This is a genomic window from Ruegeria sp. F5, from assembly GCF_056533845.1.
This window is the reverse complement of sequence record NZ_JBQFOU010000026.1, coordinates 1-49,546: the sequence shown is the minus strand read 5'-3', so window position 1 is coordinate 49,546 and position 49,546 is coordinate 1. Positions and strand designations below refer to the sequence as shown.

45 protein-coding genes are annotated in these 49,546 nt (G+C 57.9%); 17 read left to right on the top strand and 28 right to left on the bottom strand.

What is annotated here, in order from left to right; all coding sequences use genetic code 11:
* Positions 1–118: 118 nt before the first annotated feature.
* The 5 genes from ACR0K1_RS23435 to glyA form a co-directional block, all read right to left on the bottom strand.
* On the bottom strand, positions 119–541 hold the full coding sequence (locus tag ACR0K1_RS23435) for a universal stress protein (RefSeq protein ID WP_480616340.1): 423 nt from the start codon (positions 539–541) through the stop codon (positions 119–121).
* Positions 542–619: 78 nt separating this feature from the next.
* Complete coding sequence (locus ACR0K1_RS23430) at positions 620–1,990, bottom strand: alanine/glycine:cation symporter family protein (protein ID WP_480616341.1); 1,371 nt, start codon at positions 1,988–1,990, stop codon at positions 620–622.
* A 24-nt stretch (positions 1,991–2,014) separates the two neighbouring features.
* Positions 2,015–2,959 carry a lipoyl synthase gene (gene lipA, locus ACR0K1_RS23425; RefSeq protein WP_480616343.1) on the bottom strand — a complete coding sequence of 315 codons (945 nt, stop codon included), beginning with the start codon at positions 2,957–2,959 and terminating at the stop codon, positions 2,015–2,017.
* A gap of 12 nt (positions 2,960–2,971) precedes the next feature.
* Positions 2,972–4,354, bottom strand: a complete 1,383-nt coding sequence (lpdA, locus tag ACR0K1_RS23420) for a dihydrolipoyl dehydrogenase (RefSeq protein WP_480616345.1) — start codon at positions 4,352–4,354, stop codon at positions 2,972–2,974.
* A 10-nt stretch (positions 4,355–4,364) separates the two neighbouring features.
* Complete coding sequence (glyA, locus tag ACR0K1_RS23415) at positions 4,365–5,618, bottom strand: serine hydroxymethyltransferase (RefSeq protein ID WP_480852047.1); 1,254 nt, start codon at positions 5,616–5,618, stop codon at positions 4,365–4,367.
* Positions 5,619–5,764: 146 nt separating this feature from the next.
* Between glyA and ACR0K1_RS23410 the strand changes: the two genes are divergently transcribed.
* A complete protein-coding gene (locus tag ACR0K1_RS23410) occupies positions 5,765–6,367 on the top strand; it encodes a helix-turn-helix domain-containing protein (RefSeq protein WP_480616349.1) in 603 nt (200 codons plus the stop codon).
* Between the two features lie 114 nt (positions 6,368–6,481).
* On the opposite strand, the gene ACR0K1_RS23405 is transcribed toward ACR0K1_RS23410, so the two are convergent.
* From ACR0K1_RS23405 to ACR0K1_RS23385, 5 genes are read right to left on the bottom strand one after another with little or no spacing between them, the layout of a single operon-like run.
* A complete protein-coding gene (locus ACR0K1_RS23405) occupies positions 6,482–8,149 on the bottom strand; it encodes a thiamine pyrophosphate-binding protein (protein ID WP_480616351.1) in 1,668 nt (555 codons plus the stop codon).
* Positions 8,150–8,153: 4 nt separating this feature from the next.
* On the bottom strand, positions 8,154–10,565 hold the full coding sequence (locus ACR0K1_RS23400; protein WP_480852045.1) for a GcvT family protein: 2,412 nt from the start codon (positions 10,563–10,565) through the stop codon (positions 8,154–8,156).
* Positions 10,562–12,976, bottom strand: a complete 2,415-nt coding sequence (locus ACR0K1_RS23395) for a GcvT family protein (protein WP_480852044.1) — start codon at positions 12,974–12,976, stop codon at positions 10,562–10,564. Before ACR0K1_RS23395 ends, ACR0K1_RS23400 begins: the two co-directional genes overlap by 4 nt.
* Positions 12,973–14,271: an aspartate aminotransferase family protein gene (locus ACR0K1_RS23390; protein ID WP_480852043.1), complete on the bottom strand. Its 1,299-nt coding sequence runs from the start codon at positions 14,269–14,271 to the stop codon at positions 12,973–12,975. The genes ACR0K1_RS23395 and ACR0K1_RS23390 overlap by 4 nt, the downstream gene beginning before the upstream one ends.
* A complete protein-coding gene (locus ACR0K1_RS23385) occupies positions 14,268–15,815 on the bottom strand; it encodes a trimethylamine methyltransferase family protein (RefSeq protein WP_480616359.1) in 1,548 nt (515 codons plus the stop codon). The genes ACR0K1_RS23390 and ACR0K1_RS23385 overlap by 4 nt, the downstream gene beginning before the upstream one ends.
* A 109-nt stretch (positions 15,816–15,924) precedes the next feature.
* On the opposite strand from ACR0K1_RS23385, the gene ACR0K1_RS23380 reads away from it, so the two are divergent.
* On the top strand, positions 15,925–16,830 hold the full coding sequence (locus ACR0K1_RS23380; RefSeq protein WP_480852042.1) for a LysR substrate-binding domain-containing protein: 906 nt from the start codon (positions 15,925–15,927) through the stop codon (positions 16,828–16,830).
* A 172-nt stretch (positions 16,831–17,002) separates the two neighbouring features.
* Here ACR0K1_RS23380 and ACR0K1_RS23375 read toward each other — a convergent pair whose 3' ends face one another.
* The 12 genes from ACR0K1_RS23375 to ACR0K1_RS23320 all read right to left on the bottom strand — a co-directional run bounded on the left by ACR0K1_RS23375 (position 17,003) and on the right by ACR0K1_RS23320 (position 31,281).
* Entirely contained in the window at positions 17,003–18,784 is a 1,782-nt protein-coding gene (locus ACR0K1_RS23375; RefSeq protein ID WP_480852041.1) for a thiamine pyrophosphate-binding protein, read from the bottom strand.
* Complete coding sequence (locus tag ACR0K1_RS23370; RefSeq protein WP_480616364.1) at positions 18,784–20,193, bottom strand: aldehyde dehydrogenase family protein; 1,410 nt, start codon at positions 20,191–20,193, stop codon at positions 18,784–18,786. The genes ACR0K1_RS23375 and ACR0K1_RS23370 overlap by 1 nt, the downstream gene beginning before the upstream one ends.
* On the bottom strand, positions 20,174–21,103 hold the full coding sequence (locus tag ACR0K1_RS23365) for a sugar phosphate isomerase/epimerase family protein (RefSeq protein WP_480852040.1): 930 nt from the start codon (positions 21,101–21,103) through the stop codon (positions 20,174–20,176). The genes ACR0K1_RS23370 and ACR0K1_RS23365 overlap by 20 nt, the downstream gene beginning before the upstream one ends.
* Positions 21,104–21,242: 139 nt before the next feature.
* Entirely contained in the window at positions 21,243–22,433 is a 1,191-nt protein-coding gene (locus ACR0K1_RS23360) for a Gfo/Idh/MocA family protein (protein ID WP_480852039.1), read from the bottom strand.
* A complete protein-coding gene (locus ACR0K1_RS23355) occupies positions 22,426–23,100 on the bottom strand; it encodes a hypothetical protein (protein ID WP_480852038.1) in 675 nt (224 codons plus the stop codon). The genes ACR0K1_RS23360 and ACR0K1_RS23355 overlap by 8 nt, the downstream gene beginning before the upstream one ends.
* Positions 23,090–24,277: a Gfo/Idh/MocA family protein gene (locus ACR0K1_RS23350; RefSeq protein WP_480852037.1), complete on the bottom strand. Its 1,188-nt coding sequence runs from the start codon at positions 24,275–24,277 to the stop codon at positions 23,090–23,092. The genes ACR0K1_RS23355 and ACR0K1_RS23350 overlap by 11 nt, the downstream gene beginning before the upstream one ends.
* Complete coding sequence (locus ACR0K1_RS23345; protein ID WP_480616374.1) at positions 24,267–25,094, bottom strand: citryl-CoA lyase; 828 nt, start codon at positions 25,092–25,094, stop codon at positions 24,267–24,269. Before ACR0K1_RS23345 ends, ACR0K1_RS23350 begins: the two co-directional genes overlap by 11 nt.
* Positions 25,091–26,983, bottom strand: coding sequence for a bifunctional sugar phosphate isomerase/epimerase/4-hydroxyphenylpyruvate dioxygenase family protein (locus tag ACR0K1_RS23340; RefSeq protein ID WP_480852036.1), 1,893 nt, complete (start codon positions 26,981–26,983; stop codon positions 25,091–25,093). The genes ACR0K1_RS23345 and ACR0K1_RS23340 overlap by 4 nt, the downstream gene beginning before the upstream one ends.
* The gene (locus tag ACR0K1_RS23335; protein ID WP_170328647.1) at positions 26,983–28,278 is read right to left on the bottom strand and encodes a TRAP transporter large permease; all 1,296 of its coding nucleotides are present in this window, start codon (positions 28,276–28,278) and stop codon (positions 26,983–26,985) included. The genes ACR0K1_RS23340 and ACR0K1_RS23335 overlap by 1 nt, the downstream gene beginning before the upstream one ends.
* On the bottom strand, positions 28,275–28,850 hold the full coding sequence (locus ACR0K1_RS23330; RefSeq protein ID WP_480852035.1) for a TRAP transporter small permease: 576 nt from the start codon (positions 28,848–28,850) through the stop codon (positions 28,275–28,277). Before ACR0K1_RS23330 ends, ACR0K1_RS23335 begins: the two co-directional genes overlap by 4 nt.
* Positions 28,851–28,880: 30 nt before the next feature.
* Complete coding sequence (dctP, locus tag ACR0K1_RS23325; RefSeq protein WP_480852034.1) at positions 28,881–29,891, bottom strand: TRAP transporter substrate-binding protein DctP; 1,011 nt, start codon at positions 29,889–29,891, stop codon at positions 28,881–28,883.
* 97 nt (positions 29,892–29,988) lie between these two features.
* Positions 29,989–31,281 (bottom strand): Gfo/Idh/MocA family protein, encoded by a 1,293-nt coding sequence (locus ACR0K1_RS23320; RefSeq protein ID WP_480852033.1) that lies wholly within the window; start codon positions 31,279–31,281, stop codon positions 29,989–29,991.
* Here ACR0K1_RS23320 and ACR0K1_RS23315 point away from each other — a divergent pair.
* The 12 genes from ACR0K1_RS23315 to ACR0K1_RS23260 all read left to right on the top strand — a co-directional run bounded on the left by ACR0K1_RS23315 (position 31,280) and on the right by ACR0K1_RS23260 (position 41,609).
* Positions 31,280–31,933: a GntR family transcriptional regulator gene (locus tag ACR0K1_RS23315; protein WP_480616384.1), complete on the top strand. Its 654-nt coding sequence runs from the start codon at positions 31,280–31,282 to the stop codon at positions 31,931–31,933. The genes ACR0K1_RS23320 and ACR0K1_RS23315 overlap by 2 nt on opposite strands.
* 381 nt (positions 31,934–32,314) lie before the next feature.
* On the top strand, positions 32,315–32,971 hold the full coding sequence (locus ACR0K1_RS23310; protein WP_480852032.1) for a hypothetical protein: 657 nt from the start codon (positions 32,315–32,317) through the stop codon (positions 32,969–32,971).
* A 305-nt stretch (positions 32,972–33,276) separates the two neighbouring features.
* Positions 33,277–34,443 carry a tyrosine-type recombinase/integrase gene (locus tag ACR0K1_RS23305; RefSeq protein WP_480852031.1) on the top strand — a complete coding sequence of 389 codons (1,167 nt, stop codon included), beginning with the start codon at positions 33,277–33,279 and terminating at the stop codon, positions 34,441–34,443.
* A complete protein-coding gene (locus ACR0K1_RS23300) occupies positions 34,440–35,210 on the top strand; it encodes a hypothetical protein (protein WP_480852030.1) in 771 nt (256 codons plus the stop codon). Before ACR0K1_RS23305 ends, ACR0K1_RS23300 begins: the two co-directional genes overlap by 4 nt.
* Positions 35,211–35,284: 74 nt before the next feature.
* On the top strand, positions 35,285–35,482 hold the full coding sequence (locus ACR0K1_RS23295) for a helix-turn-helix transcriptional regulator (protein WP_480852029.1): 198 nt from the start codon (positions 35,285–35,287) through the stop codon (positions 35,480–35,482).
* Between the two features lie 117 nt (positions 35,483–35,599).
* A complete protein-coding gene (locus ACR0K1_RS23290; protein ID WP_480852028.1) occupies positions 35,600–35,773 on the top strand; it encodes a hypothetical protein in 174 nt (57 codons plus the stop codon).
* Positions 35,770–36,624 carry a DUF7146 domain-containing protein gene (locus ACR0K1_RS23285; protein ID WP_480852027.1) on the top strand — a complete coding sequence of 285 codons (855 nt, stop codon included), beginning with the start codon at positions 35,770–35,772 and terminating at the stop codon, positions 36,622–36,624. Before ACR0K1_RS23290 ends, ACR0K1_RS23285 begins: the two co-directional genes overlap by 4 nt.
* A gap of 26 nt (positions 36,625–36,650) precedes the next feature.
* Positions 36,651–38,138: a DUF3631 domain-containing protein gene (locus tag ACR0K1_RS23280; protein WP_480852026.1), complete on the top strand. Its 1,488-nt coding sequence runs from the start codon at positions 36,651–36,653 to the stop codon at positions 38,136–38,138.
* The gene (locus ACR0K1_RS23275; protein WP_480852025.1) at positions 38,135–38,521 is read left to right on the top strand and encodes a TubC N-terminal docking domain-related protein; all 387 of its coding nucleotides are present in this window, start codon (positions 38,135–38,137) and stop codon (positions 38,519–38,521) included. Before ACR0K1_RS23280 ends, ACR0K1_RS23275 begins: the two co-directional genes overlap by 4 nt.
* A complete protein-coding gene (locus ACR0K1_RS23270) occupies positions 38,518–39,087 on the top strand; it encodes a hypothetical protein (protein ID WP_480852024.1) in 570 nt (189 codons plus the stop codon). Before ACR0K1_RS23275 ends, ACR0K1_RS23270 begins: the two co-directional genes overlap by 4 nt.
* Positions 39,088–39,637: 550 nt before the next feature.
* Positions 39,638–40,060 carry a YybH family protein gene (locus ACR0K1_RS23265; RefSeq protein WP_480852023.1) on the top strand — a complete coding sequence of 141 codons (423 nt, stop codon included), beginning with the start codon at positions 39,638–39,640 and terminating at the stop codon, positions 40,058–40,060.
* A gap of 718 nt (positions 40,061–40,778) precedes the next feature.
* Positions 40,779–41,609 carry an alpha/beta fold hydrolase gene (locus ACR0K1_RS23260; RefSeq protein WP_480852022.1) on the top strand — a complete coding sequence of 277 codons (831 nt, stop codon included), beginning with the start codon at positions 40,779–40,781 and terminating at the stop codon, positions 41,607–41,609.
* A 78-nt stretch (positions 41,610–41,687) separates the two neighbouring features.
* Here ACR0K1_RS23260 and ACR0K1_RS23255 read toward each other — a convergent pair whose 3' ends face one another.
* Positions 41,688–42,329 (bottom strand): toll/interleukin-1 receptor domain-containing protein, encoded by a 642-nt coding sequence (locus ACR0K1_RS23255; RefSeq protein WP_480617684.1) that lies wholly within the window; start codon positions 42,327–42,329, stop codon positions 41,688–41,690.
* A 293-nt stretch (positions 42,330–42,622) separates the two neighbouring features.
* A complete protein-coding gene (locus tag ACR0K1_RS23250; protein ID WP_480852021.1) occupies positions 42,623–42,901 on the bottom strand; it encodes a hypothetical protein in 279 nt (92 codons plus the stop codon).
* Between the two features lie 63 nt (positions 42,902–42,964).
* Between ACR0K1_RS23250 and ACR0K1_RS23245 the strand changes: the two genes are divergently transcribed.
* Positions 42,965–43,639, top strand: coding sequence for an SOS response-associated peptidase (locus ACR0K1_RS23245; protein WP_480852020.1), 675 nt, complete (start codon positions 42,965–42,967; stop codon positions 43,637–43,639).
* A 48-nt stretch (positions 43,640–43,687) separates the two neighbouring features.
* Positions 43,688–44,176 carry a GNAT family N-acetyltransferase gene (locus tag ACR0K1_RS23240; protein WP_480852019.1) on the top strand — a complete coding sequence of 163 codons (489 nt, stop codon included), beginning with the start codon at positions 43,688–43,690 and terminating at the stop codon, positions 44,174–44,176.
* Positions 44,177–44,237: 61 nt separating this feature from the next.
* Here ACR0K1_RS23240 and ACR0K1_RS23235 read toward each other — a convergent pair whose 3' ends face one another.
* The 3 genes from ACR0K1_RS23235 to ACR0K1_RS23225 all read right to left on the bottom strand — a co-directional run bounded on the left by ACR0K1_RS23235 (position 44,238) and on the right by ACR0K1_RS23225 (position 46,908).
* Positions 44,238–44,576 carry a cupin domain-containing protein gene (locus ACR0K1_RS23235; protein WP_480852018.1) on the bottom strand — a complete coding sequence of 113 codons (339 nt, stop codon included), beginning with the start codon at positions 44,574–44,576 and terminating at the stop codon, positions 44,238–44,240.
* 271 nt (positions 44,577–44,847) lie between these two features.
* Positions 44,848–45,120: a DUF3303 domain-containing protein gene (locus ACR0K1_RS23230; protein ID WP_480852017.1), complete on the bottom strand. Its 273-nt coding sequence runs from the start codon at positions 45,118–45,120 to the stop codon at positions 44,848–44,850.
* A 207-nt stretch (positions 45,121–45,327) separates the two neighbouring features.
* Positions 45,328–46,908, bottom strand: a complete 1,581-nt coding sequence (locus tag ACR0K1_RS23225) for a GMC family oxidoreductase (RefSeq protein WP_480852016.1) — start codon at positions 46,906–46,908, stop codon at positions 45,328–45,330.
* A gap of 317 nt (positions 46,909–47,225) precedes the next feature.
* On the opposite strand from ACR0K1_RS23225, the gene ACR0K1_RS23220 reads away from it, so the two are divergent.
* Positions 47,226–49,076, top strand: coding sequence for a TPR end-of-group domain-containing protein (locus ACR0K1_RS23220; protein WP_480852015.1), 1,851 nt, complete (start codon positions 47,226–47,228; stop codon positions 49,074–49,076).
* Positions 49,077–49,100: 24 nt separating this feature from the next.
* Here the strand turns inward: ACR0K1_RS23220 and ACR0K1_RS23215 are convergent, their stop codons facing one another.
* A complete protein-coding gene (locus tag ACR0K1_RS23215) occupies positions 49,101–49,289 on the bottom strand; it encodes a hypothetical protein (protein ID WP_480852014.1) in 189 nt (62 codons plus the stop codon).
* Positions 49,290–49,546: the final 257 nt, after the last annotated feature.

Below are 49,546 nucleotides of genomic sequence, written 5' to 3'. Positions count from 1 at the left end.
CAAAGGATACTGAACAGGCATCTCCCAACCCGCAAAATCAACCAGCTTGCCACCCAACTCAACATGCAAAGCGTAGAGAGGCGTGCGTTTCAATTCGGTCATTTTCTCAACCTTTCATTCAGCGGGATCGGTCGCGAACGACCATGACGGTGCAATGCGCGTTGCGCACGACACGGGCCAGGTTCGGACCAATCTCATAATTCGGGAAATCGCCCTTGGTCGACGCCATGACGATCAGATCAAAGCCTTCCTTGTAGGCAAGCTTCAGGATTTCGCGGTAAACGCTGCCTTCTTCGACATGAACCGGCACGTCCGAGGCATTGGCATGGTCCAGAATGGCCTGAACCGCACCCCGCACGTGGTCTTTGGCGCCAGCGCCATAGTTGGCGGGCAGGTTCGGCAGTTGGATGATCTCGGGGATGACGGCAACCGCATGCAGTTCGGCACCATAGAATTTTGCCTGTTCCAATGCGACCGGCAGGGCCAGTTTCCACGAGCGGTCGTCGGTGTGATCGATGGGCAGCAGGATTTTCGTGGCCATCACGTCTCTCCTCGAAATATGGAATTCTGTTTCAAAGGCGGGGGGCCGGGTTGGCCCCCCGATTTTTTCAGGACCGAATTATTCGGCTGGTGAGCCACCCGGTTCCTCGGATTGGCCGCCCGAGGCAAAGAACTCTTTCGTCAGTTTGAAGACGATGGGGCTCAGCAGGGCCAGGGCAATCAGGTTCGGGATGGCCATCATGGCGTTCAGCGTATCCGCCAGCAGCCAGATGAAGCCCAGATCCGCCGTCGCGCCGAAGTAGATCGCAACGATCCACAGCACGCGGTAGGGCATCAGCGATTTGACACCCAGCAGGAACTCGACGCATTTCTCGCCATAGAACGACCAGCCCAGAATGGTGGTGAAGGCAAAGATCGACAGCGCGATTGCGATCAGGTGACCACCGCCCGGCAGCGAGTTTGCGAAGGCCAGCGAGGTCAGGGCCGCGCCCGATTCACCCGATGTCCAAGCACCCGAAGAGATGATCGCCAGACCGGTGATCGAGCAGACGATGATGGTGTCAATGAACGTACCCAGCATCGCGATCAGGCCCTGGTTGACCGGACCTTTGGTCTCGGCTGCGGCGTGTGCGATCGGGGCGGAGCCCAAACCGGCCTCGTTCGAGAACACACCGCGTGCCACACCAAAGCGGATGGCGGCCCAGACGGCTGCGCCCGCAAAACCACCTTCGGCGGCCGAGGGGGTGAACGCGTAGGTGAAGACCAGCGACAGTGCGTGGCCGATATTGCCGATGTTGATCAGCAGAACCAGCAGACCGGCGATGATGTAGGCAATCGCCATGAACGGAACCAGCTTACCGGCAACCGCGCCGATGCGGGTGATGCCGCCCAAAATAACGGCAGCGGTCAGGACCATCAGGACCACGCCGGTGACCGAGGTATTGACGCCGAAGTTCGATTCCAGAACCTGCGCCACACCGTTGGCCTGCACACCGTTGCCGATGCCGAAGGCCGCAATTGCGCCGAAAAGGGCGAAGGCCACGCCCAGCCATGCCCATTTCGCGCCGAGCCCGTTCTTGATGTAATACATCGGGCCGCCGACAAAGTTGCCCAGCTCGTCCTTTTCACGGTACTTCACCGCGCAGACAGCTTCGGCATATTTGGTGGCCATGCCCACCAGGGCGGTCATCCACATCCAGAACAATGCGCCCGGACCGCCCAGGAAGACAGCAGTGGCCACACCGGCGATGTTGCCCGTACCGATGGTCGCCGACAGCGAGGTCATCAGCGCGTTGAACGGGCTGATCTGCCCTTCGCCCTGACCCTCGCGGCCTTTGAACAGCAAGCTGAAGCCCGTGCCGATGCGCAGGATCGGCATGAATTTCAGCCCCACCTGCAAGAAGAAGCCGACGCCCAGAATGAGAACCAGCATCAGCGGCCCCCATACGACGCCATTGATGGCCCCTACGATTGAATTTAACGCTTCCATGGTATCCCTCCCATTTGCGTTTGGTTATGCCCCGGTCGCGAGCGCCCGCTGGCGGGCCTGCTTGAGGGCGGCAAAGTCTTCGTCCGCGTGGAACGACGAACGGGTCAGCGGGGTTGCCGACACGTGCAAAAAGCCCTTGGAGCGTGCGATCTGCTCCAGCTGGGCGAATTCTTCCGGTGTCCAGAACCGGTCGATCGGGTGATGTTTCGGGGTCGGTTGCAGGTATTGACCGACGGTCAGGAAATCGACCTGTGCCGCTCGCAGGTCGTCCATCACCTGCCGCACATCATTCAGGCTTTCCCCCAGCCCCACCATCATGCCGGATTTGGTGAAAACCTGTGGATTGGCGCGCTTGGCGTCGTCCAGCAGCCGCAGCGAGGTGAAATAGCGCGCGCCGGGCCGCACTGTCGGATAAAGATGCGGGACGGTTTCCAGATTGTGGTTGAATACGTCCGGGGCGGCGTCGAACACGATGTCCGCCGCGGCGCCCTTGCCCAGAAAATCGGGGGTCAGAACCTCGACCGTGGTGCCGGGGTTCTGGTGGCGCACGGCGCGGATAGTCCGGGCGATATGGTCTGCGCCGCCATCGGCCAGATCGTCCCGGTCCACGGATGTGATCACCACGTGACGCAGGCCCAGTTTCCTGACCGCCGCCGCGACGCGGCCCGGTTCGAACACATCCAGCGCGTCCGGACGGCCCGTCGAGACGTTGCAGAAGGAACAGCCGCGGGTGCAGACCTCGCCCATGATCATCATGGTGGCGTGGCGCATGGACCAGCATTCGCCGATATTGGGGCAGGCGGCCTCTTCGCAAACCGTCGCCAGATTGTGGTCGCGCATCAAGCGGCGGGTCTCGTAATACTCGGCGCTTTCGATCTTTTTGCGACGAATCCACTTCGGCTTGCGCGGTATGGCGCTGTCGGCCTTTTTGGCCTTTTCCGGGTGGCGGGGGCGCAGCTGGAGGGTCATCTGGCTGGTCCTTTACGCGTGGATGGCACGGCCCATGGCATCAAGGCAGGCTTCCTTGACCGCCTCGCCCATGGCCGGGTGTGCATGACAGGTGGCGGCCACATCAGCGACGGTTGCGCCTTTGGTCATGGCCAGAACCAGTTCGGCGATCAGGTCGCCGCCATGGGCACCGCAGATATGGGCGCCCAGAATCGTGCCGTTCGGATCGGCCAGAACCTTGACCGCGCCATCGGTTTCGCCAGTTGAACGCGCGCGCGAGTTCGCCATGAAAGCGAATTTGCCGACCGCGTATTCGGTGCCAGCCTCTTTCAGAGCCTCTTCAGTCAGGCCGACCGAGGCAACTTCGGGGTCGGTATACACAACCCCCGGCACAGTGTTGTAATCGACATGGCCACCCTGCCCCGCCAGCATCTCAACGCAGGCGACACCATCTTCTTCGGCCTTATGCGCTAGCATCGGGCCGGGGATGCAGTCCCCGATTGCATAGATGCCGGGAACCGATGTGCGGAACCTGTTGTCCACCTGAACAAAACCGCGCGGGTCCAGGGCTATCCCCAATTCCTCCAGCCTCAGCCCGCGCGATACGGGTCGGCGACCGACAGCGATCAGGACCTTGTCAGCCTCGATCACCTCTTCCTTGTCTTTGCCAACCCGATCCAGAGCAAGCGTCAATCCGGCCTCGGTCTTTTCGATAGCCTTCAGCGCGCGGCCCAACTGGAATTTCAGCCCGCGTTTCGCCAGCGCCCGTTGCGCCAGCTTTGCAATCTCACCATCGATGCCGGGCAGGACGCGATCCAGATATTCGACGACAGTGACCCTGGCCCCTAGACGCGCCCAGACCTGACCAAGCTCGAGCCCGATGACCCCTGCCCCGACGACGACCAGATGCTCGGGCACCGTCTCAAGCTCAAGCGCGCCGGTGGAACTAAGGATGTCACGCTCGTCAATCTCGATCCCGTTCAGCGGTGTCGGTTCGGACCCGGTGGCGATCAAGATGTTCTTGGCCTCATAGATGTCGTCACCGACCTTGACCTGCCCATCCGCCGGGATGCTGGCCCAGCCTTCGATCAACTCGACCCCATTTTTTTTGAACAGGAATCCGATCCCCTTGGTCAGATCGCCGACGATCTTGTCCTTGCGCCCCATCATTGCGGGCACGTCGATGCTGGCCCCTTCGACCGCAATGCCATGGGAGGAGAGATATGCAAGTTCGGCATATTTGGCCGAAGAGGTCAGCAACGCTTTCGAGGGGATACACCCCACATTCAGACAGGTTCCGCCAAGCGCCCCGCGCCCTTCGACACATGCTACTTTCATGCCCAGCTGGGCCGCGCGAATGGCCGCGACATAGCCGCCCGGACCACCGCCGATGACGATCAGGTCATAGATGTTCATGACTTTTCTCTCAGTAGATGGGGTGTGCCGCACACAGGGCGCGAACCTTGTCGCGGGTCTGCGCTTCGATGGTTTCATCACCCTCGGGCGTTCGGGCCAGCGCATCCAGCACATCGCCGATCATATGACCGATCTGGCGGAACTCATCGGGGCCGAACCCGCGGCTGCACCCGGCGGCGGTGCCCAGACGAATACCGCTGGTGACGGTCGGCTTCTCGGGGTCGCCCGGAACACTGTTCTTGTTGCAGGTAAACCCTGCCCGTTCCAGCGCCGATTCAGCATCCTTACCGGTGACGCCAAGCGGCCTCAGATCCACCAGCATCAGATGGTTCTGGGTTCCACCCGATACGATGTCGCATCCGCGCGCGATCATCACCCCGGCCAGTGCCGAGGCGCTGTCCACCACGCGCTGCATATAGGTTTTGAACTCGGGCTGCAGCGCCTCGCCAAACGCCACGGCCTTGCCTGCGATCACATGCATCAGCGGGCCGCCCTGCAGGCCTGGAAACACCGCCGAGTTGATCTTTTTCGCCAGCGCCTCGTCATTGGTCAGGATGATCCCGCCGCGCGGGCCGCGCAGGGTCTTGTGGGTGGTTGACGTCACCACATGCGCGTGACCGACCGGCGACGGATGCAGGCCCGTGGCGACCAGACCTGCGATATGGGCCATGTCAGCCAGCAGCCAGGCCCCGACCTCATCCGCGATTGCGCGGAAGCAGGCAAAGTCAATCTGCTGCGAATAGGCCGATGCGCCTGCGATGATCATCTTGGGCTTTTCCGCCCTCGCCAGCGCTTCGACCTGATCATAGTCAATCAGCCCGGCATCGGTCAGACCGTATTGAACCGGGTGAAACCATTTGCCCGACTGCGCCGGTTTGGCACCATGTGTCAGGTGCCCGCCCGCATCCAGCGACATGCCAAGGATCGTGTCACCGGGGCTGAGCAAAGCAAGCTTCACTGCCCCGTTGGCTTGCGCGCCGGAATGCGGCTGTACATTGGCGAAGGCGCAGCCGAACAGCTTTTTCAGACGCTCAATCGCCTCGGCCTCGACTTCGTCCACAAATTCGCACCCGCCGTAGTAGCGGCGACCGGGATAGCCTTCGGCATATTTGTTCGTCAGCACGGATCCCTGTGCATCGATCACGGCCTGCGAGACGATGTTCTCGGACGCGATGAGTTCGATTTGTTCCGCCTGGCGCTTGCCTTCACGCGCAATCGACGCGGCAATGATCGGATCAGTCTTCGTGAGTGACGTTGTGAACATGATTTCCTCTCGCGGCATATGTTACGTACAAGGGATTTTGTTTCCTATAGTGGAATTATGTCCATTATGGCAACACAATTCTCGGAAATGTGAAGTTGTGCACGACAGGGGAATTAGCTAACCTACAGCAAAGAATGGAGATTTTAATGCCAGACGAAGCTCCGAACGATGTTTCCGGGCCGGCAGATCACGACGATGGGGCGGCTTTGGGCCGGTCGATCCGCGACGCGCGCCGCGCAAAAGGCTGGACTTTGGAGGAAGCCGGACGTGCTGCGGGAATCGGGCGGTCCACCCTTTCGAAGATCGAAAACAACCAGACGCGGCCCAGTTTCGACATCGTTCGGCGGCTGACACAGGCCCTTGATCTGAGCACTCCGCAACTGTTCCTGCAGTCGGGCCAGACGGGCATTTCGGGACGCCGCGATTACACTCCGGCGGGTGCAGGCGAGATACGGGATACATCCACTTACCTGCACGAACTGCTTTGCCCCGAGTTGACCAGCAAACGGATGCTGCCATACATCGCCACGATCAAAGCGCGCGACGTGTCCGAATTTGAAACCTGGATCCGCCACAGCGGCGAAGAGTTCTTGTATGTGATCAGCGGAGAGTTGATCTTTGTTTCCGAACACTACCGACCCTTGCCGATGAAAGCGGGTGACTCGCTGTATTACGACAGCAGCATGGGGCACGGTTGCATCTCGACCAGCAAGGATGACGCCAAGGTTCTGTGGGTTTCACTGGAATAGTCCAAGGACGGCTTCCGCTCGGAAGGGTCTGAGAGACGAGCGCTTTGTCACAACAGACGTCGTGTTTCTTTCAACAAACATGTCCGCGATGCGGCCCCGGTTGGAACAATATCACTACCGGGACGGAGGTTTGAACAAGTCCTTGCGCAGGGTCGTCAGAGCACCCGGATCGATCTTGGCCTGAATCACCGTGGTCTGATTTGCAACGATGGCCGCGTTCAGCGCCGGACCCAGTTCGCCGGGACAGCCGACCCAGATACCTTTGCCGCCGCACAGCGCGGCGAATTTGTCATAGCGGGGCGATGTGATCTCGGCCCCCAACAACCGCCCACCATAAAACTCTGCCTGATAGGCTTTTTCGGCCCCCCATGCTTCGTTATCCAGAACCACGATGACAATGGGCAATCCGTGCTGAATGGCTGTCTGAATCTCGATCATGGTATACCCCACCGCGCCATCGCCCATCACGGCAACGACAGGCCGATCCGGGGCAGCCGCTTTTGCACCGATCGCGGCGGCCAGACCAAATCCCACCAGGCCGAAGTCCAGCGGTGTGATCAGCGACAGGGGGTCGTAATGCGCCAGCCGGTCCGCGGCTTGCAGGCATGTGTTGCCTGTGTCCAGCGTGACGATGGCGTTTTCCGGCAGCGCCGCCCGAATCTCGGCCAAGGCGCGGCGCGGGTGCATCGGTAGGGTGGCGATCTGTGCCTCTTCCGCGCGCTCGGCGGCAAGGCTGGCCATGTCTGCCCTGAATGCGCTGCGCCATCCCTCGGCATCGGGCTTCGTAGCGGCTTTGGTCAAAGCCTCTGCCGTCAGGCGGGCATCGGCCTGCACCGCGATCTCGGCCGGGAAGTAGCGACCCACCGCGGACCCATCAATGTCGACATGGGCTATCCGGGTTTCCGCCCCGACATAATCATTGCTGTGGAAGGTCGAATTGAAGCCAAGCCGCGCGCCCAGCGCCACCATCACGTCGGCCTCTCTGGTCAGACGGCTCGCAACACGATTGCCACGGGGTCCCGCCTGACCGGCAAACCACGGATGACCATGGCGCATCACATCCGCATGACCGGTTGAGGCCACAACCGGCACCTCTAGTGCCTCGGCCAAAGCGGTCAGGGCATCACGCCCCTTGCCCCATTTGAAACCGCCACCGGCAAAGATCACCGGACGCTTCGCCCCGCTCAGAAGCGCGGCAATCGCCGCTACGTCTTCCGGCGCGGGCGGACCGGGCCGGGCTATGTTGACCGAAGCCGGGTCAATCGCCGGCAATTCGGCCGCAAAGAGGTCACGTGGAACATGCAATACCACCGGCCCGCGACGGCCCGAATTTGCAAGCCGGATCGCATCTTCCAGCATCGGCACCAGCCGTGACGGGTCGGAGACCATGACCGAGCGTTTGCAGATCGGCGCAAACAGCGCCACCTGATCGACCTCCTGAAACGTGTCCTTGCACTGATCAGCCCGCGTGATTGCGCCCGCGATGACCACCATCGGAGAATAGGCCAGATGCGCCTCGGCCACGGCGGTGACGATATTGACCACGCCCGGCCCGGCCTGCGCGCCCAGCACAACGCCCGGTTTGCCGGTCATCCGGGCCCATGCATCGGCCATATGCCCCGCCGCACGTTCATCGCGCGCACCGACATAGGCGACCTCGCCACCCTGATACATGGCGTCGTAGAGCTCGAGCATCGAGCCCCCGAGCAGACCGAACACGGTGTCGATCCCGTTGGCCTTGAGCACGCGATAGACGGCCTCGCCGCCGGTGATGTTGGTCATGGGTCTAGTCCTCGGATCGGGGTCTCAGGTTCTGCGGGTCAAACGTGGCGGCGTCGTGAACGGTCACGGGAATGGCACGGTTCAGGATCTGCACGCTTAGACCCTGGCGCGGGGTGTCTTTGCGCACGAACAGCCACCCCAACGATTTGCCCACCGTGTAGCCGTACCCGCCCGAGGTGGTCAGACCGACGGGCGTGCCATCCAGCAACACAGGCTCGCCGCCGTGAATGTCGACGTCATCTGCATGGAGTTCCGCATAGAATAGCTGCCAGGCCGGGTCGCGGCCCAAAAGCGCGTCCTTGCCGATGAAATACCGCCCTTCGGCGCGTACGAACCGATCGAGCCCAACGTCGAACGGACCGACATCCGTGGTCAGTTCACCGCTTGCGCGATAGGCCTTTTCCATCCGCATCCCGTTGAACGCGTAAGAGCCCAGATCGACCAGCCCATGCTTGCTGCCCGCTTCGAACAGAGCATCATAGAGCGCGCCGATCCGGCCCAGCGGCGCGTGCAATTCCCAGCCAAGCTCGCCGACGAAAGACACGCGCAGCGCATAACAGGGTATGCCCGCCACGGTGATCTCTTGCCCGGACAGCCAGGGGAAGGCAGCGTTGCCAAGATCAGCCCGCGTCAGTTCCGCCATGATCCGGCGCGAGGCCGGGCCGGACAAGGCCAGCATCCCCCAATCCGCGCTGCGGTTGATCATCCGCACGTCTTCACCGGGCCGGATATGGGACCTGATCCAATCAAAATCCGGGTTCGCCCGTGCGATGGCGGAGCCTGTAAAGTATCGATCCTGAGCGATGCGCCAGATTGTGATCTCGGTCTCGAACCGTCCTTTTGGCGTCAGCAAGTGGTTGAGGCTGATCCGCCCGTCCCGCGCCGGGATCGTGTTGGCCGACAGCCGGTCGAGCAAAGCCCCTGCGTCCTTTCCCGTAATCTCGAACTGCGCAAAGGCGCAGAGATCGATCACACCGGCAGTGGCGCGTGTGGCCCTGGCCTCGGCCATGGCGTTTTTGTGCCAAGTCTGACGGCCCCAGCCGATCTGTTCAACTTCGCCCACCTCACCGAAATAGCGCGGGCGTTCCCAGCCCGCGACCTCGCCAAACACCGCGCCCTTGGCGGCCAGACGGTCATAAAGCGGGTGGCGCCTCAGGGGGCGCAGGCTATCGAATTGTTTGCCGGGGCATGGCGTATCATGGCGGCGCATGAATTCGTCCTTAGTACGCTCGACAATGAACTGGTCGGTGCTGAAATCGCCGTAACGGCGTGGGTCCATGCCGCGCGTGTTGATCGGGGTTTCGCCATGCACCATCCAATCGGCCAGCACTTTGCCGGCCCCACCGCCCCACGCCAGCCCTATCGAAGACCCGCAAGACAGCCAGACATTCGGCGCGCCCGACGGCCCCACCAACATACCCCCGTCCGGCGTATGGGTGATCGCGCCGCGCACCACACGCTTGATCCCCAACTCGGCCAGAACGGGCATCTTGTCGAACGCCACCATCAGGAAGTCGCCAATCGAGTCGTAATCGGCCTCGAACAACTCATTTTCGGCTGCCCAGGGCGCGCCTTGCGGCATTTCCCAGATGGTGGGGCAGACATGGCCCTCGTATATCCCGATCAGACCCGATTTCTGCTCCTGCCGGATATAGCCGCCAAAGGCATTGTCGCGCATGACAGGTAACTCGGGGCGGTCCAGGAACTCGGGTACCGTATCGGTGACCAGATAATGATGCAGGCACGAAACGCTGGGGATTTTCAGCCCGAACCATTCGCCCACCTGATTGGCATAGGAACCTGTAGCGATCACCACATGTTCGGCCATCACATCGCCCTTTTCCGTCGCCAGACGCCACATGTCGCCCCGGCGCGCCGCCCCCGTGACGCGGTTGTGCCGCTCGATCCTGGCCCCGCGTGCGCGCGAGGCAGCGGCCAGCGCCATGGTGACACCGGATGGATCGATATGCCCGTCTTCAAAGGTCTGAACAGCCGTCTTGATGTCCGAGGTTCGGTAGAACGGATTGCCCTTGGCCACGTCATCCGGCCCGACCAGTTCCATCGGCAGGTCGAGCAATTTACCGACGCCCATGATCGACTTCATCCAGTCGACCTCATCATCCGTCGTCGCGATCCGGAATCCGCCAACCTCGTGCCAGCCGATGCTTTGCCCGGTCTCCGCCTCAACGCGCTTGTAGGTTTCAATCGAGGTCTTGTTGATCCAACCCGCGATCCGGCTGCCCACCGCATGCGCGATCTGCCCGGCCGCGTGCCATGTCGACCCGCTGGTCAGTTCCGCTTTTTCGAACAGGATCGTATCGGTCCAGCCGTTTTCAGCCAGTTGGAACTGGGCTGCAACGCCCATGATCCCGCCTCCGATGATGGCGACCTGAGTGGTGCGGGTTGTGTCGCTCATCGGAACGCCTCTTTGGCGGGTTTAAGCGCCGCGCGGGCGGTGTAACGGGTGCAGGCGATTTCCACCTCAACCGGCCATGTGCCATCAGCGGTGGAAGATTTTTCGTCGAAAAATCCCGGCGTGCCCGAGATCATCGCCAGCGCGACAGAGCGGCCAAATCGATAGCTCCATGCGGCGGACGTGATTTGGCCCACAACCTGACCCTCGTCGTAGATTGGCTCATCATGGATCGGGATGGCGTCGGGGTCGTCAAACAGCAGCGAAACGATCCGGCGCGCGGGTGTGTGATCCTGCAGCGCCCTTTCGCCCACAAACCCGGAGCCCATGGCGCAGAACGCAGCCAAACCGGCCTCATGCGGTGTGGTGCCGGGGGTCAGTTCATGCCCGAAAGCGCGGAACCCGCTTTCGATCCGCAGGCTGCCGCTGGCGTATAGCCCTGCATGGCTGGCCCCTGCGGCCAGCAAAGCCTCATACGCGGCCATGGCCATATCGGCGGGAATGTAAAGCTCATAGCCTTCTTCGCCGGTGAAACTCAGCCGCCCGGCCCAACCGCGTGCCAGACCGATTTCGACCGGCGCAAAATGAAAGCGTTTCAGGTCGTGTAAAGGGGTGTTGGAAGTCGCTTGCAAAACCAGACGGGCCTGTGCGCCGGCCAGCCCCAGAATGGCATAGCCGCTGGTCACGTCAGTGAATTCAACCCGGAAATCGCCTCGGGTTTCGCGCATGCGCTTTAGGTCACGCACAACCTCTCCCGCGCCGACGATGAGCAAATAAGTCTCGGGCCCGTGACGCTGCACCGTCAGGTCGCTTTCCACGCCACCGCCTGCGTTCAGGATCTGGCTATAGGCAATGCGTCCCACGGCGATATCCATCTCGGCCGCGCAAAGACGGTTGAGAAATGCGCATGCGTCCGGTCCTTGCACCATGATTTTGCCAAAAGCCGATTGATCCAGAATGGCTGCACCCTCGCGGCAGGCCTGAACCTCCTGCCCCACTTGCGCGCGCCACGCGGGCACACCAAAGGTCAAAGGCAGATGCGCCGTGTTGCCGCCGAAATGCACCGCCCGTTCCCAGCCTCCGCGCGGTTCAAACCGCGCCCCCGCCGCAACCAGCCCGGCATGAATGGGGGATCGGCGCTGGCCGCGGGCGCTGGCCATCGCCCGTCCCGGATAGGGGTTGTCGTAATGGCGACCCAGAACCTCGGGGATGCGGGCCTCCAACGCGCCCAATACGTTCATCTCGGGGCTGAAGCGGCGAATGTCGGCCTCGTTCAGCTCCATGGTCGGTTCGCCCGCGATGATCCATTCGGCCATCGCCTTGCCCGCGCCGCCAGCCAGCGCAATACCTGTCGAGTTCATGCCGCCCATCAGGAACAGGCCCGGGACCTCGGGGCTTTCGCCCAGCATGAACTGGCTGTCGAGGGTGAAGCTTTCCGGCCCGTTGAGCAGCATCCGCACCTCGGCCCGTTCCAAGGCGGGTATCCGGCGCAGGGCGTTTTCCATCATCGGCATGAAGTGGTCCCAATCCTCATCCAGCAGATCAAAGCTGAAATCCTTGGGCAGACGGTCCAGCGGCAGGCCCTTGGCATTGGGCTCGAAGCAGCCCACCAGCAACCCCTCGACATCGTCGCGGGCATAGAGGAACGCGTCCTGATCGTTCAGCGTCGGCAGATGAGCGCCTTTGCCAAGCGCCTGCACCTCGGCCAGCGGTTTGGTCAGGATGTAGAAATGTTCGCAGGCATAAAGCGGCATATGCGCGCCCGCCATCGCAGCCACATCGCGGGACCAGAGGCCACAGGCGATCACCACCTCGTCGGTATCGATCACATGGTCCCCAACCGCGACGCCCGAGATGCGCCCGGCCTTCTTTTGCAAGCCCGTCACGACGGTGTCTTCAAAGAACCGCACCCCGCGCGCCCGCGCGCCCTTCGACAGCGCCAGCGCCACGTCCGACGGGTTCACCCGGCCATCCGCCGGGGACCAGACCGCGCCGATCACTTCATCTGTTTCGATCAGCGGCCACAGCTCTTTCGCGCGGGCCGCATCGACGACTTCGGCCTCAAGCCCAAAGGCGCGGCCCAGACTGACCTGCCGTTTGATATTGGTCAGCCGATCCGCATTGGTGGCCAGCGTCAGAGATCCGGTCTGGGTCCAGCCGGTGGCCTGGCCGGTCTCGCGCTCCAATTCCCCATAGAGGTCAATCGAATAGGTGATCAGCTTGGTCAGCGTCGCCGAGGGCCGCAGGCGGCGCACCAGACCGGCGGCGTGCCATGTCGTTCCGCTGGTCAGTTTTGAGCGTTCCAGTACCACGATGTCCGTCCGCCCCTCGCGGGCCAGATGATACGCGATCGAACAGCCGATGACGCCGCCACCGATGACAACCGTGCGGGCGTGCTTTGGCAGAGACCTCATGCGGCGATCACCCCGGTCTGGATCAGATCGCCCAGAACGGCGTCGAAAATCCCGACCGCTTCGTCGATCAGGTCAGGGGTATGGGTGCTCGAAGTCACGCATGAAGTGAAGGACATGAAGTCCACACCCCGGTCCAGCAACCCGCTGCGCAGGCCCTGAACCAGTGCAGGTGGGACGGTGCGGATTTGCGCGGCGCTCAGCCCGTCTATCGACGTGCCTCCGAAATACAGATGGCAGGTCGAACTGTCGCCATAGGCCAGCGCCGGCACGCCGCGCCGCGCAAACACCGCGTTGAACCCGTCGCGCAAGCGCGCGGCCATGGCGTCGGCGCGGGCCTGCACTTCTCCGGTCGACAGCAGTTTCATCGCAGCAATCGCACCTGCGGCCACCACAGGTGCCGCGTTGAACGTGCCCTTGTGGCTGACCGCCGGGGCAAGCCCGTCAACCGGTTGGCCGGGGTCCAGCAGGTCCATGATATCCGCGCGACCCGCGATGGCCCCGCCAGGCAGACCGCCGGTGACAACCTTGGCCATGGCGGTCAGGTCCGGCACAACGCCATCGCGCGCCTGTCGCCCGCCGGGGGACCAGCGAAAGCCGGTGATCACCTCATCAAATATCAGCACCTTGCCCAGCTCATCCGCCAGCGCGCGGATACCGGGCAGGAACCCGTCCGGCAGAGGGACCGAGCCATAATTTGCCCCCGACGCCTCGACAAAGATTGTGCCGATGCCGTCATCGGCCTCCAACGCGGCGCGGATCGCATCCAGCGCGGGCGGGACGACCACGGTCAGATCGGCAATCGCCTGCGGCACACCCAGCGAGGGCGGCGTATCGGACCCGGGTTTTGAGCCTTTCAGAAGCAGGTCATGCCAGCCGTGGAAATGCCCGTCGATCCGCAGCACCTTGTCCTTGCGGGAATAAGCGCGGGCAACCCGCAAGGCCAGCATCGTGGATTCCGTTCCCGAACCGGTAAACCGCACCTTATCGGCCGAGGGCACCAGACGGTGAATCCAATCGGCCCATTCGATTTCCAGCGGGTGGCAATCGCCGGTATAGGGCGTTTTGGTCAGTTGCCGCGCGACGGCTTCCATCACTTCGGGGCAGGAATTGCCCAACAGCTGACTGGCTGAACCCAGTTTGAAATCAATGTAGCGTTTGCCCTCAACATCCCATTTCTCGGCCCCTTTGGCGCGGTCGATGTATATCGCATGCGGGGCCTTGTAGCGCAGTTCGTGACTGACGCCGCCGGGCATGATCCGGCGGGCACGCGCCGACAGTGAAGCATTGGTCCTCATGGGGCCCGTCCGATCTGATCCCGGCTGATCCTTATGTTGAAACGTTGGCGAATGGCGCGGTCCATCGCGTCGAGAATATGCGCCGGGAAATGTCCCGCCAGCAGTTCGCGCGTCTTGCTTCGCGCGACATCGCCTATCGGGCGTGCGCCATCCTCCTCCCACTCGCGCGGGGTGCGGCGGTCGCCCAGATGAGGATAGAAGTAATCAGACTTCATCCGCCCGAATGTATGGCGGTGCCCAAGATAATGCCCCTCGCCCCGGCACACTTCGGCAATCACATCGGCGCCGATGTTTTCGGGCGTGACCTCGACCCCGCGCACCGTCCGCAGGATATTGCCCAGCATGTCATTGTCGGTGACATACGCTTCTAGCGCGACGCCCAACAGGCTGGCCTGCATGCCGCAGGATTGCGTGATCAGGTTCGATCCGGCATGCGCCGCCGAGGCGACGGCCAGATTTTTCTCACTGCCATATTGCGCGTCCAGCGTCTTGGAATCGGTGATCCCGGCAATCGAAGTGGTCGGCAGGTCGTAATACCGCCCCATCTGCGCGGCTGAGGCCATCAGGATCGCCTGTTCGCCACCGCCAGCGCACATCGAGCCGGTGCGCAGATCGGCCACAAGCGGCTTGGGACCAAAGAGGGCCGCCACATCCGGATCGACAAGCCGCGCGAACACCAGACCTGCAAGAGTTTCGGCAATCGCCTGCACCAATGACCCCGCAATTGTTGCCGGGCTGGTCGCCCCCGCTTGCCCGGCACTGATCAGTTGCACCGGGAATCCCGCCAGAATGGCGGCCTCCAACGTGTCCAACGCCTCTTCCGCGAAGCGCATGGGCGGGACGACATGGCAGACCATCACGGTCAGGAAGGGCCGGGCTCGGAACGCATCTTCACCGCCGGCGATCATGTAACAAAGCTCGGCCAGTTGCGCGACGTTCTGCGGCTGAGACACCGAAACCGATACGTGTTTCGAAGTGCCCATGAGGCAGGCATAGGCGGTATTGAGGTCCATCTCGGCCACGTCTTCAATATCCGTGGCCACGATGGAGCGGCTGAAATGATGGATGTTCTCCATCGCATCCACAATCCGCGCGGCATCGTAAAGATCCCTGGCGGTGCCATTGCGATAGCGCCCGTCCTCGATATCGAAAACCCCCGGCGCGGCCCCGCCCGAACTCATGTGCACGCGCGACCCCGAGATATCCAGATCGTGCCCGGGGTCCTGACCGTATAGCACTACATCGCGCCGCGCCTCGGCCACTGTGCGCAACACCAGATCCCTTGGAAACAAAAGCCGTTGATCTTCGGTCCAAATCCCGCCCTGCGCGCAGACCTTTTCGATCATGGAAGCCGAAGCCTGGCTAAGCCCCAATGTCTCGAGCAAATGCAAGACCGCTTCGTTTACATCAGCCAGCGCCCGATCATTAAGCGGCCGAAACGCACCCCCGGACAGGCCCGGCCAAACCGGGGGCGAGGCGTCCTCTTCCGGTACGGATTGATCGAGCCTTGAGGCGCGACCGCGGCGGCGGGCTCTGGCGGACATAAGCGATCCTGACGCAAGTTCTTCACCCCCCATGCTAAAGCCTTTGCAGCAAGCGCAACAAAAACAAGATTCTCTTGCATCAGATGAGTAAAACTCATTTATTTCCCATATGGCCGCCCTTCCCTCTCTTTCCGCCCTGCGCGCCTTTGATGCCGCGGCGCGCCTGGGCAGTTTCCGCGCCGCTTCGGAAGAGCTTCACGTATCCCCCACCGCCATCAGCCATCACATTCGCGGGCTTGAGGCGCATCTGAAACTGACCTTGTTCGCCCGGTCCGGTCGACAAGTTGCGTTGACCGACGAGGGCGTACGCCTGGCCGAAGAGGTCACCAAAGCGTTTCGCATCCTGGAACGCGCCATTCTGGATATCTCGGAACAATCCGATCACACCAAGGTTCGCATCGCCATGGGCCCCAGCTTTGCCACCCGCTGGATGCTGCCGCGTCTGACAGAGTTCAATGCGCATTTCCCCCAGATTGATCTTGAACTCGTACAGACCCCGCTGCTGGTGTCGCCACAGAACGTGGACGCCGACATTTTCATCACCTGGGGTGACGGTTTCTGGCCCAACATGGTTGCGGATCGCCTTGTGGGCGTCATGACCGCGCCAGTGGCCAGCCCCGATCTTTTGGATCGCCTAGGCCATCCGGCGGAACCATCGGAACTACTTGGTTTTCCCCTGATCCATCAACGCGACGCTGTCGGCTGGCAATCGTGGTTTGCCTACAACGGAGTTTCGTTCGACGACGCCCTGCCCGGTCCGATGATCGAGGACACGAATGTCTTGCTACAGGCCGCGATCTCAGGCCAGGGCGTGGTGATGGGATGGCGCCCGCTGATTGACAGTGAGCTGGCCAACGGCACGTTGGTCCAGCTTTTCGAGCCCGTCTATAGTGAAATTCGGGCCTATTACCTTGTTCGGCAAAAACCCGACGCGAGGCAGGACGTCATCGACGCAATATGCCGATGGTTGTTGGGGCAATGTGATCCAGAACGAGGTCTATACTTGGGCGGTTGAGCAATCGGGCACTTTGTCGTAAACGTCAGCTTTCACCAAGAGTATCGTCAAACCTGGCATTATAGCGAATGGCTGCTTCCATCCCCGATTGCCATATGCAACGGCCAACTCTTAGCTACCATTAAAAACAGGATGCGCGCTGCCGTGGCGCGTCTGAACACGCCCAGTTTCGTCAAGTCGCGACGTGAGATACCTCTTTGTCCGGCGAGTATATGTCCAAGATGTTCCAATGCCCGGTCGTTGGTGTCGGGTTGTTGATCATTGGCACATCGAGCACGGTTGGCTTGCCACTGGCGATTGCCGCTTCCAATGCAGGCAACAACTCGTCAGCAGCGCTGAGTCTGTGCCCTTCCGCGCCGTAGGCTCGCGCTATGTCTGCATAGCCCGGTCCGTTTGTGGGTGCGGCGGCTGATCCGGGGAACGTGGTTCCATAGGTCAAACCGTAATGCGCTTTTTGAAGGCCGGCGATGGTGCCAAAAGCGTTGTTGTTCATAACCAGCCAGATGATGCCCAGATCAAGTTCGACTGCTGTTGCCAGCATCGACGGGTTTTGACCGAAGCCACCATCGCCGACCAGGCTGAGGACAACGCGATCAGGTGCTGCCAGTTTCGCGCCGACCGCGCCCGGGGGGCCAAAACCCATCGTGGCGAACCCACCCGGGGTCAGGATCGAACCCGGCGTCAAAATATCGAACTGCTGTCCGACGCCGTTCTTGTTCCAGCCTACATCGGTCGTGATGATGGCATCCTCGGGCAGCGCCTTGCGGGTGTCGGCCAGAATACGCTCGGGCATTATTGGAAAGGCCGATGAGGTCGCCATTTCCACGTTGCGCGCTTTGAAGTCGGTCCGGAAGTCAGCGATCTTCTGTTCCAGCGCGGGGCGGTTGAAGCCGTCCGGATAAATTTCGCGGGCGACCCGATTGAGAACGCGCAAAGCGGCCTTGGCGTCCGCAACGACGCCGATCTCGGTGGGATAGTTCCGGCCGATCTCCTGCGGTTCGATGTCGATATGAATGACCTTGGAGCCGGGAATGTTGAACGTGTAGCCGGGATACCAGCTGGAGCAATCGGCCTCTTTGAACCGGGTTCCCACGGCAAAGATGTAGTCCGCATTCAGGCAGGATTGATTGACCAGTTCAGTGCCCCAAAACCCTGTCATTCCCAGCACCAGCGGATGGTCGTCGCGGAGCGCGCCTTTGCCCATCAGGGAATGCGCGACCGGCAGGCCCATGTGTTCAACGAACGCGCGCAACTCCTCGCTGGCTTGCGCCAGAAGGATGCCGCCCCCGACATAAGCGACCGGGTTTTCGGCTTTAGCCAACGCTTCGACAATCTCTCGCGCGGTTTCATCGTCAATCGACGGTTTCTTGAGCGCGCGGGTGTTGTCGCGGATGCGGTCGAAGCTGTCCGATGGGATCACCTCGGAAAAGATATCCATGGGCACGTTGACCAGTACCGGCCCGGGCTGACCGCTTTCGGCCAGATGGAACGCCTTTTCCAGAATTTCGGCCATCAGGTCTGCCCGATCCACCCGCCAAGCGCGTTTCACGAAGGGGCGGTAAATCTCCCATTGTGCAGCATCCGCGTGCAGGTTCACTTCCTGATGCGGGTGTTTGCCGTAGTAATGCGTGGGAATGTCACCCGCGATCACCACCATCGGGATACAGTCCAGCGCCGCATTGGCGACCCCGGTGGCACAATTGGTCAACCCCGGAGAGAGATGAGACAAAACCACCGAGGCCTTGCCCGTCACGCGAGCATACGCATCCGCCGCGTGGCTGGCGATTTGTTCGTGTCGTACTGTGACAAAATCGATAGGACTTTCCGCCAGCGCAGCCAGAACCGCGATGTTCGTGTGCCCGCACAGGCCAAATACATGCTTGACCTCGCGACGTTCGAGAAAGTCTACGACGTGTTCAGCGACTGTTTTGCCTTCCAGTTTTGCCCCGTCCATCACGCGACCTCCTGCCCGTAGAATTCACCGAACAGGTCCGGCTCCGAGGGGCGATCCTCGGGGATCGGACGGCTGACCCAGGTGTAGTTCATCATGTGTTTCATGGTGACGTTTTCATTGGTGATGTTGCCGCCCCAGATGCCGCAGCCCAGGCTGCTGGTCATGGGCATGCCATTGGTCCAGGCGCCTGCATTGGCCTTGGACTGAGGCTGCCGCACCATCATGCGACTGACCGGAGCCAGACGCGCCAACCGGTCGATGTGATCGTCATTATGGCTATAAATCCCGCAGGAATGGCCCTTGCCCCCGGTGTTGTAGATCTGGCGGACGGTGTCCAGCGCGTCATCAAACGTTTCGAAGTTATAAAGCGCCATCAGCGTGGTCAGCTTTTCCTTCGAGAACTTGTGCTGCGGCCCGATTTGCCCCTGATTTTCAACCATCAGGAATTTGCGATCTTCGGGAATGCTAAAACCGGCGACTTCAGCTGTTTGCTGAGGCGGACAGGCGATGGTCGGGAAGGTGCGGTTGCCCTTCTCATCCCACATAGCAGCTTCGAGCATGGCCTTCTCTTCATCCGAACACAGGTAACCGCCTTCGGCCTCAAGCGCCTTGATCATATCGTCGTAGACCGAACGCTGGATAACGATGTTACCGTCGGCCGAGCAGCCGGACCCAAAGTCAGAGGTCTTGGAAATGCGCGTGTTCTGCGCCGCAATGTCCAGATCAGCCGTTTCATCTATGACGATGGACGAATTGCCCGCGCCGACGCCATAGGCCGGACGCCCTGAACTGTAGGCCGCTTTGACCATCGGCTTACCGCCCGTTGCCAGCGTCAGGTCACAAATCTCCATCAGATGTTGCGTCAATGGGATCGACGGTTTGCGGATCGATTGAAACAGATCCTCGGGCGCGCCTGCTGCTCGACAGGCTGCGCGCATGACCTCGACCATTTCATAGGTGGTATGGGCAGTGCGCGGATGTGGGCTGAAGATGACCGCATTCCGGGCGTTCGCGGCGGAAACGCCGGTCACCGGTGGGGTCATCGCCGGATTGGTCATCGGGATCAGGGACGCGATCACGCCGGCAGGTTTGGCATATTTCACCAGACCTTTTTCCTCATCAACCTCTACAATTCCGGTCGATGGGGTACGCAGGACATCGCGCAAAACCATATGGATTTTGAACCGCTTCGCAGGCCGCCCTTCGCGATCTCCGATGCCGCTTTCGTCCACGCCTTGCTGGGCCAGCCGCGTGAAGGTTTTCTCGTTCCCCGCATACCATGCGATGGCCTGGGACAGGCGGTCCAGCCTGTCCTGATCCCAATCCTCGATCTCGGCCATGGCAGCGCGGGCGCGTGCCAGCATATCACCCGCGAGTTGTCGGTCGTTTTCAGTGAGCTCTTTGCCCATGGTGAACCTCTTGGTGTTTTAGAATGGCTGCATCAGGCATACGGCGCTGTGACCGCGCCGCGCCGAATGTTCGCTTGGCGTGGCTGAGACAGCGACGCGCGTGTTCTTCATATCCCAACTCGGCAACGCGGCTTTGGTTGGGCAGTTCGATGGAATAGTCGACGGGTGGCATCCGTTCGATGATGCCGGTGAAATCAATCCATCCCTCACCGGGATATAGCCGCGCATCACGGGCCAGCTGGATCATGCCCTCGCGCGTATCGGCAATGCCGGGCAGGCAATCAGAGATATGCAGGAAGTGAAACAGGTCCGAGGGGACGTGCAAGAGCTCTCCGAGATCCACACGGCTGAGGTGCAGATAAAGCGTATCGACCAGAATACCGCCATTCGGCTGATCAGAGGCGCGGACAATGTCCAGTGCCTCATCCAGCGTGCGCAGGCGGGAGAAGCTTGGGAACTCCAGGTCCACTGTTAGCCCGTAGGGCGCGGCCAGTTCGCAGGTTTCAGAATAGACGTCGATCAGGAAGTCACGATCATCGCGGGTATTGGTCCACGCGCTCATGATCATGCGCTTGGCACCCAGTTCCCCGCCGATCTCCAGCGAGCGCTCAAAACCGCGCGGGTCCACGTCTTCGGTAATGCGTGCGATCTCGATATCCAGAACCTTCAGGCCGGTGGTCGCAAGCGCCATTTTGGTGGCCTGCACCTGTGCCATGTCGATCGGGGACTGAGTGAATTCGCCGGGGACATGCATCGGAATGAACCGGGGGCTGACGGCATCGTACCCCGCCCGGGCGGCGATATAGACGAGCTCGGGTGGCGTGCAGCCGATCAGCGTCAGATGCGCCAAGGAATAGAGAGAGGGGCGTGTGCCAACCTCTTCGGGGTTCACCATGAACGGCAGCTCCATGCGTCTGCGAATCTCAATTTCATCACATGTAGTACAAAATATCTGATATTTTTAAAAATATCAACTCTGAATACTGCTCAGCAAACGAAAACGCCCGGGCACTGGCCCGGGCGCGTATAACCTTTGTGTCTGCAAAGCCTTAGATCGCGGCCCAGTCGCCTCCGGCCTGGTGAGAACGCCCAGAGGCATCAATAAAACGGACGCCGTCTGCGCCTTGACTGACACCGGGATAGGCAAGCCAATCGGCCGGAACAGCGACACCATCCCGGCGTGCAGCCACTGCCATGGCAAATTCGGTATAGAGATTGGCCCAGGCTTCGATGATCCCTTCGGGGAAGCCGCGCGCGGTACGGATCAGACGTTCCGCGCCGGGGCCGATGCCATGCCCGTGACCTCGGCTTATGATGCGGTCCGGCTCACCGAACCGGTTGAACTTCAGCTGTTCCGAATGCTCTAAATCCCACTCGAGACCTCCTTCGCTCCCGAAAATCCGCAACCGCAACCCACCCCGATTTCCCGGGGCAAGACGTGTCGCAATCAGGGTTCCCGGAACCTCGTTATGATAGCGGGTGAACATGTACACCGTGTCTTCCAACGGCTTAGGCGCACCGCAGACATGAAACTCGGCCCGCAGGTTGGTCATCGGCAGGCCCGAGACAAAACTGGCGAGATGCGCAGCATGGGTGCCGATATCGCCGACACAGCTGGTCGGACCAGAAATCTTGGGGTCCAGCCGCCATTTGACATGAGGCGCATCAGCCACATCTTCGGGCGTCATCCAGTCTTGCATAAACTCAACATGGATCTGGTTGATCTTGCCGATGCCGCCTTCGGCCACGATGTGTTTGGCTTGCCGGATCACTGGAAAACACGACATCGCATATCCGACGGCAAAGACCTGTCCCGTGCGCGCGGCAATCTCTTCAAGCCCCTCGGCTTCGGCGACTTCGTTGGTCAGGGGCTTGTCGCACAGCACGTCAATGCCTGCTTCCAGAAACGCCTTGGCCGCGTCGAAATGAACGTGGTTCGGGGTAGTGATCATAGCGGCATCCACCCCATCCGCGCGCGCTGCCTCGGCCTTTGCCATCTCGTCGAACGACGCATAGCACCGGTCTGCCGGCAGGTACCACTCAGCCCCGCGCGCTTTGCTGCGCGCGGCGTCAGAACTGAGCGCGCCTGCGGCGACCTCCCACCGGTCGGTCATCCGGGCAGCCGTTGCTTGCGTGACCGAGATACGTCCACCACCAACAACGCCCAGCCGCAAACGGCGAGACAGGCGGGGGAAAGGGCCGTCAAAGTTCAGGTCTTCGGGTAAAAGTCTCTCAACCATTCTGAACCTCCATTTCCGGAATCCGTACGCCCTCGGGCAGTATTTCGACTGCCATGAATATGCAGGGGGTGATTGTCTCGTATTGATGCCAGGGATAGATGCCTTCGGCGTCATACATCGGCCTGTGCGTCGTGCCGGGGGCCATGAATTCTTCGAGGTAAAGGGTCTCGACGTCCCGTTCGCGGCATTGCTGCATTTTGCCAAAGCCAACAATTTGCGTATGCACTTCGCGAAACCCCGGTACCGGGCAGAACGGATGATCCTTATGCAATCCGACATTCAGCGGCACCGAGCCGGAATGGTACATGGTCAGCCCAACGTTACCCACGAAGACCTTTGGCGACATGTAGTGGCTGACACCGCGCAGACGCTGCTCTTGGCGAACATCGAAGGCCGACGGCCACGTATCTTTCACCCGCGCGAATAGCTCGCTGTCATCACCATGGGCGTCGAAACCGTGGACAATGACTGCGCGCTCCACGCCGTTAAGCGTGCTGTCTTGCACGATAACGGAGGAGAGCGGTGCAATGTTCTGATCCTCGACAGAGAGATCCAGCCGCCCAAGGTTCAGAACAATTGCGCGACCCTCGACAGATACTCTGTCTTCATCGGTGATGTGCTGGACGCGGAAAAATGGCTGGGCAAAGTCGAGTGTCTCAATCGGCATGAACCAATTCCTTCCTCTCATCGTTAAGGAAATCGACCGGCAGAGGCGCAGGTGCCGCGCAACGGCTTTCTATCGTCTGGTAGGCGCCGAATTTCGGCGCCCGTTCAATCGCGTCCATGACCTCAAACACGTGGTAGGCAAGCGCTCCACTTGCACGGGGTTGGCGTCCTTCTTGCACCGCCAGAGCCAGGTCCAAAAGGCCGAGCCCGCGGCTGTCTTCATTGAACCCGTGTTTGTTTTCGACCACCTTCCAGTCTTCGCGACTGGTTGGACGAGGCTGATGAGACCAGCGCGAGGTGTCCCGCGTTTTCAGCCAGACATCCCCTTGAAAGATATTGGCACCATGAACCGGGTCAGAGTCAGGGATGCAGATGGTGCCGTTTTCGCCGTAAATCTCGAACCGCGGCGTTTCGCTATCCCAAACGTCAAAGCTCATGGTCATCGACCCGATGGCACCGGACGAGAACTGCAACAGGCTTAGCGAATGCGTGTCGACCTTGACATCCATCCATTCGCCGTTGCGTGGGCCGTTTTCGATCATCCGCTGGTCAAATGTCCGCCGCGCCATTCCTGCAACGCGGTCGACGGGACCAAGGCAACAGATCATGGCGGTCAGGTAGTATGGGCCAAGGTCCAGCAAGGGCCCTCCACCGGCCTGATAGTAGAAATCCGGGTTGGGATGATGGCGCTCAGTCCCGTGGGTACCGACATGGGCAAAAACCCCTGTTGGTTTGCCAATGGCACCCTCGTCGATCAAGCGCCGAACGGTCTGCCAGCGACCGCCCAGAAAAGTGTCGGGCGCGCAACCGACCAGTAGCCCCTTTTCAGAGGCCATGTGCACGATCGCCTTGCCATCCGTTCGATTCATAACCAGCGGCTTCTCGGAATAGACGTGCTTGCCAGCCTCCAGCGCACGCAGGCTGATTTCGGCATGGGCCGCCGGAATTGTGAGATTCAGAACGCAGTCAATTGTCGGATCGGCGAACACCTCATCGGGTGTGCAGGCTTTGGCTATTCCAAATTGATCCGCTTTGGCGCGGCTTTCCGAAGGATCAAGGCTTGCACAAGCCACGACCTCGACGCTCGAAAATTTTAATAGTGTTTTTAGATAGATATCGCTGATACGACCACAGCCGATGAGGCCGACCCGGAAGGATTTCGATGTCTCACCTGTCATCATTCCTGTCTTCGTAGAGGGGTAAGTAATTCGGGGGCATGGGACCTTTATTGCGACCGCCCTGGTTCATCTGCTCCCACGCATGGGCGAGAATTCCGACCGAGCGGGACAGGCAGAATAGCCCCCGCGACAAGGGCGCGGGAAAGCCAAGCTCGCAGAAGATCACAGCGGTCGCGCCATCGATATTCATCGCAATCGGCCAACCGCCGCGTTGACGGCCGAGTTCGGCCTGAACCTCTACGCCGATATCGGCAAACCGGCCAGAAACCGTGCCTTCTGCCGCCGCATCTCGAACAAGTTGCATTAATCGTGGTGCGCGTGGATCGACGGGTTTGTGAAACCGGTGCCCAAAGCCCGAGACGATCTTGCCGTAGGTCTCGCGCCAACTGTCCAAGCCATCCCGAACAGCGTCATTCAGCGAAGCTCCCGCATCCATGCGGACTGCGATATCATAGTACAGCTCTGCGCACTGCTCTCCTGCCCCGCCATGCACGTCGCCCAGCATGTTCACCGCAGTCGCCATCGCATTATTTAGACCAACCCCACAGGTGGCGGCCATACGCGCAGCCGCAATCGAGGGGGCCTGCGGACCGTGATCCACGCCTGCGACCAATGCGGCTTCGAACAGGCGCGCTTGCGCGTCGCTGGGCAGATCGCCCCGCACCATCAGCCAGATCATCTGCGGGAAGGATACGTTCCCAATCAGGTCTTCTATGGCGTTTCCGCGAAAAGCGATCTGACCAGGCTTCATGTCGATGATGGAGGTACGCCACCATTGGCGAACGGCGCGCTCATCGCTTGTCATCTGCGCGGTCATTGCGTTTGCACCTCTTTCACCGTCTGGGATTTGCTTTGCGCTGCGAGACGAATGGGCGCGTTGCGCGCGCCGTAACCGGCATAGCCCATGCGGCGCTCAACGATTTCAAAGAAGAAGCCGTTAAAGATGGGGCAACTGTAGATCTGAAAATACTCGGCACCCGCCGCCCGGTCATAAAGGATATTTCCCCCACGCAGTTGAGCGATCAGATCGTCTTCCAATCCGAAAGTCGCTTGCAGATCAGCGTAGTAGTTTTCCGGGATAGGCAGGCTGGGAAAGCCGGACTTGAGTAACTGGGCTGAGGTTTCAAATATATCGTCCGACTGAAAGGCGATGTGCTGAACGCCGGCCCCTAAGCCATCTTCAAGGAATGATGCCGCCAGTGTTCGGCGCCCTATTGCCCCGTTCAGGTTCAGGCGCACTTCGCCTTCGGGACTCTCGATAGCCTGGCTTTGCACGCCGCCGGACGGGTCTGCAACGTTTACGATTGGCGACTTCGCCATCTCAAAAGTAGAAATGTAGTAGAGCAGCCAGCTTTGCATCTCATCGTGACGCATTGTCTGTGCCAGATGGTCGATGCGGCGCAGACCGGCGGGCTGGGTCGCTTTGGTTTTGGCAACCGGCTCGAACTCGATATCCCACACCCGATGCAGATCGGATTTCTCATCGATGAAATGGACAACATTGCCACCAACGCCCCGAATGGCCGGGATATCCAGTTCCCCTGTTCCCACCGGTTGTGAGAAATTCGGCGCGCCCAACGCGGTCGCTCGCTGAACCGTCTGATCCGCATCTTTGACACGCAACCCCATGTCACAAACCGAGGGGCCATGACCCAGAAACGCCGAATGGGCAAAACCTTCCTTTTCGGTATTCACAACGATGTTTATCGCGCCCTGCCGCCACAGCTCGACGGACTTGGTGACGTGCTTGCGCTCCATCCGAAAACACATGGCCGAGAGCATATCGGCCAGCTGCGCGCCGCTTAACTCATCAGCTGTAAATTCGACGAACTCAAAGCCTGAAGCATAGATGCGCTCCGGCAGGTCCGGGATGCCCAAATCGGTTCCCGGCTCGGTCCGCGAAACCTCATACAGAAGGTTCACCAGCGACCTGTAGCTGTCTCGGGCCAGTGTTCGGCCACCGGGCTGCGGTGCCGTTTCGTTGACGCGCGCAATGGACCAGGGCCCCTCGTACCCGGCGCGGGCCAGCACCCGCACGAAGCCCGCAAGGTTCAGCGACCCGAGCCCCGGCAGAAGCCCGAAATGCCGTTTGAGCCTACGAATATCCATCTCAAGCCGGGGTGCATCGGACAGCTGCACATGGAACAACCGCTCTCCGGGAATGTCCCGAAGTCGGGCGGGTTTGGACCCGTCGGCAAGCGAGAAGAAGGAATTCAAGGCCAACCCCAAACGGGGGCTGTCGATGGCTTCAACCACGCGTAACGCTTGCTCATCCGAGTGAACAAGGCCCGACCATGGCAAGCCCATATAGGCCAGACGCAAACCCATCTCTTTCGCGATCTGGGTCGCCTCGCCAAGGTCTGCGACTGCCTGTTCTTCGGTGGCAGCGGCATCGACCTCGAACGCGGACCCGATTAGTAGCAGATCGGTACCAAGCTCGCTCATCAGATCGAGTTTGCGCTTCAGCCGATCAAAGGCGCGCTCTCGCCCACCGTCGGACTGGCCTTCGAGGTTATGAAAGGGTTGCAGCAGGCAAATCTTCAGGCCGAGGTCTGATGCAATGTTCCGGATCTGCGATGGCGGCCCGTCAAAAGCGGTCAAATCCGGTTCGTGTAATTCGACACCCCCGAACCCCGCTTCAGCGATGGCACTCAGTTTTTCAGCCAGATCACCGGGGATCGACGCTGTCGAAACCGAGAGGCACATTATCCCTGATATCCAAACATACGCGGCAACCACAGGACCAGATCCGGCATCAGCATCATGATCACCAAGGCGAAGATGAGAACCGCGAGGAAAGCCCAGATTTCCGAGATAATCTCGCGCAACGGAATGTCCGTCACAGCGTTGATCACAAAGAGTAGAATGCCATAGGGCGGAGTGATCAGACCGATCATCGAGTTCACGACGACCAGCACTCCGAAATGCACCAGATCGATCCCGAGCGCCTCGCAGGTTGGAATGAACAGGGGCACGATCACCAGAATGATCGTTGTCGCGTCCAACACGCAACCCAGCGCGAGGATCAGCAGGTTGACGAGGATCAGGAAAACAATCGGGCTAACATCCGAACCCTCCAGAAGCGCCGAGATAGACTGCGGGATTTGCTCCTGAATGACGATGAAGTTCAGAATGAACGCGCCACCAATGACCACCCCGACGGCAGCGGAAGAGCGCGCACTGTCGACGAACACCTGATAAAGGCCACGGAAGGTCAGCGCGCGGTAGAACAACGCTGCCAGCAGCAGGGCGTAGAATGCAGCAACGGCGGCGGCCTCGGTCGGCGTGGTGACACCGCCATAAATACCGTACAGCAGGATTGCGGGCATCAGCAGCGCCGGGAACGCGTTGGCGGTTTTAGCCGGCAATTCGCGCAGCGGAACAGGTTCTTCCAATGCAAAGTTCCGCTTTCCGGCCAGATAATAGTTCATCGCCATCAGGACGACGCCCATGATCAGGCCCGGCAGAATACCGGCCAGGAACAGAGACCCGATAGAGGCCTTGGAAACGAGCGCATACAAAACCATCGGGATCGAGGGCGGAATGATCGGGCCAATCGTCGCCGACGCCGCGGTAATCGCAGCAGCATAACCTCGGCTGTAACGGCCATCCTTGGTCATCATCTCGATGATGATCTTGCCGATCCCCGCGGCATCCGCGACAGCCGAGCCGGACATGCCCGAAAAGATCAGAGACGCCACCACGTTTACGTGCCCAAGGCCGCCCTTGAAACGCCCGACAGCAGCGACGCAGAAGTTCAACAAACGGTCGGTGATCGACCCAGCGTTCATGATATTCGCGGCGACGATGAACAACGGCACCGCAAGCAGGATCGTGCTTTTGTAAAAACCTTGCAGGATCTTCTCGCCCGCAAGGGCGACGTCCAATCCGGCCGTGCCCAGATAAACCAATGAGGCCAAAAGGATGGAATAACCGATAGGTGTCCCGATGCCTGCCAGAAGAAAGAGAGCGAGCAGGCAGGAAAGAAGTTCAAAACTCATTTGCTTGCGTCCTCGTCGTCTTCGCCGTCAACGCGGGGATGATCGTCGACCACGTTAAATCCCACGACCATTTCAAGTTCGGTTTTAGGTGGGCCGTTGCGCATGATGTCGAAGAACAGCCAGCCATAGCGCGCGGCCACGACCAGCATGAACACGGCATAGATCGAAAACACGGTGCGCAGCGGTATCTTCTCACCCGAGAACGGATTGCGCACAGTCGAGGTTTTGCGGATTTTCATCCAGTCGATGTAGTCCCATGTGGGCAGGAAACTGTAGAGCATCCCGACCACAATCGCCGCGGCCGCCAGCATCGCAAAGACCTGACGAACGCGCATCGGCACCGAAAGGTAAATGATGTCAAACTTCACGTGATCTCTCTCGCGCACGATGAACGCGCAGCTAAAAAAGATCACCCAGACCCAGAGGATGCCGATCAGTTCAAGCGTCCAACCGGCTGGGGTAAAGAAGTACCGCAGAAGAATTTGCAGAAGGAAAATCAGGAAGATTGCCGCCAGCATCCCGCCGGCAATCGCTTCGGTCAGTCGGGAGAACCCCTTTATGAAGCCTTTCATCGTGGTTCTCCCTCCCTTGTGTAGATGAGCTTAGTTGCCCAGAGCGTTGATCTGCTCGAGAACGCCGTCCGGCCATGCTCCGGCGAATTCGCTTTCCAGATACATCGACTGTACCTGATCGCGGAACGCCGCCAGGTCGGGCTCGTAGACCTCCATGCCCTGCTCCTTGAGGAAGCTGACAAGGTCTTCTTCCTTCTGAAGCTGCTTCTGGCGACCGGATTCCGCCGCTGCATCCGCAGCTTCCTGAACCTTGGCCTGCTGTTCCGGTGTCAGCCCGTCCCAAACCTCTTTGCCGATGGCGATATAGTTCAGGTCAACCAGGTGCGATGTCAGGATGATCTGATTGGTCACTTCGTAGAATTTGGCATCAACCACGGTCGGCAATGGGTTGTCCTGACCGTCGACAGCACCGGTCGACAGAGCTGTGTAAACCTCTGAGAACGCCATTGGTGTCGGGGCGGCACCCAGCGCTTTGCCAAGGAACTGCCACGCATCTGTGCCTGGCATCCGCAGGTTCACACCCTCCAGATCAGCCGGAGTGCTGACGGTCAGTTCATCCTTGGGCTGGCGCAGGTTCACCTGACGGCGGCCCAGATACATGACCGACAGCAGTTTGACGCCCAGTTCTTCCTCGGCTTTTTGCTTGAAGGCATCCATCAGAGGATCGTTGAAGACAGCCACCTGATGCGCGGCGTCCTGGTGAACATAGCCAGCGGTAAAGATCGAAAACTCGGGGAAGAACTGTGCCAGTTCCTGCGCCGAGGTGATCGACATTTCCAGATTGCCCCGGCTGATAGCGTCCAACTCGGTGCCTTGCGCGAAGATGGTGCCATTATAGCTGGGCTCGTAGCTTGCGAAATCAGCGACCATGGGCGCGAACACCTCGGCCATGGCGACCGAACGCTGATCGGTCTCCGATCCTGATGTTGCGAGGCGAAGTTGCACTTTGTCTTCCGCCAACGCACCACTTGTTGCGCTAAACAGAACACCGGTTGCAACCAGGGCTGATACAGCAGCCCGGCGGGTAAGTTTGGTAATCACTTTGCTCCTCCCTGAGACATCATGATGCATTTTTCCGATTCTGAGCTTTGACCTATTTTGGACATTTTGCAAGATTTTTTACAAAATATCTGATATTTTAAATTGCCGTTACACTTGGCATTGGTGTCTGTGGAAAGCTGCTAACCCTGATCGTTTCGCCAGTCCTGCAGGAATTCTGAATGGCTTCAATGACTTGAAGCGTTCTGAAGCCTTCCCAGCCGGACACGATCGGATCTGCTTCGCGCCGAGCAACATCAACAAAGTGCCTGAGTTGATTGACCAGCGGGTCGGATGCACCCTTCTTCAGCGCGGTTGACGAAATTGGGGTCCACCAGTCCCTTTGTTCGCTCCGGTAGCTCCAAAGCCGAAGATCGGGGACGGACAATGACCCATGAGAGCCACCGATCATGTAGCTGCTTTCAGTGGTCGACGGATAGATCGGATATTCCTGAGACGTCATTTCCCAGCTCCACGGGGCGACGATGCTGTCGGACACACTGATTGTCCCGATCGCCCCGCTTTCGAACGTCAACAGCGCGCCGGCGACATCCTCGTTGTCATAGCCGCGTTGCGATGCAGCCGACTGCGCCTGTACGGTCACGACCTCTCCGGCCAGATACCGCAGAAGATCGACATCATGGACCAGATTGACCGAGATCGGCCCCGCACCGGGCTTCTTGCGCCAGGGCGCGGCATCAAAATATTCGTCGGGCTTGTAGAACCAGCAATTCGCATGAATTGCGCGGACATCCCCTATCTTCCCATCGACAATGGCTTCCTTGGCTGACTTGATCAGGGGATTGTGGCGACGATGATGTCCGACCATCAGCGGCACATTGGCGTTCTCCGCTTCCTGCACAAGCTCCAATGCTTCGGCGGCCTCCACGGCAATCGGTTTTTCGACAAGAACGGGACAACCATGTCGAACACAGGCTAAGCCTTGTTCGACATGAAGCGTGGTCGGAGTCGCAAGCACAGCACCATCCGGCGTCTGATTTGCAAACATATCCTCGAGGGTCTCGTAACATGCGATCTCGTGCTCAACGGCGTAAGCACGGCCTTCGTCGCTGGGATCGACAACTGCAACAAGATCGACATGACGCAACGCTCTGATCGCGTCTGCGTGGCGGCGTCCAACAAGGCCAATGCCGACAATAGCAATGCGAAAGTTCTTAGACACTTTGCTTCCTTCCGGAGGGTTCGGAATATCCCGAAACCTGAATCTGCGATTGAGCGGCAGCGCCCAACTTTGCCACGACCGTATTGGGGTTCTTGCGATTCCGCAATAATGTATGGTATTTTTATTTTTACCATACATCAGTTTGGATTGCTGATACCTCCGAAAAATGCTAATTGAACGAAGAAACCAGGAATATCGGGTGAAACGCATGGCGAAACAGCCGTCTACGATAGGGGCAAGCACCTATCAGCGCATCAAGCGGGATATCATCTTCGGCGAGTTGAAGCCCGGCTCCAAACTGAAGCTGGACGCCTTGAAGGAACGCTATTCGGCAAGCCTTTCGACACTTCGTGAGACCCTGAACAGGCTGGCCAGCGACGGATTTGTCGAAGCGCCGGAGCAGCGCGGTTTCCTTGTAACACCGGTTTCCCGCGAAGACCTGACCGAGATTTCAGAGCTGCGGGTCCTGTTGGAATGCCACGCGCTGGAGCTTTCCATTGCGAACGGCGACACGGATTGGGAAGGCAACCTGGTTGCCGCACACCACAAGCTGCACCTGATGGAACAGCAACTTCTCAAGGGCGACGAGTCCGAGAAAGAGACCTGGAAACGATATGATTGGGAGTTTCACCAGGCGATGATCGCGGCCTGCAACTCCAGGAACCTGCTGTCTCTGCACGCGATCATCTACGACAAATACCTGCGCTATCAGATGCTCGTGCTGACCTATCGCGGCGAAGAGGCCGTCAAGGAGCACAAGGGCATGTTCGATGCCGCGCTGGCCAGAGACGCGGACACGGCGAAACGGCTGTTGGAAGATCACATTCGAAATGGTCTCGAGCATACCTTGGAGGCTATGTAGGATATTCTCCCTTACGGTAGTTCCGGCGCGTTCAACCTAGGGCAACGCACTGAAACCCCTGTCTCGATAGATCGAATTCGCCGGGCAGCGTGCCGCTACGAGTACCAGCCTTTCAGTTTACCCCGCAAAGGTCGCGGGACACCTATATTTCAGAGAGTTACTGTGTGGGGTTTTGTGTCCCAGGCGGACCACCAATACCAGATTCCCCCAGATCGGCTTTCACCTTCATATTGTTATCTGCAACAATCCTCCTGAGAATGTGGGATTGTATCCCCCTCACTAAACAGCTGGGCGTTTCGATTGTTGAAGCCTGAAGAGCACGTTAGAGATTTACCTAAAGTTATCGTTCAAGGCATTGGAAAATAGTAAGGTATCGGGCGAATGCAAATTGCGACACTGACTTTGCCCGTGTGGGTGAAGTCCCTGCTCAAGCCGGTGCCGGTCGTTTTGGGGGTGCTGGCAAGTATCGCCGGGATCGTTGGAGCCAACTACGATTTCGACCACGCGACCATTTACGTTTCGGTTTCCGAATATCCGTCGGAAGAACAAAAGGAGCAAATCGTCAGGTCCGTCTTTTTGCAGTCACGCCTCCAAAACGGGACAGAAGCAGAGAAACTGAGTTGGGCGCAGGAAATGCTACTGCCCAAGAACTATCCGCAGGACATGCTGTCTTATCATGTCGTGGTCAAAAACACCTCTGATTACGATGCCAATGAACTGACGCTGAAACTGGCGCTTTACGATGATGATGAACTGTTGCTGGAAGACGTGTTTGCCGGTGAGCATGACTTGAAAGCAAAAGATGGAGAGATCGAAGGCGCAATTCCCATCACGGACGAGATCGCCAACGCGGACGAGTTCGCCTTTTGCCTGGCTTTCAGGGGCAGGTTCTACATCAACTTTGTCGAACAGAGGATCAGGCTGGCGACCACTGCACTCAAAAATGACGACTCTGATTGGCGCTTCTGGGCGTCATATGTGCAGCGCGAGAAAAACCTCTTTGTGTTCAGCGAACCCTGTCAGGACTGGCCGCGATAGGCTTCGCAAAACCTGAAAAGGACAGCCATTGCGAAGCCGTGTGCACGAAACACGAATGAAAATCTCTCAAATAGGCTCCCAACTGGTCTAACCTGGCCCGAGGGACAACACTGTAAGTGATTGATTTTAAATGGCAGGGGCAGCAGGGTTCGAACCCGCGACCTACGGTTTTGGAGTTCGTGGGTCTTTAATATTTGTGGATACGTACCGATATGTATCTTTATGTAATTGAAGGGTTTGTATAACCCGGTGTATAGAGAAGTATCCCCACCTAACGCACAAAACGCACAAGAAACGCACAAAAAATGAAGCTTCGACTTAATGAGCGCAAAGCCAATGACCTCAAGCCCAAGGACAGGGGCTACGAGGTTCGAGATGAGATAGTCCGGGGTTTGGTGCTGCGAGTCGGCAAGAAGGGACAGAAGGTTTGGGAGGTCGTGATACATCGCGGCAAACGCCGCCATCGTGAACGCCTCGGCACCTTCCCAGATGTTAGTGTAAAGCAAGCGCGCAAGCTGGCTGAGGAAGCCAAAGAGCAGGCGCACACCATGCGCGCCGACAACAGCGTCAAGACCGTTTCCGACCTGTTCGATGCCTACAAGGCGGCGCGTGAACCTGAGCTACGGACATGGCATGATATTCAATCCGTTTGGGATATTTGGGCCAAGGATCGGATTGGGCACATTCGGGCAACTGACCTTTCATTTTATCATGGTCAGGACCTACGGACGTACGTCAGCAAGAAATCGTCGCCGATCCGGGCCGGTTCGGTTGTCAGCTATCTGCGCCCGTTCCTTGCTTGGTGCGCCGAGGAACAGATGATAAATGGCAATCCTTGGGAAAAGCTCAAGGTTGGCGCAAAGGCGGGGAATCGAGACCGGGTTTTGACAGACCACGAATGGGCAGCGATTTATGCGGCTGCGTGCGAAATGCCCTACCCGTTCGGACCTTTTACACAGGCTTTGATGCTGAGCGCCCAGCGTATCAGCAACGTCGCCCAGATGCGATACGACGAAATTCAGGGAGATGTGTGGGTGATCCCGAAAGAAAAAGTAAAGGCTACACGCACGGCCAACGCAACTGCCCATGAGGTGCCTTTGTCAAATTCCCTGGCAACTCTGATTGCCAGCATAAGGAAGCGCGGTGATTTCGTTTTCACCACCACGGGTGACAAACCTATCGCGCCGGGATCGAAGCTGAAAGCCAAGCTGCAGAAGAACTCCGAAACATCTGAGTGGCGATATCATGATATCCGACGCACCGCCGCAACCTTGATGACCACCGGCAACGATGCCGGGAAGGCCAACAGGTTCATTGTTGAGAGAGTTCTGGGCCATTCCGACAGTAGCGTGACGGCCATCTATGACCGCGCAACCTATCGGGACGAAAAGCGAGAGGCCCTTGAGGTGCTGGCCGCGACCGTTGACGGCAAAACCCAGCCAGATTCCACCCAAAACGTTGTGCGGATATGAGTAGCGGAAAATACTCCCCAAAAGGCGTAAACGTTGGGTCCGGCATTACAAGCTACCGGCGCGAAGAAACGCTGTATGACGAACCGCATTTTGATGATGTGCGGGCGGGCGAAGAGGTTCCCGCCTCGGTGCGAATGGACCCAGCGCGCCCTATCGTGAACCTACGGTGGGAAATCGAGGAAACCTGTCTACGTATTTTTGAGGATTACGGATTGCCGCCGCCGTTCAGTATGATTGACCCTGAGGGTGTACTTGATCCTGTGGATTGGAGGCTGGCGATTGCAGGGGGTGCTGAACGCATCGAGTCCTTATACGGAGCAGGATATTGTTTGGCGGCGCGCCATTACTGTCCGACAGAGGATCATTCGAGGCTTTGGTATGCGGCCCGTATGTCGATCACCCTGGCTCAGATAGACATAAAGACTTCCCTGATAGGGACTCATCCACAGAGACCGGAAGAAATCACTCTTTTAACGCAGTCTGCCGTCGAGTTGGGGCGACTTGAATGCGAATTCCGAATGAAATTCAAGCATGAGGACAATGCACAGCGAGGGCAAGCTGTCGCTGACGGCGTTTCTGCTGGTGGGAAGAGTACCGCGAAAGCGCATGAAGAAAAAAGAAAGTTGGTTCTTGGTGGGATGCAGAAGCGTGTCGATCAGGGGCAGTCAGTAAAGAACGCAGCAAGGCTTGTTTTCGAGATAGATGGGCTGGGAACAAGTGCGGGGGCAAACAAAAAGATTTGGGATCGCTATAACCCCTCAAAATAGTTGGGACACCGCTTACTGCTGTCCAGCATAGCGGCAAATATCTTCACAGCACCTTAGATATGGAGGTGCTAGAAATGAAGATTGAACCAGACAACTACTATCCTTCTTCGGCCCCCGAGATGCGCGATGTTGGCGCGCCTCAGACACTGGCGCAATGGCGTCACGATGGAAAAGGCCCTGCCTACATCAAGTCTGGCAGCCGTGTTCTGTATCTCGGTCAGGATGTTTTGAATTGGCTCGATAAGAACCGCGTCAATCCGGAAGCCGCATAAACGAAACCCGCGCACCATGGGTCAAACATGGGCACGGGGCATTTCGTTTTCAGTCGGTGGCATGACTGCAAGAAATGTAACGTGTTCTGACCTAAAGCGCAAGCTTGAGGAATGAGCATGAAACTGACTTCTCAACAAAAATTTCCCGAAATTGATGTGAACCACGCAGAGGCCGAAAGCCATCTGACCCGGTTCGATAACGACAACACACCGCCGCGCGTTCTGCTGCGCGACTGCCCGATTGTGGCGCTGCACTGGTACGGCTTGGACCTGAATGGGGGTGCGTCATGAACGCGGCGGACCTGACATACAAACTCGGGGGTGTCTGGCGCAACGGGCGGGGTTCTGCACCCTGCCCCTGCTGTCAGCCCGAACGCCGCAGGGATCAATCGGCCCTGTCTGTCTCGGAATCCGCTGGCAAGTTGCTGCTGTACTGCTTCAAGGGCAACTGCAGCTTCAAGGACATTGCCGACGCGGCCAACGTCCCGGCCTGTTCAGCGCAGGTCGATCCTGGCGCACAGCGCGAGGCCAAACAAAAGCGCAGGGAATACGAGGCAAACAAGCTGCGGCAAGCGCGCGGTCTGTGGGAAGGTGCCCGCTCTATCGAACGCACCAAAGCGGAGGACTATTTGAGGGGGCGGGGTATCAACTGCCCCCTTCCTCCGTCCCTGCGGTTCGTGCCGGACCTGTTCCACACCCCCACAATGACGTGGTGCTGCGCAATGGTCGCGGACGTGACGAGCGGCGGGGTGCACAGGACGTTCTTCGATAAGAAGGGCAAACGCGTAGCCAAAAGCCCGAAGCTGATGCTGGGGCCGTGCGCTGGCGGCGCTGTGGTCCTGTCAGAGGCTCAAGGGCCGCTTGTGGTCTGCGAGGGCATCGAAACCGGCCTAAGCCTGCTGTCGGGGCTGCTCAGCGGCCCTGCGACAGTCTGGGCCACGCTCAGCACCAGTGGCATGAAATCCCTGTGCCTGCCGGAAAAACCGGGGACGCTGATTATCGCAACAGATGGTGATCCAGCCGGACGCGAGGCAGGCGAGAAACTCGCGTCTCGGGCAAACGCCCTTGGCTGGAACGTATCAATGATGCCCGCACCAAGCGGGAAAGATTGGAACGACACCCTGACAGAGGGAGCAGTGTAATGACGACCGTAGCAGAAAAGGCAATCGTGCCGTTCACGCCGGACACGGACGAATTAGCAATCTTGGAATTGGCCGCAATGCCGATCCTTGAATACGAGCGCTGCCGCGAGGCAAAGGCCGAGGAATTGGGCGTCCGGGTAACGGCACTTGATAAGATGGTCGAGGCGAAGCGGCCAAGGGATGAACCCAAAACGGGCAGTATCGTTGATGAGGTTGAGCCGTGGGAAACTCCGGTGTCCGGGGCGGAACTGATTCAGGAAGTGACGGACACTATCAACCGGTTTTGTGTCCTGCCGGATCATTCTGACGTGGTTATGGCGTTCTGGATACTCCACGCCCATGCCCATGACTCAGCTGACATTTCCCCGATCCTGGCTTTCACCAGCCCGGAAAAGCGCTGCGGGAAAAGCACTGCGCTCAACGTGGTGTCCGTAATGGTTCCGAAGCCGATCCACACCGTCAACACAAGTGCCGCTGTCGTGTTCAGGGTGATGGACGCGTATCAGCCCACAGTGTTGATTGATGAGGCTGACACGTTCCTGTCTGACAAGGACGAGTTGCGCGGCATTCTCAACGGCGGGCACAACCGGCTGACGGCAAAGGTGTTGCGGACTGTTGGGGATGACCACGAGCCGCGCGCCTTCTGTGCCTGGGCACCAAAGTGCATTGCCATGATTGGCAACTTGCCTGACACGCTTGAGGATCGCGCCCTTGTCGTCAGGCTTCGCAGGAAACAGCCGGGGGAAGTGGTTGAGCGCTTCCGGGGCGACCGCATTCAGCAATTTGTTCCGCTCTGCCGCAAGGCCGCACGCTGGGCACTGGACAACGCGGATATGCTGCGCGGTTTGGACCCGGATGTACCGGACGCACTGCACGACCGGGCGCAGGACAACGCGCGCGCGATGATTGCGATAGCCGATGTGATTGGCGGGGAATGGCCCGAACAGTTGCGGGCCGCACTTGTAGCGATGGCAGCCCGTAGCGACGACGACCCCAAAAGCGCCGGGGTGCTGCTGTTGCGTGATATCGCGGAGATACTGGAAACCCGTCGCGGTGGGCACATCCCTAGCTCTGAATTGGTGGACGAGTTGTGCGAACTGGAAGAAAGCCCGTGGGCTGAATGGCGGCGCGGACAGCCCATCACCGTCAGGGGTGTGGCGAAACTGTTGAAGCCGTACAACATCAAACCCAATCGGACGAGCAGTTACCGGTACTATGAAATCACTGATTTCAAGGACGCATTTGATAGGTATCTCTCGGACACCCCCTCACAAGCGTCTCTAAGTGTCACTGGCACTCAAGTAGCTGATAACGCGCCGAAAAACGGTGACGGATTGGGTGACACTTACGACCGGGTGACACTTGCAAGTGTCACTGCTTCACAAGCGTCACCCCAAGCGTCATCCGAAAATGTTGCAAAAACAGGTGGTTATCCCTCGGTGACGCTTGGAGACACTTGTACCGGGGGTGCTGGGGGAAAGGGTGCATCTGACATGGTGGAGGGTAAGCTATGAGTGCGGCAATCAAGCTGATGGAAAGCCTGAGCCAACAGGGTGTCCGGTTCGAACTTGCAGGCGATGAGGTGAAGTTTCGGGGGAGCCGTGAATTGCTCACCCCGGAACGGATCGAAGCCTTGCGGCGAAACCGGGGTGAGGTTGTCGAATTTCTGCGCGGTTCATCGCGGATCGCGCCCCCGAATACCGCCAGCCATGACGGCAATCAGCCCGAACGCCGGGGATCTGTGCCGGATCGTGTCGGCGTAGGTGGCAGGCCCGTAACTTGGACTGGCAAAGTGGTCAGTCTGGAAGATTGGCGGAACCTGTCCGAATGGGAAAAGCACGGCCCCAATGGGCGGGTGTGGAATGGCAAATCTCAACAATGGGAGCAGGCAAAATGAGTGAAGCAGAACAGAGCAAAGAAATAGTTGAAGCCGATGACACGGTCATCAAGACAAAAGACCTGCCGAAGGTTGGCGTGGCCTTCAGTGGGTCACAAAGCGAGGGTCAGGTCGTTTCTCACGGCGAGAATGCATTGAACGAGATATTCGGCACGGACGACGATAACTTGGCCGCCGCGCTTACACAGCAAAGTTTGAAAGTGCTCGGCAAGTGGGAAGCGGGTGACGGGCCGCAAGGCAATGACGAACGCGACTTTATGATGTCGATTGTCGCTGACCTCGGCCCTCAAGATGCAATTGAACGTATGCTGGCGGTTCAACTGGCGGCAACGCATATTGCGACGATCCGGCAGGCCGGTTGGCTGGCAAAGTCAGAAAACCAGGCGCAACTCGAAGGGCGGGGCAACGGCTACAACAAGCTGGCACGCACCTTCGCGGCTCAGGTGGAAACGCTGCGCAAGCACCGCAATGGCGGCAAGCAGACTGTCACGGTCCAACATGTGAACGTTGAAGACGGCGGACAGGCCATTGTCGGCAACGTTCAGACCGGGGGGAGCAAGAAATGAAACGTGCCGCCAACCCCATGCAAAAGGCGCACGCGGCCCCGCGATGCACAGCGAAATCAAAACGAAGTGGACTTCCCTGCAAAAACCCTGCTGTCAAAGGCTGGACAGTCTGTCGGATGCATGGCGCGGGCGGTGGGCACGGCCCCGGCAGGGCCAATCCCGCCTACAAGCACGGCATGCGAAGCCGTGAGTCGCAAGAAATGAGGAAGGCTATCAACGAGACTGTACGCAGGGCTCGTGAGTTGGAGAAGTTGATAGGCAGAGAGCTTTGATACTCAGCGTGGTGAATAGCAGGTAGCCTTGGCCAACCCTCAACACCGCCTGGCCAATCTGGCCACTCGGATTAGCTCTGCCAACTTGGCGAACCTAACCCCTGATTTGCCAACAGCTCCGCAGGTGTGCCTATAGTAAAAATAGCCCTTGCCGCAGGCCGGGAGGCCCCAGCCTTGGCAAAGTTTGCCAACCCTCGTTTGCGGATCACACCGCAGGGCCCAATTTTGGCCAATAGGTTTCAGGTAACAGTTCACTGCGTTACTTTGATTATGGTGCCATGTTCGCATCTGATTTGGAGTTTGAAATGACCGTCAGTTTATTAACCAAGGTCGAGTCCGAGAAAATCGAAAGTACAGTCAAAGAAACGCTCAACAACATCACCAGCAACGAACCGGGGGCGTGGTTAAAACATTGGACGAGCGACGCGGTTTTAATGCCACCTGGTACGCACAGTTTAGTCGGGCGGGATGCGCTTGCAATGTGGATAGAGGATTGGCCACCGATCAAGCGTTTTGAGGTGGAAACTATTGCTGTAGAGGGAAGCCACAATTTGGCTGTGGTTGTATGTGACTTCGTTAGAGTAGTTGAGCGGGATGACGGTAGTGAGGAACGGCAACTCGCTCGACAGATGTTGAAGTTGCGAAAACAACCCGATGACACTTGGCAAATTGCCGCTGCAATTTTCAACTCTAGGGTTTAGAGCTTACCCCTGAGAGATTGTCTAAAACCTGATGCATTTGGAACTGACCCCTATGCGCCTTGCACCGAAACGCCAACCCGGGCGTCCGCCCTTTGGCGATTGACTGTTGCCACATGGCAGAACTTCAGGTCGATCATAGAATAAATCCCGAAATGCAGGCGAGACAGGTGCGACGCGCCAAACTCATACCCCCTCTTGGAAATCGTTAACCCCCTCGAGACGCGCCGCACTGGTTTGGTATCGGCGCAGCATGTTCGGAATGTGTCTGCATCAAGGGTTTTATGCCGTAATATTCGAGTAACAGCACATATACAGTGCTTGAATGCGGGATTAAACCTGCACTTATTACGGGAATCCCCCAATTTCCGAAACATGAACCAGAGGGTAGGGTTTTATCAACGGACCACTTAACCCAATCCGTAGCACCCCCACTATGTGAGGGGCTGGCCTAAACCCCCTCGTCCAGCCCCTCGCATCACCATCCACTTTCCGAACATTTGTGAACCGGCGATGCACCTTCGGGCCAATTCCGCACTGCAGGCGTCGTTAAGATTGAAGCCGCAGCGCAACTAGCCGTCAGGTGCCTGAAGTGTCCGCGATTTCATGACAAAAAGAAGTGAGTTACTTCACAGATGGGTGGGGTCGGTTCTGTTGAGGTAGCACGCATTCACATCAAAACTGTGCTAAAATCAACTTGTCTGTTTGGACGAGGGAAATCATGCCGACAGCCATTGTGAACGGCACGAAAATTCATTTCGAAGATACTGGCGGCGAAGGCGAGCCGGTCTTTTTCTCTCATGGCCTACTGTTTAGCGGAGCCATGTTCGAAGCGCAGGTTGCTCATTTGAGGGACCGCTTTCGCTGCATCACATTTGACCATAGGGGTCAGGGACAGAGCAGTGTTCCTGAAGGCGGTTATGATATCGAGACGCTGACCACCGATGCAGCAGAACTAATCAGAAGCCTGGGCGCGGTACCTTGTCATTTTGTCGGCCTAAGCATGGGCGGGTTCGTGGGCATGAGATTGGCAGCTCGTGAGCCAAGCCTTCTGAAGTCGCTGACACTGCTCGAAACCAGTGCTGAACCTGAAGAGCCAAGAAACGCTCCCAAATATCGAATTTTGAACTTTGTGGCGCGATGGATCGGATTATGGGCCGCCATCAATCAGGTTATGCCGATAATGTTCGGGCGCACATTTCTCACCGATCCAAACCGCGCAGAAGAAAGGAAGAGGTGGTCAAAGGCAATTGTGAGCAGCCATCGGATTGGGATCACACGGGCGGTTAAAGGGGTAATCGACAGGGAAGGCTGTACCGAACTGCTTGGAAAGATAGAGATTCCGGTCGGTATAGGCGTCGGAGACGAAGACATCGCTACGGTTCCGGAGAAATCACATCAGATGCATCGCGCAATCACAACCTCGGAATTGGTTGTGTTCAAAGGAGCAGGCCACTCCTCTTCGATTGAAACACCGGACCAGGTGACAGCGCTGATAGAGCGCACAATTCAGAGAACATTGAATCAGGGCTCGGATTTGTTGAACAAGTAGGTCCATAGGGATCGTCACGTACGTCCCCACTGCCGACATCTCGCACTTCCGTTTGTCATCTAAAACGCCATGGCGCGCTTAGACGTCATAGGTGCGAGTGAATGATGGTACATAATCCTCGCCAAACTCTTCTCGGTGCTTTTGTCTTGCGTCTGACAAGACGGCTTTAGCGCGGTTCGCATCATCGTGAACGAAATCAGACAAGTCGTCAGCGGAGTTTGCCTGCATCAATTCTTCCTCGTAGATCAATGCCAGGTTGTCAATTTGTCGGCGCGATTCCATCAGCTTTGGCGGACGTATCGTGTCAACGATCCTTCGGACGCCAAAGTTCCAATCGGCAAACAGAGGGACCCATTGGAAGTCCAAGAGAGTCTGCCCCCCACCGATTTCTATCGCGGGAACGTCACACTCCTCCAGTAAAACGGGAATGAACCAGGTTTCATCCTGGCGTCGAATCCGTATCTGTTCTACCGCCTGCAGCAACTCATCGTTCATGTATGTCTTTTGCCTATTCCAATACGACGTGGAAAAACAGGCAATGAAATTATCGCTTTCTTCGATTGCTTGACGGATGTTCGCCTTCCATCTTGCTCCGGGCGACAGCATTTTGTCATCGTGCCAGTATTCGACGCGAAGTCGGCCTAGATTTTCGCAGAGCGTATCCACTATTGGTTTGTCGTCGGCAACGTAAGAAATAAATGTTCGCATTTCTTGTTTCACGGCACATGGAACCCGAGTTTGACCGTATATTGAATTCATGCCGTCGCATAGCGTCGGCTAATGTCGTCTTAAGTTGTTTCGGCTCGGGCAATCCAGCCGCTTGGATTGTGGAACCCCAAAAAATACCAGACCAAAATTGCCGAGCGAAGTTGAAACCAAAAGTGGGCTGTCTAACCGGGCTTGGTTGCTTCAATTCACCTACGGTAGTCTGGCCTGCTTAAGCCGTGATTTAGCTACTGGGGTCTCCGCAGGTTTGTAACGGCCTCTGGAGTACAACTTGTGGATAGACACAATCACTTCTGCTCCGGCCACGCAGGAAGCTGTTCTGGCACAGGTACATGGTGCCGCTCCAGCCATTCCTTGAAGACAGACCAATAGTCCTGCGGCTTTGCTGTGTATCGGCGTGAGTGCAGGTCAGCGATTGCGATTTCCAACTGTCGCCACCACTGAAGTTTGAGCCTGAGCCCATGCGCTTTAGCCCATGCGCGCAATGCGGCTTCCCAATCGTCTACGCGACGGGCTTCAAGTTCATTGTGAAGGTCGAAGGGGATTCGATTGGGCCAGCTCTGCATGGGGAACAGGTAGCGAACATCGACCGCTTGTCCAAATGAAAATTCGCACCTACCGTAAGTCGCATGTGTAACCTTTACTCCAACACGATCCCTGCTGAAGCAATGCGTCAACTTTTTGATGTTGCCGTTGAACGCGACAGGCTTGGAAACGCAGAGCCCCTACCGGCGATTTACCCAAAGCATATGGCTCCGGTGGTCAGAATGACCGAAGATGGTGAGCGAGAATTGCTGCCACTCAGTTGGGGGTTTCGGACAACGAAGAAATCGAAGAAGACCGGGGCAATTATCCAGCCGAGTGCCTGGAACAACGCGCGTGACGACAAAGTGCGTACGAGCGGGCTTTGGAAGGGAAGTTTCGAGCATCGGCGTTGCCTGGTGCCTGCTAGCTCGTTCTGCGAGGCCAAGGGGCGCAACCCCGCGATGTACCATTGGTTCGCCTTGAAGGGCGATGAAGACCGCCCACCGTTCGCCCTTGCGGGGATGTGGCAAGAGTCGCGCTATGAGGGCAAAGAAGGCCCCGAGGCCGCCGAGACGTACACTGTGGTTACGACAACAGCCAATGAGATTGTGAAGCCGATTCACCCTCAGAGAATGCCGGTAATCCTCAAGCCAGACGACTATGAACAGTGGATGGATGGCAGCCCTGACGAAGCTTTTGAGCTTCTGCAACCTTATGACGCCGACGGAATGCAAGTCGTTCTTAGCGGTGAGGGTGAAAAATCCGATCCAGTCAAATGACCGCTTCGAGCCCATTTCATCCGAAATCAAATGTGCTAATTTTCCAAAATGGAAAACGCGAACCAATTCACGTTTCGCAGCGCTAGGATCTCCGATCTCAAACTGCTATTGGACTGGCAATCCCGTCCTCATGTCCGAGAATGGTGGGATGCTACCGAACCTGGTGGTGCGAAGGACTTCGATGACACGCGGGTCGCTCGGTGGATTGTTGGTTTGGCCGATCTACCCTTTGCCTACATGCAAGACTATACCGTTCACGGTTGGGACGACCATCATTTCTATGATCTTCCGACGGGTTCGCGAGGAATTGATCAGTTCATTGGCGAATTGAACATGACTGGAAAAGGGTATGGACCGCGCTTCATAACCCAAAGGCTCAAAACACTTTTTGAGGAGGGTGCACCAGTGATCGCCACTGATCCACACCCGAGCAATGTCCGGGCGATTGCTGCATACAAAAAAGCAGGTTTCAAGGAATTGCGCCCTGCTGAGGAAACTCCTTGGGGCTTAATTCTTCCTATGGTCGTGTACCCTTAGCCGGGAATATCCCACCGTCCGCTTCGAGCCCTAAATCCACTTTTTGGGAAAGGGGCAAAGCCTATTCAAGGATTTCCATCACAAACTTGCCAGACACATGGATGCTAATAATCTCAAAGGGTCCTGTTCCTGAGGTCAAGACCTTATGCGGCGTATCAGCAGGAATGACCAAGATATCGCCTTCATTCACTAGTGTCTCATCGTCTCCAACAGTAACCCAGGCTTGCCCCTGACGCACCAGGTACACTTCATCGTATGGGTGCTTGTGCGATGGCGGTCCTTTCCCGGATTCGGTCACTTCATTGAAAAGAAACGAAATGCCCGTACCGGCGTTGTGTCCTTCGAGTTTTCCGTTCCAACCTTCGCCTGAGGCCCAATCAGTCCGCCGAAAAATGTTCATCGCAAATACCCATTCCGCTGAGAGATGTACCTTACTTTAAAATACAGTTTTTCTTCCGAATTGTCCGCAAAGTACTGATCCGTCGCGATTTAGCGAGTGACCGCTCCGAGCCCAAGACGGTCATGCGATGCCCAGACATTGCTGTTCCATACCCAGAGCTCGGGCAAAACGCCGAGAAAGCGGGCGCGGAGCCCAAAGAGCCCATTTTTAACAGTTTTTTGTGCCTACCGTTAAGGCCGAACAGAACGTTGAGGCCGAGCCAACGGAAGAGTTAGTTGCCTTCGAACTCTTCTGTAAATTCGTCAAGAGATAGAACAGGAATCACAGTGTTGACGTTCAAGTCGGTCCAATCGTGCAAAAGTTTTCCAAGTGCCGCCGCACTATCAGCTTCAACTATCGTCCAGCCCTCCAGTTGGTTGACTGCAAACCACATACCAAGAATCTTAGTCCCGGGCACATCAACAGCCCCTTCCTTTTCTTTCAAACGCGTGTAGTTAGCATCTCGGTTCTCTGGGCTAATTTTTACATGAACCATGAACTGCATAAGGGTCTCCTCAGAAACTAAGTTCGCTTTTCAATCCTACTAATACGCTAGGTGACATGGTGGGTTTGACAACACTCTAAATCAGCGGTCATGCTTCGCGCAGTGAGGCAGCTGTGTATGCACAGCAGTCATAAGCGTAGCTTGCCGCAAACGACGGCTTCGAGCCCAAAGCGGACACGCTTTGCAGCCTAAGCAATGACACAGCAACTAGTGTCCTACGTTCTTGATTCCTATCGCCAGATCAGCCCCTTTCTCGGCCACCATCATTGTCGGTGCGTTGGTGTTGCTGCTGGTCATAGTCGGGAAAACCGAAACATCAATAACTCGCAAACCCTCAAGCGCGTGTACTCTTAACTCAGGATCGACTACAGCGCGGTCATCTACGCCCATGCGGCAGGTCGACGACAAGTGCCAACATGTCGATGCACCCTCCCTTATTCCTGCAACAATCTCGTCAGTCTCGCGACCCGGCCCCTGAACTTCGGCACGCACAGATTCGAACACCGGGTGATCCGCCATCTGATACTGAAACCGCACCATTTCGATGTAGTTTTGAAGGTCGAGCGGGTCAGACAAGTAGTTCGGATCGACAAGCGGCCTGTCGAAAGGGCTCGCCGAAGCAAGTGTGACAGAGCCTTGAGAATAGGTCCGAGCTACGTAGCCGCCAAATCTCAATCTCGGCATGTCCGCGTCGCGATCTGCATGCATGTTCCCGATGGCGCAGATTAGTTGGCCGTTGGGATACTCCTCGGCTTCAGTCAGCCGTACGAAAGCGCCTGCGTCGACGCCTATTGACGCAAGCGGACCGCCGCCAGTTTCTTCGAATTCCTGAACGCTTTGCGCCACATTCGAAATTGGGAACCCGAACCTCTCCGGGTCTTTCAGAACGATGTGGACGCCCGGGCCACCGGGATGATCCAACAGGTTCTGCCCAACGCCGGGCAGATCATGACGGCAATTTATCCCGTGTTCCATCAAATGCTCCGCAGGTCCCACGCCCGACAGCATCAGGATATGCGGCGAACCGATCGCTCCCATAGACAGGATGACCTCCCCAGCGGTGACATGCTCGGCGTTCTGTCCGAGAGCATAAGTCACGCCTGTGGCTCGGCTGCCGTCTAAAGCTATCCCTGTTACGTGAGCACCGGTGACGATAGTCAGGTTCGCCCGGTCGCGGACTGTTTTCGATAGAAACCCATCAGCTGCGCTGACCCGACGCCCGTCCTTGAGCGTGAACTGGTAAAGGAAGCTGCCGAACGGATCTGCGCCGTTGTAGTCAGGGTTGCGAGGCACGCCTAAGTCTTCGAGCGCTTTAAAGCACATCTCCTGAAGTGGGTTTCTGTTCCGCGGCAGTTCAATCTGAACATTGCCGTCCGTTCCATGAAAGTCGTCTTCATAGAGCGTGCTGTTTTCAGACCGCTTGAAGTAGGGCAGCACTGCGTCGTAGGACCATCCGGTGTTTCCCGATTGCGCCCAACCATCGTAATCTCCGCGATTGCCGCGCACGTACATGCCGAAATTTATCCCACTTGATCCACCCAATCCCTTCCCCCGGTTCAGCAAGATACGACGGTTGTTAAGATGGACCTGCGGGGTCGATCGGTAGGCCCAGTCAAGCTGGGTATCCCATTGATCAATGGCGGCCCCTAACGCCGAGAGGTTCGGGCCCCGCATTTCGCCACCTGCCTCCAATAGCAAGACTTTGTTTGTAGGATCGGTCGAAAGTCGGTTGGCCAAGATGCATCCAGCGGTGCCTGCCCCGCACACCACAAAATCGTATGTTTCCATCTTCCCTCATCTCCCTCACATCATCCACCAACTTAGGACAAAGGCTGAAAGTCTCATACATTTTCCTTCCTCGGCTCAGCCATTGGCCAAGAGCCTTAAAGGCGAAGGAGGGTGAAGGAAGCGTGGATGTCCGGTTTGTCCGCAAACTGGATATTCGCTGAGATTGAGCGAATGACCGCGCCGAGCCCAAAGCAGACTGGCCATGCAAGTCGAAGCTGCCTCCGTGAATTAGCCTTTAGCAGGTCCCAAAACCAATTTGCGCTTCTCGGATTGTCGTTCCATTGTGGGGGTAGCTGGACGTTAAAGTTGGAAGCCCGATGGAAAGACGCCTTGCCGCAATACTTGCCGCGGACGTTGTAGGATACAGCCGTCTCATGGGGGCAAACGAAGTTGGAACTTTGAATGCTCTGCGCGAAATCCGCACTGGTTTGATCGAAGGAGCGGTCGAAAGGGAGCGCGGGCGCATCGTCAAACTGATGGGTGATGGTATACTCGTGGAGTTCGCGAGTGTTGTGAATGCTTTGAACTGCGCGCTCCAGATTCAGACGAAAATGACTGAGCGGAATATCGGTGTTCCAGAAGACAGGCAAATCCGTTTTCGCATCGGTGTTAATATCGGCGATGTACTTATAGAAGATGGCGACGTTTTCGGCGACGGGGTCAACATCGCAGCTCGCTTAGAGGCCCTCGCCCTTCCCGGCGGCATAGCCGTTTCGGGTGCGGCCCGAGACCAGATCGGAAACAGACTTGAGGTTGGTTTCAAGGCAGCTGGAAATCAGACACTCAAAAATATTGAGGACCCAGTATCAGTCTTTCACGTTCAGTCGTCGAAGCTATCAATATCGTCGGAATCGACTGAGATAGCCGACATACCGTCAATAGCCGTGCTTCCCTTTGCAAACATGAGTGGAGATCCCGAACAGGAGTATTTCGCTGATGGCATCAGCGAAGACCTGATCACAGACCTTTCAAAGCTGACTGGCCTTTTTGTCGTCAGCCGCAACTCGGCCTTCGTTTACAAGGGCCGTCCCATGAATATGGTTGATGTGGCTCGCGACCTTGGTGTGCGGTACATTTTGGAAGGGAGTGTTCGAAAAGCCGGTAACCGCGTGCGAATTACTGCCCAGCTGATAGACGGGATCACAGGAGGCCACCTTTGGGCCGATCGATATGATCGTGAATTCTCCGACATATTCGACCTTCAAGATGAGATTACGAAAACAATCATCGACCAATTGCACGTTCGGCTATTGGACAGCGAGCTCGACGCGTCTGCACAGACCGGGAACGCGGATGCGTACAATCTCTATTTGAAGGGCCGCCAGTTCTTTCATATGCATGCAAGGAGTTACATTGAAAAAGCGAGACAGCTTTTTCTTGAGGCTCTGCAACAAGACCCTGACTATGCTCGTGCGTATGTCGGTCTTGCCGAGTGCGAAGCGAGGCTAAACGATTGGCATGGGGCAGCCTACGCCATCGAAGACATCATTGGGATGGGCAAGCGCGCCACCGATCTTCAACCGGATTTGGCTGAGGCACATGCGGCGTTGGGTCTGGCATGTCAGATGTCTGGGCAGAATGATGCGGCGGAGGCATCTTATCGCAGGGCTTTAGCCCTCGATCCGCTATGCTATGGTGCGCATTACAATTTTGCGCGATACCACCGTGGACAGATGGACCATGAGCAAAGTGCGTATCACTTCACCCGCGCTCTCGAAATAAGACCTGACGATTATCGTTCCCCACTCTTGTTGCTGAGTGATTTGGACCAACTCGGCCGTGTAGATGAACGCGATCGCTATCTCGATATGGGCTTAAAACGAGTTGAGGAAGCGGTTCAACGAAATCCAAATAACCCCGATCCGCTGGAGTTGGCCGCGTCTGTCGTGGCAAGTTGCGGTCGACTGGATGAAGCTCGCGAGCTGTTGGCGCGCGCGCGGGCAGCTGACCCTCAAGCAGAAACGACGAACGGGTATAATGTTGCGTGCATCTACGCGCTGTTGGGAGAACCAGAGGCGGCGCTGGATTGGTTGGAAAAAGTCTACCCCGGTCTAGGGCTTGTGCAACGAGAATGGATGCAAAGCGATCCCGACTTTTCTTCGCTTCGCGACGATCCAAGATTTCGAAGACTGGTGACCATTTCGGAAGATCGGGACGAAGAACGCTAGTCTGCTCTGTCCGCACAGCCGACATTAATACTGGTTATTGGCGGCCTGAAGAAACGGCTTAAGCCAATCAGCAGGCACCCAGTTATCGAAATCGGCAAATCGAACCTTAAACACAGCTCTGTTGTCTCGAACGATTGGCCCTTCGATAATCTCGCCAACGTCACTCGTGCTGCCGTCTGGGAATGTGGCTACAACTTTGTCGCCGAGTTTCATTCTACCACCTTCAAAACTTAAGCCGTGATTTCGCTGCTGGGGTGTCCAGATGAATGTAACGGCTACCCTCTCACTTGCGCCAGCCCCTCATACCATCCATCACATGTAACGCGGTTGTGCGCCCTTGATTGAACGCAAGCTATGAGCCGGTCTAACGAGCCTTGCCCCCATCCTGCCGGTAAGGGTTCACCGCCGGGTCATGTTGTGCGCCTTTATGGACTTTGCCCGCTCTATCTCCTCACTTGGGAAGGTCAGTT

Excerpts from the sequence above, each read along its gene's own strand:
- ACR0K1_RS23335 (WP_170328647.1), bottom strand. The coding sequence starts at position 28,278 with ATGAGTTTTGAACTTCTTTCCTGCCTGCTCGCTCTCTTTCTTCTGGCA.
- ACR0K1_RS23305 (WP_480852031.1), top strand. The coding sequence starts at position 33,277 with ATGAAGCTTCGACTTAATGAGCGCAAAGCCAATGACCTCAAGCCCAAG.
- ACR0K1_RS23320 (WP_480852033.1), bottom strand. The coding sequence starts at position 31,281 with ATGCGTTTCACCCGATATTCCTGGTTTCTTCGTTCAATTAGCATTTTT.
- ACR0K1_RS23215 (WP_480852014.1), bottom strand. The coding sequence starts at position 49,289 with ATGAAACTCGGCGACAAAGTTGTAGCCACATTCCCAGACGGCAGCACG.
- ACR0K1_RS23285 (WP_480852027.1), top strand. The coding sequence starts at position 35,770 with ATGAACGCGGCGGACCTGACATACAAACTCGGGGGTGTCTGGCGCAAC.
- ACR0K1_RS23290 (WP_480852028.1), top strand. The coding sequence starts at position 35,600 with ATGAAACTGACTTCTCAACAAAAATTTCCCGAAATTGATGTGAACCAC.
- ACR0K1_RS23395 (WP_480852044.1), bottom strand. The coding sequence starts at position 12,976 with ATGAGGTCTCTGCCAAAGCACGCCCGCACGGTTGTCATCGGTGGCGGC.
- ACR0K1_RS23275 (WP_480852025.1), top strand. The coding sequence starts at position 38,135 with ATGAGTGCGGCAATCAAGCTGATGGAAAGCCTGAGCCAACAGGGTGTC.
- ACR0K1_RS23345 (WP_480616374.1), bottom strand. The coding sequence starts at position 25,094 with ATGACCGCGCAGATGACAAGCGATGAGCGCGCCGTTCGCCAATGGTGG.
- ACR0K1_RS23295 (WP_480852029.1), top strand. The coding sequence starts at position 35,285 with ATGAAGATTGAACCAGACAACTACTATCCTTCTTCGGCCCCCGAGATG.
- ACR0K1_RS23405 (WP_480616351.1), bottom strand. The coding sequence starts at position 8,149 with ATGACCAACATCACCGGCGGCGAGGCCGTCTATCGCGTGCTCAAGGCC.
- ACR0K1_RS23340 (WP_480852036.1), bottom strand. The coding sequence starts at position 26,983 with ATGTGCCTCTCGGTTTCGACAGCGTCGATCCCCGGTGATCTGGCTGAA.
- ACR0K1_RS23230 (WP_480852017.1), bottom strand. The coding sequence starts at position 45,120 with ATGCAGTTCATGGTTCATGTAAAAATTAGCCCAGAGAACCGAGATGCT.
- ACR0K1_RS23350 (WP_480852037.1), bottom strand. The coding sequence starts at position 24,277 with ATGACAGGTGAGACATCGAAATCCTTCCGGGTCGGCCTCATCGGCTGT.
- ACR0K1_RS23375 (WP_480852041.1), bottom strand. The coding sequence starts at position 18,784 with ATGGACGGGGCAAAACTGGAAGGCAAAACAGTCGCTGAACACGTCGTA.
- ACR0K1_RS23370 (WP_480616364.1), bottom strand. The coding sequence starts at position 20,193 with ATGGGCAAAGAGCTCACTGAAAACGACCGACAACTCGCGGGTGATATG.
- ACR0K1_RS23260 (WP_480852022.1), top strand. The coding sequence starts at position 40,779 with ATGCCGACAGCCATTGTGAACGGCACGAAAATTCATTTCGAAGATACT.
- lipA (WP_480616343.1), bottom strand. The coding sequence starts at position 2,959 with ATGACCCTCCAGCTGCGCCCCCGCCACCCGGAAAAGGCCAAAAAGGCC.
- ACR0K1_RS23235 (WP_480852018.1), bottom strand. The coding sequence starts at position 44,576 with ATGAACATTTTTCGGCGGACTGATTGGGCCTCAGGCGAAGGTTGGAAC.
- ACR0K1_RS23360 (WP_480852039.1), bottom strand. The coding sequence starts at position 22,433 with ATGGTTGAGAGACTTTTACCCGAAGACCTGAACTTTGACGGCCCTTTC.
- ACR0K1_RS23330 (WP_480852035.1), bottom strand. The coding sequence starts at position 28,850 with ATGAAAGGCTTCATAAAGGGGTTCTCCCGACTGACCGAAGCGATTGCC.
- ACR0K1_RS23270 (WP_480852024.1), top strand. The coding sequence starts at position 38,518 with ATGAGTGAAGCAGAACAGAGCAAAGAAATAGTTGAAGCCGATGACACG.
- ACR0K1_RS23245 (WP_480852020.1), top strand. The coding sequence starts at position 42,965 with ATGTGTAACCTTTACTCCAACACGATCCCTGCTGAAGCAATGCGTCAA.
- ACR0K1_RS23225 (WP_480852016.1), bottom strand. The coding sequence starts at position 46,908 with ATGGAAACATACGATTTTGTGGTGTGCGGGGCAGGCACCGCTGGATGC.
- ACR0K1_RS23435 (WP_480616340.1), bottom strand. The coding sequence starts at position 541 with ATGGCCACGAAAATCCTGCTGCCCATCGATCACACCGACGACCGCTCG.
- ACR0K1_RS23310 (WP_480852032.1), top strand. The coding sequence starts at position 32,315 with ATGCAAATTGCGACACTGACTTTGCCCGTGTGGGTGAAGTCCCTGCTC.
- ACR0K1_RS23220 (WP_480852015.1), top strand. The coding sequence starts at position 47,226 with ATGGAAAGACGCCTTGCCGCAATACTTGCCGCGGACGTTGTAGGATAC.
- ACR0K1_RS23240 (WP_480852019.1), top strand. The coding sequence starts at position 43,688 with ATGGAAAACGCGAACCAATTCACGTTTCGCAGCGCTAGGATCTCCGAT.
- ACR0K1_RS23355 (WP_480852038.1), bottom strand. The coding sequence starts at position 23,100 with ATGCCGATTGAGACACTCGACTTTGCCCAGCCATTTTTCCGCGTCCAG.
- ACR0K1_RS23380 (WP_480852042.1), top strand. The coding sequence starts at position 15,925 with ATGGCCGCCCTTCCCTCTCTTTCCGCCCTGCGCGCCTTTGATGCCGCG.
- ACR0K1_RS23410 (WP_480616349.1), top strand. The coding sequence starts at position 5,765 with ATGCCAGACGAAGCTCCGAACGATGTTTCCGGGCCGGCAGATCACGAC.
- ACR0K1_RS23390 (WP_480852043.1), bottom strand. The coding sequence starts at position 14,271 with ATGAGGACCAATGCTTCACTGTCGGCGCGTGCCCGCCGGATCATGCCC.
- ACR0K1_RS23300 (WP_480852030.1), top strand. The coding sequence starts at position 34,440 with ATGAGTAGCGGAAAATACTCCCCAAAAGGCGTAAACGTTGGGTCCGGC.
- ACR0K1_RS23250 (WP_480852021.1), bottom strand. The coding sequence starts at position 42,901 with ATGCAGAGCTGGCCCAATCGAATCCCCTTCGACCTTCACAATGAACTT.
- ACR0K1_RS23430 (WP_480616341.1), bottom strand. The coding sequence starts at position 1,990 with ATGGAAGCGTTAAATTCAATCGTAGGGGCCATCAATGGCGTCGTATGG.
- glyA (WP_480852047.1), bottom strand. The coding sequence starts at position 5,618 with ATGTTCACAACGTCACTCACGAAGACTGATCCGATCATTGCCGCGTCG.
- ACR0K1_RS23400 (WP_480852045.1), bottom strand. The coding sequence starts at position 10,565 with ATGAGCGACACAACCCGCACCACTCAGGTCGCCATCATCGGAGGCGGG.
- lpdA (WP_480616345.1), bottom strand. The coding sequence starts at position 4,354 with ATGAACATCTATGACCTGATCGTCATCGGCGGTGGTCCGGGCGGCTAT.
- ACR0K1_RS23385 (WP_480616359.1), bottom strand. The coding sequence starts at position 15,815 with ATGTCCGCCAGAGCCCGCCGCCGCGGTCGCGCCTCAAGGCTCGATCAA.
- ACR0K1_RS23365 (WP_480852040.1), bottom strand. The coding sequence starts at position 21,103 with ATGGAGCTGCCGTTCATGGTGAACCCCGAAGAGGTTGGCACACGCCCC.
- ACR0K1_RS23265 (WP_480852023.1), top strand. The coding sequence starts at position 39,638 with ATGTTCGCATCTGATTTGGAGTTTGAAATGACCGTCAGTTTATTAACC.
- ACR0K1_RS23315 (WP_480616384.1), top strand. The coding sequence starts at position 31,280 with ATGGCGAAACAGCCGTCTACGATAGGGGCAAGCACCTATCAGCGCATC.